Source organism: Thermus albus, assembly GCF_022760855.1.
GTDB lineage: Bacteria > Deinococcota > Deinococci > Deinococcales > Thermaceae > Thermus > Thermus albus.
The window spans coordinates 1-54,332 of sequence record NZ_JAKTNR010000009.1 but is presented as its reverse complement, the minus strand read 5'-3'; the positions used below and the strand labels follow the sequence as shown (position 1 = coordinate 54,332).

General features: G+C 65.3%; 56 protein-coding genes (1 of these 56 running past the window's edge). 34 read left to right on the top strand and 22 right to left on the bottom strand.

The genetic code is table 11. From position 1 onward, the window contains the following. The 3 genes from rpoC to L0D18_RS09605 form a co-directional block, all read right to left on the bottom strand. Window positions 1-557, bottom strand: partial view of a DNA-directed RNA polymerase subunit beta' gene (gene rpoC / locus L0D18_RS09615; RefSeq protein ID WP_243028674.1) — the start only. Its footprint begins 4,015 nt before the window's first position; only the first 557 of its 4,572 coding nucleotides appear in the window; the start codon lies at window positions 555-557; its stop codon lies beyond the left edge, outside the window. A 40-nt stretch (window positions 558-597) separates the two neighbouring features. Further along, window positions 598-3,957, bottom strand: a complete 3,360-nt coding sequence (gene rpoB, locus L0D18_RS09610; RefSeq protein ID WP_243028672.1) for a DNA-directed RNA polymerase subunit beta — start codon at window positions 3,955-3,957, stop codon at window positions 598-600. Window positions 3,958-4,138: 181 nt separating this feature from the next. Further along, window positions 4,139-4,777: a S4 domain-containing protein gene (locus L0D18_RS09605; protein ID WP_243028670.1), complete on the bottom strand. Its 639-nt coding sequence runs from the start codon at window positions 4,775-4,777 to the stop codon at window positions 4,139-4,141. Between the two features lie 95 nt (window positions 4,778-4,872). On the opposite strand from L0D18_RS09605, the gene L0D18_RS09600 reads away from it, so the two are divergent. Then, a complete protein-coding gene (locus tag L0D18_RS09600) occupies window positions 4,873-5,025 on the top strand; it encodes a hypothetical protein (RefSeq protein WP_243028669.1) in 153 nt (50 codons plus the stop codon). Here the strand turns inward: L0D18_RS09600 and fabZ are convergent. From fabZ to L0D18_RS09565, 7 genes are read right to left on the bottom strand one after another with little or no spacing between them, the layout of a single operon-like run. Next, window positions 4,993-5,424 carry a 3-hydroxyacyl-ACP dehydratase FabZ gene (gene fabZ, locus L0D18_RS09595; RefSeq protein ID WP_243028668.1) on the bottom strand — a complete coding sequence of 144 codons (432 nt, stop codon included), beginning with the start codon at window positions 5,422-5,424 and terminating at the stop codon, window positions 4,993-4,995. The two genes, L0D18_RS09600 and fabZ, sit on opposite strands and share 33 nt — an antisense overlap. A gap of 3 nt (window positions 5,425-5,427) precedes the next feature. Continuing rightward, window positions 5,428-6,459 carry a rod shape-determining protein gene (gene mreB, locus L0D18_RS09590; RefSeq protein WP_243028667.1) on the bottom strand — a complete coding sequence of 344 codons (1,032 nt, stop codon included), beginning with the start codon at window positions 6,457-6,459 and terminating at the stop codon, window positions 5,428-5,430. Between the two features lie 17 nt (window positions 6,460-6,476). Next, window positions 6,477-8,207, bottom strand: a complete 1,731-nt coding sequence (gene rny / locus L0D18_RS09585; protein ID WP_243028666.1) for a ribonuclease Y — start codon at window positions 8,205-8,207, stop codon at window positions 6,477-6,479. Further along, window positions 8,208-9,230 (bottom strand): recombinase RecA, encoded by a 1,023-nt coding sequence (gene recA / locus L0D18_RS09580; RefSeq protein WP_243028665.1) that lies wholly within the window; start codon window positions 9,228-9,230, stop codon window positions 8,208-8,210. It lies immediately after the preceding gene. Beyond that, complete coding sequence (gene thpR / locus L0D18_RS09575; RefSeq protein ID WP_243028664.1) at window positions 9,181-9,774, bottom strand: RNA 2',3'-cyclic phosphodiesterase; 594 nt, start codon at window positions 9,772-9,774, stop codon at window positions 9,181-9,183. The genes recA and thpR overlap by 50 nt, the downstream gene beginning before the upstream one ends. Next, window positions 9,771-10,955: a CinA family nicotinamide mononucleotide deamidase-related protein gene (locus L0D18_RS09570; protein WP_243028663.1), complete on the bottom strand. Its 1,185-nt coding sequence runs from the start codon at window positions 10,953-10,955 to the stop codon at window positions 9,771-9,773. The genes thpR and L0D18_RS09570 overlap by 4 nt, the downstream gene beginning before the upstream one ends. Beyond that, window positions 10,928-11,713, bottom strand: a complete 786-nt coding sequence (locus L0D18_RS09565; RefSeq protein ID WP_243028662.1) for a YgfZ family protein — start codon at window positions 11,711-11,713, stop codon at window positions 10,928-10,930. Before L0D18_RS09565 ends, L0D18_RS09570 begins: the two co-directional genes overlap by 28 nt. 38 nt (window positions 11,714-11,751) lie before the next feature. Here L0D18_RS09565 and L0D18_RS09560 point away from each other — a divergent pair, with 38 nt between their 5' ends. Together L0D18_RS09560 and L0D18_RS09555 are read left to right on the top strand one after the other, a co-directional pair. Next, window positions 11,752-12,801: an MFS transporter gene (locus tag L0D18_RS09560; RefSeq protein ID WP_243028661.1), complete on the top strand. Its 1,050-nt coding sequence runs from the start codon at window positions 11,752-11,754 to the stop codon at window positions 12,799-12,801. Then, a complete protein-coding gene (locus tag L0D18_RS09555; RefSeq protein WP_243028660.1) occupies window positions 12,794-13,420 on the top strand; it encodes an HAD family hydrolase in 627 nt (208 codons plus the stop codon). The genes L0D18_RS09560 and L0D18_RS09555 overlap by 8 nt, the downstream gene beginning before the upstream one ends. On the opposite strand, the gene L0D18_RS09550 is transcribed toward L0D18_RS09555, so the two are convergent. Further along, on the bottom strand, window positions 13,412-14,491 hold the full coding sequence (locus L0D18_RS09550; RefSeq protein WP_243028659.1) for an enolase C-terminal domain-like protein: 1,080 nt from the start codon (window positions 14,489-14,491) through the stop codon (window positions 13,412-13,414). The genes L0D18_RS09555 and L0D18_RS09550 overlap by 9 nt on opposite strands. Window positions 14,492-14,500: 9 nt before the next feature. After that, window positions 14,501-15,214: an AAA family ATPase gene (locus L0D18_RS09545; RefSeq protein ID WP_243028713.1), complete on the bottom strand. Its 714-nt coding sequence runs from the start codon at window positions 15,212-15,214 to the stop codon at window positions 14,501-14,503. Window positions 15,215-15,275: 61 nt separating this feature from the next. Between L0D18_RS09545 and L0D18_RS09540 the strand changes: the two genes are divergently transcribed. The 3 genes from L0D18_RS09540 to L0D18_RS09530 are packed head-to-tail and all read left to right on the top strand — an operon-like array spanning window position 15,276 to window position 17,229. Further along, complete coding sequence (locus L0D18_RS09540; protein WP_243028658.1) at window positions 15,276-15,878, top strand: Uma2 family endonuclease; 603 nt, start codon at window positions 15,276-15,278, stop codon at window positions 15,876-15,878. Between the two features lie 27 nt (window positions 15,879-15,905). Beyond that, window positions 15,906-16,391: a bioflim formation protein gene (locus L0D18_RS09535; protein ID WP_243028657.1), complete on the top strand. Its 486-nt coding sequence runs from the start codon at window positions 15,906-15,908 to the stop codon at window positions 16,389-16,391. Window position 16,392: 1 nt separating this feature from the next. Further along, window positions 16,393-17,229, top strand: a complete 837-nt coding sequence (locus L0D18_RS09530) for a carbohydrate ABC transporter permease (protein ID WP_243028656.1) — start codon at window positions 16,393-16,395, stop codon at window positions 17,227-17,229. On the opposite strand, the gene mltG is transcribed toward L0D18_RS09530, so the two are convergent. From mltG to alaS, 4 genes are all read right to left on the bottom strand, one after another. After that, window positions 17,214-18,227, bottom strand: coding sequence for an endolytic transglycosylase MltG (mltG, locus tag L0D18_RS09525; RefSeq protein ID WP_243028655.1), 1,014 nt, complete (start codon window positions 18,225-18,227; stop codon window positions 17,214-17,216). The genes L0D18_RS09530 and mltG overlap by 16 nt on opposite strands. Next, window positions 18,211-18,618, bottom strand: a complete 408-nt coding sequence (ruvX, locus tag L0D18_RS09520) for a Holliday junction resolvase RuvX (RefSeq protein ID WP_243028654.1) — start codon at window positions 18,616-18,618, stop codon at window positions 18,211-18,213. The genes mltG and ruvX overlap by 17 nt, the downstream gene beginning before the upstream one ends. Beyond that, window positions 18,599-19,288 (bottom strand): hypothetical protein, encoded by a 690-nt coding sequence (locus L0D18_RS09515; RefSeq protein WP_243028653.1) that lies wholly within the window; start codon window positions 19,286-19,288, stop codon window positions 18,599-18,601. Before L0D18_RS09515 ends, ruvX begins: the two co-directional genes overlap by 20 nt. A gap of 127 nt (window positions 19,289-19,415) precedes the next feature. Continuing rightward, window positions 19,416-22,064: an alanine--tRNA ligase gene (gene alaS / locus L0D18_RS09510; RefSeq protein ID WP_243028652.1), complete on the bottom strand. Its 2,649-nt coding sequence runs from the start codon at window positions 22,062-22,064 to the stop codon at window positions 19,416-19,418. 30 nt (window positions 22,065-22,094) lie between these two features. On the opposite strand from alaS, the gene L0D18_RS09505 reads away from it, so the two are divergent. The 18 genes from L0D18_RS09505 to L0D18_RS09420 all read left to right on the top strand — a co-directional run bounded on the left by L0D18_RS09505 (window position 22,095) and on the right by L0D18_RS09420 (window position 40,358). Continuing rightward, entirely contained in the window at window positions 22,095-22,370 is a 276-nt protein-coding gene (locus L0D18_RS09505; protein WP_243028651.1) for an NIPSNAP family containing protein, read from the top strand. Between the two features lie 66 nt (window positions 22,371-22,436). After that, window positions 22,437-23,579: an ABC transporter permease gene (locus tag L0D18_RS09500; RefSeq protein WP_243028650.1), complete on the top strand. Its 1,143-nt coding sequence runs from the start codon at window positions 22,437-22,439 to the stop codon at window positions 23,577-23,579. A 145-nt stretch (window positions 23,580-23,724) separates the two neighbouring features. Then, a complete protein-coding gene (locus L0D18_RS09495) occupies window positions 23,725-24,408 on the top strand; it encodes an ABC transporter ATP-binding protein (protein WP_243028649.1) in 684 nt (227 codons plus the stop codon). A 45-nt stretch (window positions 24,409-24,453) separates the two neighbouring features. Next, entirely contained in the window at window positions 24,454-25,785 is a 1,332-nt protein-coding gene (locus tag L0D18_RS09490) for an FAD-dependent oxidoreductase (RefSeq protein WP_243028648.1), read from the top strand. A gap of 156 nt (window positions 25,786-25,941) precedes the next feature. Continuing rightward, on the top strand, window positions 25,942-27,258 hold the full coding sequence (aceA, locus tag L0D18_RS09485; protein ID WP_243028647.1) for an isocitrate lyase: 1,317 nt from the start codon (window positions 25,942-25,944) through the stop codon (window positions 27,256-27,258). A gap of 96 nt (window positions 27,259-27,354) precedes the next feature. Continuing rightward, the gene (locus tag L0D18_RS09480; protein ID WP_243028646.1) at window positions 27,355-30,117 is read left to right on the top strand and encodes a hypothetical protein; all 2,763 of its coding nucleotides are present in this window, start codon (window positions 27,355-27,357) and stop codon (window positions 30,115-30,117) included. An 88-nt stretch (window positions 30,118-30,205) separates the two neighbouring features. Then, window positions 30,206-30,955, top strand: a complete 750-nt coding sequence (gene sufC, locus L0D18_RS09475; RefSeq protein ID WP_243028645.1) for a Fe-S cluster assembly ATPase SufC — start codon at window positions 30,206-30,208, stop codon at window positions 30,953-30,955. Continuing rightward, window positions 30,952-32,358, top strand: a complete 1,407-nt coding sequence (gene sufB, locus L0D18_RS09470) for a Fe-S cluster assembly protein SufB (protein WP_243028644.1) — start codon at window positions 30,952-30,954, stop codon at window positions 32,356-32,358. The genes sufC and sufB overlap by 4 nt, the downstream gene beginning before the upstream one ends. A gap of 42 nt (window positions 32,359-32,400) precedes the next feature. After that, entirely contained in the window at window positions 32,401-33,693 is a 1,293-nt protein-coding gene (gene sufD, locus L0D18_RS09465; protein WP_243028643.1) for a Fe-S cluster assembly protein SufD, read from the top strand. Between the two features lie 4 nt (window positions 33,694-33,697). Continuing rightward, window positions 33,698-34,000 (top strand): Rieske (2Fe-2S) protein, encoded by a 303-nt coding sequence (locus tag L0D18_RS09460; protein ID WP_243028642.1) that lies wholly within the window; start codon window positions 33,698-33,700, stop codon window positions 33,998-34,000. A 114-nt stretch (window positions 34,001-34,114) separates the two neighbouring features. Further along, window positions 34,115-34,315 (top strand): CopZ family metallochaperone, encoded by a 201-nt coding sequence (locus L0D18_RS09455; protein ID WP_243028641.1) that lies wholly within the window; start codon window positions 34,115-34,117, stop codon window positions 34,313-34,315. A gap of 3 nt (window positions 34,316-34,318) precedes the next feature. Then, window positions 34,319-34,603 (top strand): metal-sensitive transcriptional regulator CsoR, encoded by a 285-nt coding sequence (csoR, locus tag L0D18_RS09450; RefSeq protein WP_243028640.1) that lies wholly within the window; start codon window positions 34,319-34,321, stop codon window positions 34,601-34,603. 65 nt (window positions 34,604-34,668) lie between these two features. Next, on the top strand, window positions 34,669-37,041 hold the full coding sequence (locus L0D18_RS09445; protein WP_243028639.1) for a heavy metal translocating P-type ATPase: 2,373 nt from the start codon (window positions 34,669-34,671) through the stop codon (window positions 37,039-37,041). A gap of 37 nt (window positions 37,042-37,078) precedes the next feature. Then, window positions 37,079-37,291, top strand: coding sequence for an SHOCT domain-containing protein (locus tag L0D18_RS09440; protein WP_243028638.1), 213 nt, complete (start codon window positions 37,079-37,081; stop codon window positions 37,289-37,291). Then, a complete protein-coding gene (locus L0D18_RS09435) occupies window positions 37,288-37,965 on the top strand; it encodes a response regulator transcription factor (protein ID WP_243028637.1) in 678 nt (225 codons plus the stop codon). The genes L0D18_RS09440 and L0D18_RS09435 overlap by 4 nt, the downstream gene beginning before the upstream one ends. Then, window positions 37,949-39,070, top strand: a complete 1,122-nt coding sequence (locus L0D18_RS09430) for a sensor histidine kinase (protein WP_243028636.1) — start codon at window positions 37,949-37,951, stop codon at window positions 39,068-39,070. Before L0D18_RS09435 ends, L0D18_RS09430 begins: the two co-directional genes overlap by 17 nt. Before the next feature lie 10 nt (window positions 39,071-39,080). Beyond that, complete coding sequence (locus L0D18_RS09425; protein WP_243028635.1) at window positions 39,081-39,596, top strand: CueP family metal-binding protein; 516 nt, start codon at window positions 39,081-39,083, stop codon at window positions 39,594-39,596. 6 nt (window positions 39,597-39,602) lie between these two features. Further along, window positions 39,603-40,358, top strand: coding sequence for a WD40/YVTN/BNR-like repeat-containing protein (locus L0D18_RS09420; RefSeq protein WP_243028634.1), 756 nt, complete (start codon window positions 39,603-39,605; stop codon window positions 40,356-40,358). On the opposite strand, the gene L0D18_RS09415 is transcribed toward L0D18_RS09420, so the two are convergent. Both L0D18_RS09415 and L0D18_RS09410 read right to left on the bottom strand, forming a co-directional pair. Then, window positions 40,311-40,997: a class I SAM-dependent methyltransferase gene (locus L0D18_RS09415; protein ID WP_243028633.1), complete on the bottom strand. Its 687-nt coding sequence runs from the start codon at window positions 40,995-40,997 to the stop codon at window positions 40,311-40,313. The genes L0D18_RS09420 and L0D18_RS09415 overlap by 48 nt on opposite strands. A 1-nt stretch (window position 40,998) precedes the next feature. Continuing rightward, window positions 40,999-41,817 carry an urease accessory protein UreH domain-containing protein gene (locus tag L0D18_RS09410; RefSeq protein WP_243028632.1) on the bottom strand — a complete coding sequence of 273 codons (819 nt, stop codon included), beginning with the start codon at window positions 41,815-41,817 and terminating at the stop codon, window positions 40,999-41,001. Between the two features lie 105 nt (window positions 41,818-41,922). Between L0D18_RS09410 and L0D18_RS09405 the strand changes: the two genes are divergently transcribed. From L0D18_RS09405 to L0D18_RS09365, 9 genes are all read left to right on the top strand, one after another. Further along, entirely contained in the window at window positions 41,923-42,159 is a 237-nt protein-coding gene (locus L0D18_RS09405) for an SHOCT domain-containing protein (protein ID WP_243028631.1), read from the top strand. Beyond that, the gene (locus L0D18_RS09400) at window positions 42,156-42,809 is read left to right on the top strand and encodes a peptidase M4 (RefSeq protein WP_243028630.1); all 654 of its coding nucleotides are present in this window, start codon (window positions 42,156-42,158) and stop codon (window positions 42,807-42,809) included. Before L0D18_RS09405 ends, L0D18_RS09400 begins: the two co-directional genes overlap by 4 nt. A 142-nt stretch (window positions 42,810-42,951) precedes the next feature. Next, window positions 42,952-43,341 carry a DUF302 domain-containing protein gene (locus tag L0D18_RS09395; protein WP_243028629.1) on the top strand — a complete coding sequence of 130 codons (390 nt, stop codon included), beginning with the start codon at window positions 42,952-42,954 and terminating at the stop codon, window positions 43,339-43,341. A 47-nt stretch (window positions 43,342-43,388) separates the two neighbouring features. Continuing rightward, entirely contained in the window at window positions 43,389-44,786 is a 1,398-nt protein-coding gene (locus L0D18_RS09390) for a multicopper oxidase family protein (RefSeq protein ID WP_243028628.1), read from the top strand. Continuing rightward, window positions 44,786-46,804, top strand: a complete 2,019-nt coding sequence (locus L0D18_RS09385; RefSeq protein ID WP_243028627.1) for a heavy metal translocating P-type ATPase — start codon at window positions 44,786-44,788, stop codon at window positions 46,802-46,804. Before L0D18_RS09390 ends, L0D18_RS09385 begins: the two co-directional genes overlap by 1 nt. A 15-nt stretch (window positions 46,805-46,819) precedes the next feature. Next, entirely contained in the window at window positions 46,820-48,034 is a 1,215-nt protein-coding gene (locus L0D18_RS09380; protein ID WP_243028626.1) for a cysteine desulfurase, read from the top strand. Window positions 48,035-48,045: 11 nt separating this feature from the next. Continuing rightward, entirely contained in the window at window positions 48,046-48,462 is a 417-nt protein-coding gene (gene sufU, locus L0D18_RS09375) for a Fe-S cluster assembly sulfur transfer protein SufU (RefSeq protein ID WP_243028625.1), read from the top strand. Then, on the top strand, window positions 48,459-48,662 hold the full coding sequence (locus L0D18_RS09370) for a hypothetical protein (RefSeq protein WP_243028624.1): 204 nt from the start codon (window positions 48,459-48,461) through the stop codon (window positions 48,660-48,662). Before sufU ends, L0D18_RS09370 begins: the two co-directional genes overlap by 4 nt. Continuing rightward, the gene (locus tag L0D18_RS09365) at window positions 48,663-49,373 is read left to right on the top strand and encodes an alpha/beta fold hydrolase (RefSeq protein ID WP_243028623.1); all 711 of its coding nucleotides are present in this window, start codon (window positions 48,663-48,665) and stop codon (window positions 49,371-49,373) included. It abuts the gene before it with no gap. A 110-nt stretch (window positions 49,374-49,483) separates the two neighbouring features. Here the strand turns inward: L0D18_RS09365 and L0D18_RS09360 are convergent, their stop codons facing one another. Genes L0D18_RS09360 through pyrF form a run of 4 tightly spaced genes read right to left on the bottom strand, consistent with a single transcriptional unit; the run spans window position 49,484 to window position 52,803 of the window. Next, a complete protein-coding gene (locus L0D18_RS09360; RefSeq protein ID WP_243028622.1) occupies window positions 49,484-50,467 on the bottom strand; it encodes an NAD(P)H-dependent glycerol-3-phosphate dehydrogenase in 984 nt (327 codons plus the stop codon). Continuing rightward, window positions 50,464-51,468, bottom strand: coding sequence for a hypothetical protein (locus tag L0D18_RS09355; RefSeq protein WP_243028621.1), 1,005 nt, complete (start codon window positions 51,466-51,468; stop codon window positions 50,464-50,466). The genes L0D18_RS09360 and L0D18_RS09355 overlap by 4 nt, the downstream gene beginning before the upstream one ends. Window positions 51,469-51,472: 4 nt before the next feature. Beyond that, window positions 51,473-52,024, bottom strand: coding sequence for an orotate phosphoribosyltransferase (pyrE, locus tag L0D18_RS09350; RefSeq protein WP_243028620.1), 552 nt, complete (start codon window positions 52,022-52,024; stop codon window positions 51,473-51,475). 5 nt (window positions 52,025-52,029) lie between these two features. Beyond that, complete coding sequence (pyrF, locus tag L0D18_RS09345; RefSeq protein ID WP_243028619.1) at window positions 52,030-52,803, bottom strand: orotidine-5'-phosphate decarboxylase; 774 nt, start codon at window positions 52,801-52,803, stop codon at window positions 52,030-52,032. A gap of 144 nt (window positions 52,804-52,947) precedes the next feature. On the opposite strand from pyrF, the gene L0D18_RS09340 reads away from it, so the two are divergent. Next, on the top strand, window positions 52,948-54,162 hold the full coding sequence (locus tag L0D18_RS09340; protein ID WP_243028618.1) for a S8 family peptidase: 1,215 nt from the start codon (window positions 52,948-52,950) through the stop codon (window positions 54,160-54,162). Window positions 54,163-54,332: the final 170 nt, after the last annotated feature.

Here is a 54,332-nt window from a genome sequence, read left to right as displayed (position 1 = left end):
ACCACCTCCTCCCCGTCCTTGACCAGGGCGTCCACCCCTTGGGGCAAGGGGTAGGTTTCCTGCTTACCGTAGCGGAGTTCCCGGTACTCCTCGTCCGTGAGAAGCTGCCGCTTCTGCACCGGCACCCCATCCAGCACCGCCCCCTTGGGGTCCAAGACGATGTACTTGCTGAAGTAGAGGACCTGCTCCAGCTCGGTGGCGGAGAGGTCCAGAAGGGTCCCGATCTTGGAGGGCACGTCCTTCACGAACCAGATGTGGGCCGCCGGGGTGGCCAGCTCGATGTGCCCCATGCGGTAGCGGCGCACGATGCTCTTGGTGACCTCCACCCCACAGCGCTCGCACACCTTGCCCTCAAAGCGCTGGCGCTTGTACTTGCCGCAGGCGCACTCGTAGTCCTTGGTGGGGCCGAAGATGCGCTCGTCAAAGAGCCCATCCTTTTCAGGCTTCAGGGTGCGGTAGTTGATGGTTTCGGGCTTCTCCACCTCCCCGTAGCTCCAGGAGCGGATCTTTTCCGGAGAGGCCAGGGCGATGCGGACCTTGCGAACTTCCTTTTTCATTCTTCCTCCGCTGCGAGCAATCCCGCTTCTTCCGTGCGGTTTACCGCTTGGACGCCAAGCCCTCAAAGATGTCCACGGGGTTATCCCGCTCATCCAGGGTCTGCACGTCCAGGGCCAAGGCCTGAAGTTCCTTCACCAGCACCCGGAAGGACTCGGGCACGCTGGGCTCGGGCACGTCCTCCCCCTTGATGATGGCCTCGTAGGCGGCGTTGCGACCCTCGATGTCGTCGGACTTTAGGGTGAGCATCTCCTGCAGGGTGTGGGCGGCCCCGTAGGCCTCCAGGGCCCACACCTCCATCTCCCCGAAGCGCTGGCCACCGAACTGGGCCTTGCCGCCCAAGGGCTGCTGGGTGATGAGGGAGTAGGGGCCGGTGGAGCGGGCGTGCATCTTGTCCTCCACCATGTGGTAGAGCTTCATGATGAACATCTGCCCCACCACGATGGGGCCCTCAATGGGCTCGCCGGAGCGGCCATCGTAGAGGACCACCTTGCCCTGGGTAAAGAGCTCCCTTAGCTGCTCCTCCGGGCTTGTGCCCGGGCTCACCAGACCCAGCTTCTCCGCCCGGGCCAGCACCTCCAGCTCCCTTTTGTCCACCCCGAAGCCCTCCTCCTTGCGCTTGCCGAAGTAAAGGTCAAAGGCCTCGGCCAGAAGGGCCTTGATCTCGGGCTCCGTGGCCCCGTCAAAGACCGGGGAGATGTAGCGCTGGCCCAGGAAATAACCCGCCAGGCCCAGGTGGGTTTCCAGGATCTGGCCCAGGTTCATCCGGCTGGGCACGCCCAAGGGGTTCAGGATGATGTCCACCGGGGTGCCATCGGGCAGGTGGGGCATGTCCTCCACGGGGAGGATCTTGGCTACCACCCCCTTGTTCCCGTGGCGGTTGGCCAGCTTATCCCCCACCTGGAGCTTGCGCTTTTGCGCCACGTAGACCCGCACCACCTCCCGCACGCCCGGTTTAAGCTCCACCCCCGGGTCCCCCCGCCTTAGGCGCAGGGTACCCACCACGATGCCCCCCTCGCCTGGAGGCACCCTTAAGGAGGTGTCCTTCACATCCCGGGCCTTGTCGCCAAAGATGGAGCGCAAAAGCCTTTCCTCCGGGGAGGGCTCCTGCTCCCCCTTGAAGCTGGTGCGGCCCACCAGGATGTCCCCGGGCTTGACCTCAGCCCCGATGCGCACCACCCCTTCCTCGTCCAGGTCCCTAAGGGCGGCCTCGGAAAGGTGGGGGATATCCCGGGTGATGCGCTCCGGGCCCAGCTTGGTATCCCGGGCCTCGATCTCGTAGCGCTCAATGTGGATGGAGGTGTAGAAGTCCCGCTTTAGGAGCTCCTCGCTGATGATGATGGCGTCCTCAAAGTTGTAGCCGTCAAAGGGCATGATGGCCACCAAGACGTTCTGCCCCAGGGCCAAAAAGCCCTCCTCGGAAGCGGGGCCATCCGCCAGAAGATCCCCCTTCTTGACCCTCTGGCCCACGGTCACCCGGGGGCGCTGGTCCAAGGCGGTGCCCTGGTTGGAACGCACAAAGCGGCGCAAGGTGTACTCCACCAAGCGGCCATCCTCATAGCGCACGGCGATGCGGCGGCCATCCACCGCCACCACCTCTCCCTCCTCCTCCGCGTAGAGGGCGGCCAGGGAGTCCCGCACCACCCTGTCCTCGAGGCCCGTCATCACCACCGGGGCCTGGGCCCGGATCAGGGGCACCGCCTGGGTCTGCATGTTGGAACCCATCAGGGCCCGGTTGGCGTCGTCATGCTCCAGGAAGGGAATGAGGTTGGTGTTCACGGAGAAGACCTGCTTGGGGCTCACGTCCATGAACTCCACCTCTTCCGGGGCCACGATCACCGGCTCCCCCCGGCGCCTGGCCACCACCCGGTCGGTGGCGATGCGGTTCCCCTCCAGGGGGGTGTTGGCCTGGGCGATGGTGTACCGGTCCTCCTCGGTGGCGGTCATGTAGAGCACCTCGTCGGTGACCACCCCGTCCCTCACCCGGCGGTAGGGGGTGCGGATGAAGCCCAAGTGATCCACCCGGGCGTAGGCGGCCAAGGAGGTGATGAGGCCGATGTTGGCCCCTTCCGGGGTTTCCACCGGGCAGATGCGGCCATAGTGGGTGCGGTGCACGTCCCGCACGTCAAAGCCTGCCCGCTCCCGGGTAAGGCCCCCAGGCCCCAAGGCAGAGATGCGCCGCTTGTGGCGCAGGGAGGAGAGGGGGTTGGTCTCGTCCTTGAACTGGGAAAGCTGGCTGCGGCTGAAGAACTCGCGGATGGCCGCCTCGAGGGGCCGGTTGTTCACCAGCTTGGCCGGGGTAAGGGTATCGGCGGAGCCCATCACCATCCTCTCCCGCACCCCGCGGGCCAGGCGGCTTAGGCCCACCCGGAACTGGTCGGCCATGAGCTCCCCCACGGTGCGGATGCGGCGGTTGCCCAGGTGGTCAATGTCGTCCACCTCGTGCCCCAGCACCCCAGCGGTGAGGGCGAAGAGGTAGCGCAAGGTGGGCAGGAAGATCTCGTCCTTGAACTCCCCGTCCTCAAAGCGCACCAGGGTGCGGCCGGAAAGGCCTACGCCCAGCTTCTCCTCCGCCTTGTACCGCCCCGCCTCCCCCAGGTCGTAGCGCCGGGGATCGGCCAAGAGGCCATGGAGGTAAGCCAGGGCCTTGTCCTTCTTGGGGGGATCGCCGGGGCGGAGCAGGGTAAAGAGGCGCACCAAGGCCTCCTCCGGGCGCATGGCCAGCACCGCCTCGTCCAGAAGGCCCCCCACCAGTTCCCCGTAGGCCCCAAGCTCCCGGTTCAGGGCTTCCGCGTCGTAGCCCAGAACCCTGAGGAGAAGGATCAGGGGGAACTTGCGCTTGTTGACCTTCATGGAAATGGTGCCGTTCGGCTCCACCTCCAGGTCAATCCACGGCCCCCGCTTGGGCAAGGGGATGATGCTGGCCACGTAACGCCCGGGCCGGGCGGGGTCCGGGGTGAAGTAGACCCCGGGGGAGCGGTGGATCTGGGAAACGATCACCCGGTCGGCCCCGTTGATGATGAAGGAACCGTCCTGGGTCATGAGGGGGAGGTGGCCCAGGAAGACCTCGTCCTCCTTGATGAGCCCCGTGTCCTTGTGGATGAGCTGGAGGCGGGCATAGAGGGGAGCCTGGTAGGTCAGGTCCTTCTCCCGGCACTCGTCCTGGGAAAAGGGGGGCTCGCCGATGCGGTACTCCAGGAAATCCAGGACCATACCCCCCTTGCCCTTGTCCCCCTCCTCCACGGGAAAGATTTCCTTGAAGGCCGCCTGGATGCCCACATCCTCCCGCTTATCCGGGGGAACATCGGCCTGGAGGGCCTTTCTATAGGACTCCACCTGGATTTCCGTCAAAGGGGGAAGGGGTATAACCTCTCGGATGCGACCGAACCGCTTAATCTCCATGCGTCACCTCTGGGAAAGCGGGCCGCCCGAGGTAAGCTAACAGGGTTCTTCCGCAAGGGGGCCTCCCCTTGCGGCGGCTGGCTCTTACCGTGCTCCCTTGGCCCGACCAAAGAGCACAAACCTTAGCTTATAGGGCAGTCCCTTAAGCCGTCAAGCCTACCCGACCCTGGCCTTTTTGCTCCTACCGTTCCACCTCCACCTTGATTTTATAGTTCCCCCGCCGGGTTTCGCCAAGCACCTCCAAAAGCCTAAGGCTTCCTAGGCCCTCGGCCAACAGGGTGTCCCCGGGAGCCATCTCGTCCTTGGGGGAGGCCACCTTGCCCTTTAGCCGCACCTTCCCCGCCCTCACCCCTTGGGCGAAATAGCTACGGGAAACCCCAAAGCCCTTGGCCCCCACGGCGTCCACCCTTAAAGAGGGCACCACCAGGGTGCGCACCCGCTCGTTTGCCGCCCGCAAGGCCCCTTCCGGGGGTGGGAGGAGGGTGTAACCCGCCTCCTCCAAGGCCTGCTTCCCCTTGGCGGACACCGCCACCAGGTGGCCTTCGCCAAAGGCCTCCTGGTCCCCCATGGCCTCCCCCAGATCCGGGGGTTCCTTCTCCAGAAAGACCACCGCCACCGGATCGTGCACGGAAGGGACCTCCGGGGGATACAGCACCGCCACCTTCCTCTCGGCCAGGGGGAACCCCCCGAAAAAGGCCACCTTAAGCCCTTCCATTCGGGCCTTTTCCTCCAGAAGGGCCTGTTCCTCCGGGTCCAGGAAGCCGGTTTCCACCACCCGTCCGCCCCGGGCCCGCTTCAGGTAGGCCATGAGGTCCGCCACCAGGAAAGATGATACCCCAAGGGAAGCGGTAAGGCTTAGGGAAGCCCTCCACCTGGGCAAAGGCCGGGCTGATCCCCCCGAGCCTCTCCTAGGGAATGCCGGCCGTGGTGGGCTTTCGCCACCGGGCGGTACCTGACCACCAAGCCCTCTCCCTCCCCCTCCTGCGGCAGATCCTCGAGGTCTGGCTTCCCGACTTTCTAGCCTTTAGCACCCCCCTACTCCGCGGCCTCCCGGACCACGAAGCTTAGGCGGGCGCTGGCCCTTTCCTCCCCTTCCACCAAGGCCCTAACCGCCACCTTGCCCAGGCCCCGGCGGAAGAGGAGAAGCTCCCCCTCCAGGATCAAGGTATCCCCCGGCACCACGGGCTTTTTAAAGCGGGCTTCCTCTATCCCCGCCAAGAAAACCAGTCCCCCAGGCTGGAAACCCGGCTGTCTGGCGATGGCACCCACCGCCGCCTGGGCCATGGCCTCGAGGATCAGCACCCCGGGCATGACGGGGTAGCCGGGAAAATGCCCCTGGAAGTGGGGCTCGTTGAAGGTGACATTCTTCAGGGCCCGGAAGGTTTTCTCATCGGCATGAAGAACCCGGTCAATGAGGAGAAAAGGGTACCGGTGGGGCAGAAGGCGGAGAATCTCGGTGATTTCCACCGCTCACCTCTTAAGCACGTCGTCCGAGGAGAGGATGGTGTCCTCCAGCACGTGGAGCATCTCCAAGGCCTTGCCCGTGCCCAGGGCCACCGCCTCAATGGGGTTTTCCGCCACCACCACCGGCACCCCCGTGGCCTCCTGCAAGGCCACGTCCAGGTTTTTAAGAAGCGCCCCGCCCCCGGTGAGGAGGATACCCCTCTCGTAGATATCCGAGGCCAGCTCGGGAGGCGTGGTCTCCAAGACGGTTTTAACCCCCTGGAAGATCTTGTCCAAGGGCTCCTTCAGGGCTTCCACCACATCCTCTGCGGGGATCTCCGCCGTCCGGGGGAGGCCCGTGATCAGGTCCCGGCCCCGCACCTCGGCCACCTCCTTCTCCTCGCCAGGAAGGAGCTTGGCCCGCCCCAACTGGATCTTGAGCTCCTCGGCGGTGCGCTCCCCGATGAGGAGGTTGTGCTTCTGCCGGATATAGCGGATGATGGCCTGGTCCATCTCGTTGCCAGCGATCCTGAGGCTTTCCGAACGCACGATACCCCCCAAGGAAATGACGGCGATATCCGTGGAACCCCCGCCGATGTCCACCACCATGTTGCCCGTGGGCTCGGCCACCTGGATCCCCGCCCCAATGGCCGCCGCCAGGGGCTCGGAGATGAGGTAGACCTTGTGGGCCATGGAGGACACCGCCTGCACCACCGCCCGCCTCTCCACGTCGGTAACCCCCGAGGGCACCCCCACCATGACCCGGGGGCGGAAAAAGCGGCTCAAGGGGGAAAGAACCTTCTGGAGGAAAAGGAGGAGCATGCGCTCCGTGAGGGCGTAGTCGGCGATAACCCCATCCTTAAGGGGCCGCACCGCCACGATGTTCTCCGGGGTGCGCCCCAGCATGCGGTAGGCCTCGGCCCCCACCGCCTTTACCTCCCGCTTCCCTTGGACCACCGCAATCACGGAGGGCTCCCGCAAGACGATCCCCTTCCCCCGCACGTAAATGAGAACGCTGGCCGTCCCCAAGTCAATCCCGATGTCCTCACCCCTCAACATAATCGCCCCATTCTAGCCTACTTAGCGTACTCCACCGCCCGGGTCTCCCGCACCACCGTCACCTGCACCTGGCCGGGGTAGTTCATCTCCCGCTCAATGCGGCCTGCGATCTCCCGCGCCAGGAGGGTGGCCTTGGCGTCGGTGATCTTATCGGGTTTGACGATGACCCTCACCTCCCTCCCCGCCTGCACGGCAAAGGCCGTCTCCACTCCGGGGAAGGAAAGGGCGATGCGCTCCAGGGCCTCGAGGCGCTGCAGGTACTCCTCCAGGCTCTCCCGCCGGGCCCCGGGCCGGGCAGCGGAGAGCGCATCCGCGGTAGCCACCAAAACCGCATACACGGTTTCCGCGTTCTCCGGGTCGTGGTGGTGGGCGATGCCGTCTATGACCTCTAAAGGCTCCCCGAAGCGGCGGGCCAGGGCAATCCCGATCTCCACGTGGCTTCCCTCCACCTCCCGGTCCACGCTCTTGCCGATGTCGTGAAGGAGCCCCGCCCGCCGGGCCAAGGCGGCATCCAGACCCAGCTCCGCGGCCATGATGCCCGCGAGGTGGGCCACCTGTACGGAGTGCTTGAGGACGTTTTGCCCGTAGCTGGAGCGGAAGTGAAGCCGGCCAAGAAGCTGGATGAGCCCGGGCTTTAACCCCACCACCCCCGCCTCCAGGGCCGCCTCCTCACCCCGCTCGTAGATGAAGGTCTTCATCTCCTGCTTGGCCTTTTCCACCACCTCCTCAATGCGGCTTGGGTGGATGCGCCCATCCTTGAGGAGCTCCTCCAGGGCCATGCGGGCGATCTCCCGGCGGATGGGGTTGAAGGAGGAGAGCAAGACCGCCTCCGGGGTGTCGTCAATGATGAGGTCCACACCGGTGAGGGCCTCAAAGGTGCGGATGTTCCGCCCCTCCCGCCCGATGATCCGCCCCTTCATGGCATCGGAGGGGATGGGCACCACGGAGACCGCCAACTGGGCTGCGGTTTCCGAGGCCTGACGCTGCATGGCCTGGGCCAGGATCTTCTGGGCCTCCTTGCGGGCCTCGAGGCGCACCCTTTCCAAAGCCGCCCGCACCCTTTGGGCCTTTTCCTCCTCCAGCTCCCGGTCCAGCCTCTCCAGGATGAGGCGCTGGGCCTCCTCCGGGGAAAGGCCCGCCACCTGGTAAAGGCGCCTTTCTATCTCCCCTTCCCGCTCCTGAAGCTGGGCTTCCCGGGCCCTTAAGGCCTCCTCCCTTTGGGAGAGGGATTCCTCCAGGGCATCCAGCTTCATGGCCCGGGCGTCCAAGGCCTCACCCCGCTTGGAAAGCCTTTCCGCCTCCCGCCTAAGCTCCTCCCGCTCCCCTTTGAGGCGCTCCCTTTCCGCCTTTAGCTCCTCCTGCAGGGCTTTAAGCCTTTCCCGCTCGGCCTTAAGCTCCTCCCGCTCCGCCCTTAGGCGCTCCTCCGCCTCCTGCAAACGTTTCTTGGCCTCGGCCTCCAAGGCCTCCGAGCGGCGTTTGAGCTCCGATTCCAGCTCCTGGCGAAAGGACTTGGCCCGCTCCTCCGCCTCCTGGCGCAGGGCCTTGGCCTCGGCCCGGGCCGCTTCCAGGATCTCCTTGGCCTCTTTGCGGGCCGCCTCGAGGACCTCCCTGGCCTCCCCCTTGGCGGCCTCCAGGAGCCTTCTAGTATCCTCGGCCGTGCGGTCTTCTCCCTTGCGTCTAAGAAGCAAGGCCCCCGCCAGGAGCAAGACCAGGAGAATAAGCCCCAGGTCCAAAAGGGTTAGGGTCATCTACTCCTCCCCTTCCTCGCTCCCCGAAAGCACCACCTCGTGGGCCCTCTCCAGGACCTTGGCCCGGATCTCCTCCAAAAGCTCGGGCCGCTCCCGAAGGTAGTCCGCGGCCTTCTCCTTACCCTGGCCCAGGCGGGCCTCCCCATAGGAGAACCAGCTTCCCGCCTTCTCAATGACCCCTGCGGCCACGGCCACGTTCACCAGGTCCATCACCGGGTCCAGGCCCTTGCCGAAGTAGATCTCCAGCTCCGCCTCGCGGAAGGGCGGGGCCAGCTTATTCTTCACCACCTTCACCTTGACCCGTATGCCCACCGCCTCGTTGCCCACCTTGATGGGCTGACCGCTTTTGCGCACGTCCAGGCGCACGCTGGAGTAGAACTTCAGGGCCCTGCCCCCGGGGGTGGTCTCGGGGTTGCCGTACATCACCCCCACCTTCTCCCGCACCTGGTTAATGAAGATGGCGGCGGTGTTGCTCTTGGAAAGCACCGCGGTGAGCTTGCGCAGGGCCTGGCTCATGAGCCTGGCCTGCAGGCCCACGTGCTGGTCCCCCATCTCCCCCTCGATCTCCGCCTTGGGCACCAAGGCGGCCACCGAATCCACCACGATCACGTCCACCGCCCCCGAGCGGGCCAGGAGCTCCACGATCTCCAGGGCCTGCTCCCCGGTGTCGGGCTGGGAGACCAGGAGGTCTTCCACCTTTACCCCCAGCTTCTGGGCGTAAAGAGGGTCCAAGGCATGCTCCGCATCCACAAAGGCAGCCACACCCCCTTGCTTTTGCGCCTGGGCGATGATGGTGAGGGCCAAGGTGGTCTTCCCCCCGGACTCAGGGCCATAGATCTCAATGACCCTACCCCGGGGAATGCCCCCGATCCCCAAGGCCAGGTCCAGGCCCAAGGAGCCGGTGGGGATCACGTCCACCTGCAACTTGGGCATCTCCCCCAGGCGCATGACCGCGCCCTTGCCGAACTCCTTCTCAATGGTCTTGAGAGCGTTCTCCAGCGCTTTCCTCTTGTTCTCGTCCATGCTCACCTCGCAAAGGGAATCTTTCCAAAATGGTATATACGGGCCCCTTGGGCTTAAGCTCCGAGCGCACCAGGGCGAACTCCGTCACCGGCCACTCCAGGCCGAAGACCACCGGGGGCACCCGGGGAGCCGGGGCCTTGCGCCGGGCCAGGGTGATGTGGGGCTTGAAGGGCTTGTCCCCCCCGGCCAGGAGGGCCTCCTCCCCCAAGGCCTCCCGTATCCCCTCCTTAAGCCCTTCCGCCAAAGCGGCAAAACCTTCCCCTTCCGCCTTGGCAAACCAGACCCTTGGGGTGCCCTCGTTGGGAAAGTAGCCCGTGCCCCGGATGCGGGCGGTAAAAGGGGGATGAAGCCGCCCAAGGCGGTGGCCCAAGGCCAGGAGATCCGCCAGGTCCCCTTCCGGCCTTTCCCCCAGGAAAAGGAGGGTAACGTGGAGGTGGTGGGGCGCCACCTCCCTCCACCCCTTGTAGCGGGCCACCCGCCCCTGAGCCTCCACCAAGGCCCGCTTCACCTCTTCAGGAAGAAAGATCGCGTAGAAGAGCCTCATGTTAGGAGTAAGGCCAAGGCGGCATACACGCTTCGGAGCCGCACCACCTCCCGGTCCCCGGGGAAGCGGTAGCGGCGCACCTCCGTCCCCTTAGGCCCCGCCAGGGCCACGAAAACCGTGCCCACGGGTTGATCCTCCAAGGGGTCCGGCCCCGCCACCCCCGTGGTGGAAAGGGCATAGGTGGAACCGAAAAGCACCCGGGCGGCCTCCGCCATGGCCTTGGCCGTATCGGCGGAAACCGTCTTGGCGAGGAGTTCCTCCGGCACACCGAAGCGGGCCTTGGCCCCTACGGAATAGGATACCACGCCCCCCAGGTAGAAGCGGCTGGCCCCCGGTACCCGGGTAATCTCCGCCCCCAAAAGCCCGCCGGTGAGGCTTTCCATGGTGGAGAGGGTGGCCCCTTCCAGCTCCAGGCGGCGCTTCACCGCCTCGGCCAAGGTCAGGTCCCCCTCCCCCCAGACCTCCTTAAGAAGCCTTTTCTTTATCCTGTCCGCCAGGTCCGCCACCAGCTCCTCCCGGCCCCTCACCACCACCTCCACCCCCTGGAGCTTGGGGTAGGTGCCCACCTCCACCTCCTCGTTCCGTTTAAAAAGCTCCCCAAGCCGTTCCACGATCTCCGACTCCCCGATGCCCCAGGTCTTTAAAACCCGCTTGGCGTAGGGGCGGCGGGGAAGGTTCAGCTTGGGCAAGACCTCCGCCCACATGGGCCGCCACTCCGGGGGAGGCCCGGGCAGGAGGATCAGGTCCTTTCCCCCCTTATGCACCCACCAACCCGGGGCCGTGCCCCGGGGGTTCTTAAGCCAGGTGGCCGAGGGGATCCTCAAGGCCTGTTTGCGGTTGGCCTCGGGCATGGGCCGCCCCCGGGCCCGGAAAAGGGCCTCTATTTCCGCCAGCATGGCCTCGTCCAGCTCCAAGGGCTCCCCCAAGGCCTCGGCCACCGCCTCCCGGGTCACGTCGTCGGGGGTGGGGCCTAGGCCCCCCGAAAGCACCAAAAGCCTGGCCCGCTCCCAAGCCTGGGCCACCTCCCGGGCCAGGGGCAGGGGTTCGTCCACCACCCTGAGGGTCCTTTCCACCTTAAGGGCGTAGGCCTCGAGGCTCCTGGCGATCTCCGCGGTGTTGGTGTCCAGGGTTTCTCCAAAGATGAGCTCCGTGCCTACGCCGATGATTTCCGCCCGCTCCATATCGCCTCCTCAAAGGGCCAGGCCTCCACCTGAAAGCGCCCCCCATCCCCTTCCAACACCGCGCCCAAGGGCACCTCCCGGCGCACCACCCCAAAGCCCAAGGCCCCGTAGGGGGTGGCCCTGACCCGCTTGGCCTCCCCCACCTCCCGCCCCTCCCAAAAGAGGGGCAAGGGACCTTCCCCCTCCCGGTAAGGAGGGAGGCACACCAGACCCGCGGGGCGGTGGTACACCTCCTTGCCCTCGAGGCGGGCCATGATTTCCTGGCCCACGTAACACCCCTTGCCGTAGTCCACCAGGTGAAGAAGCCCCACGCTTTGGGGGAGCTCCCCCTGGATGTCGGAAAGAAGGTAAAACCCCTTAAGAAGGGAGAAAAGGGGATAAAGGTCCTGCGGGTAAGCCTCCCCTATCTCCTCGGCCACCTCCTCCCGGCCATCGGCATAAAGCCGGCGGTAGAGGGGGAGGTCCAGAAGCTCCACCTGATCAAAGACGATGTAGCGCCTAAGCCGGGCCCTTAAGCCCTCCAAGGTACCCCAGGGGGCTAGGAGGTAGCCTTCCGGGTGCGGGAATACCGTGGCCGCCTCCTCAATCTGGCCCCGATGGTTGAGGAAGAGGGCCCCCATGGGCCCGGATAGCCGCCTCAGGTCCCGGGTGCACTGGCTCTGGAGGAAGGAAAGGGCATCCGGTCCCCGGAGCAGCAAAACCCCGGGAAAGGCGAAGTACCCCTCGCCCGCCAAGGCTTTTTCCAAGGCCTCCTCCATGCTTCCCATTATTGACCAAAGGGTCAGATAGGGGGAGAATGGCGAACGTGCGCCTCTTCTGGGGCTCCTTTGTAGCGCTTTTCCTGGTGGGCGTGATCGTGGCCCTCCCGGGGGCGGCCCTCCCCGAGTGGCGGGGGCGTTACGGCGTGGGCGGGGAGGTCTCCTGGTTTTTCACCGCCCTTCTCCTAGGCTTGCTCCTGGGAGTCCGCCTGGCCCAAGGAGGAAGGCGCCACCCCCTTTTTCCCGCCGCCCTTGGGCTTGTGGGCCTGGCCCTGTGGGGAGTGGCGCTGGCCCCCACCTTCCCCTTGGTGGTGGCCCTAGCCTTCCTCCTGGGGCTGGGGGAAGGGGTGATGAACGTCCACGGCAACAGCCTGGTAGGTGAGCTTGACCCCGGAAGGCGGGTGGAACTCCTCAACCGGGTGAACGTGGCCTTCGGCCTAGGGGCGGTCTTCACCCCCTTCGCCCTCACCCTTTTGCCCTACACGGGCGTGCTTTTCCTGGCGGGCCTCCTGGCCTGGGCAGGTGCCCTTCTTCTCTGGAAGGCGCCGGCGGTATCCCAGGCGCCCAGGGAACGCGGGCCTGGGCTTTGGCCCTTCCTGTTGGTGGTGGCCGTCTATACGGGCCTCGAGGGCTCCTTAGCCGCCTGGAACCGGGTCTGGCTGGAGCACCTGGGCCATTCCACGGCCCTGGGCGGCTTCCTCCTTTCCCTGTATTGGCTTTTCCTAGCCCTGGGCCGCCTCTTTTTGGCCAGGCGGGTGGCGCAGAACCCCTTGGGCGCCCTAAAAGGGCTTCTCCTTGGGGTCCTAGCCCTCCTCACCTTCAACCTCCTCCCCCCCACGGCCCTCCTTTTTCCCCTGACCGGCTTCCTCCTAGGCCCCCTTTTCTCCACCCTCTTCGCCTTGGTGCAGGCCCGATACGGCCACCGGGCCCTGGGTGGATTGCTCTATGCGGGGGCCACGGGAAGCACCGTGATCCCTGCCCTTTTTGCCCTGTTGCCCACGGTGGGGATTCCCTATGGGCTTTTTCTCCTGGCCCTAGGGCTTTTTTTCCTAATCTCCGGATTGGAGCGGAGGGTAGCCCATGCTTAAGGCCCTGCTCTTTGACCTGGACGGCACCCTGGCCGACACCGACCCCCTGCACCTTTTGGCCTGGCGGGAGGCCCTGGCGCCCTGGGGTATAGGGGTGGACGAAGCCTTTTACCGGAAGCGGATCTCGGGCCGGCTCAATCCTGACATCCTCCAGGACCTCTTGGGGCTGGATGGGGAGGCGGCCGCCCAGATCATAGAGGCCAAGGAGGCCCGGTTTCGGGAACTGGCCCAGGACCTAAAGCCCATGCCGGGCCTCCTCGAGCTTTTGGAGGAGGCCCAGGCCAAGGGCCTCACCTGGGGCGTGGTGACCAACGCCCCCAAGGCCAACGCCCACCACGTGCTTAAGGCTTTAGGTCTAAAGCCTCCTCTTTTGGTCTTGGCGGAGGAGGTGGGCCGGGGGAAGCCCCATCCCCTCCCCTACCAGGTGGCCCTGAAAAGGCTAGGCCTCCTTCCCACGGAAGCCTTGGCCTTTGAGGACTCCCCCTCGGGGGTAAGGAGCGCCGTGGGGACGGGGATTACCACCTATGGGCTTCTAACGGGCCACGGGAAGGAAGCGCTCCTCGAGGCGGGCGCCATGAGGGTCCTGCGAGACTTCCGGGAAGCCCTAGCCTTACTCTAGGGCATACCTCCGGAAGGCCTCCTCGTCAAACGAGGCCCCCACCAGGTCCTCCCAGTAGAGCCAGCCCTGGCGGAAGGCGGGGAAGTTCAGGAACCCCCCTTCCGCCTTGAGGTGGAAGGCCAGCTCGTTGGGCTCGGTGACCCCCTGCTGGAAGGCCAAAAGGGCGGACTGGTAGGCGCCAAAGGCGCTTTGCGCCTGGCTTCCCACCATGGCCCTTTTGCCCCTTTCCCGGGCCAAGGCCAGCATCTCTAAGGTCCAGGTAACCCCGGTGCGGGCCGGCTTCAGGTTCAGGATGTCAAAGGTGTCCAGAAGAAGCTCCCGGCGGAGGTCCTTGGGGGTCATGGCCGAGTCGTCGGCGATGAGGGGAAGAATGGCTTTTTCCCTTAGTCTCCTCCGGGCCTCCACCTCCTCTATGGGCAGGGGCTCCTCCACGTAAAGGAGGCCCATCTCCTTCCAGGCGAGAAGGTAGCCTTCGGCTTCTTTGGGGGAAAGGGTTTCGTTGGCATCGGCGTAGAGATCCACGTCGGGGAAGGCCTCCTTGAGGCGGGCAATCTTCCGGCCATCCTCCTCCAGGTTCCGGCCCACCTTCACCTTGAAAACCCGCACCCCCGCCTCGTAGGCCATGCGGGCATCGGCAAGCACCTCCTCCTCCTGGGCTATGCCTAGAATGTAGGCCACCCGCACCCGGTGCTTAGCGGGCTTCAGAACCTGGTGCAGCTCCTCCCCTTCGCTCCGGGCCCAGGCCTCCCAAAGGGCCAGGTCCAAGGCCCCCTTTAGGCCCAGGTTGCAGGGGAAGGCCTCCAGGACCTTACGGATGGCCTCCTGGTCGTCGGCCTCCAGGCCAAGGAGCCTGGGCTTCAGATACTCAAGGCCTGCCCGGACGCTTCCCCAGGTCTCCCCGTAGATGGTGGGGCGGATGGCCACCTCCGCCCGGCCCAAGGAGCCATCGCTCAGCTCCACCCAGAGAAGGGCGTGCTCAATGGCCTCCATCTCCGAGGCCTTGCCCCAGCGCAAGGGCGCCTTTAGGGGGATGCGGAAAGGGATCAGCTCGAGGTGGCGGATACTGGCCATGAGGCCATTTTAGAGGCCAAACCGGCCCAGAAAAGCCCTCACCGCCCCCACCTCCTCCCTTAGGGAAAGCTTCTCCGTGTCCAAGACCAGGGCCCGGGGGTGGTGGGAAAGGAGGCGCAAGGGGCCCAGGGGATCGTAGTTCCGCTTCTCCTCGGCCACGATCTTAAGCTTGGCCAAGACCTCCTCCCAAGGGGCCAGGGCCAAGGCCTCCTCCAACTCTTCCGGGGACAGCACCCCTTCTGCCAGGGCCTTTAGCTCCGCCAACTCCTCCGGGCGAAGCTCCACCCGGTCAAAGGCATCCCCACGGGAAAGAAGCCGCTTCAGCCGCGTGGCCTCCCGGGCATGGAGGACCACGAAAAGGGCCTTGGGTAGGTGGGCCAGGGCATAGGCCACCTCCGCCTCCCCCCGAAGCCCGTCAAAGAGAAGGGGAAAGCGGGGTTCCCCATACCCCCGGGCCAGGACCTCGGCCACCCCTCCCGGGAACTCTTCCCGGAAGCGGCGGGTCAGGCGGAAGCGCTCCTCCCGGGGAATGGGCGGGGTTACCCCGTAGCGGGGAAGGACGTAAAGGTCCACCAGCTCCCGGCGGTCGGGAAGCCGGGGAAAGCCCAGGGCCTCCACCAGGGTGCTTTTCCCCACCCCGGTTAGGCCCACCAGGATAAGGAGAGGATGGTCCTTTAGGGGAACGAGGGCCGGGCGGGCCTCGAGGGAGAAGGCGGCCGACATCATAGGTGGGATTGTACGACCATCGCAAAAGAGATGGGCCGACTTGGATAAAATGTTCCCCATGGGGCATGCCGTCAAAGCCCTTAGGACCCTCTCTGCAGGGGAATACCTGGCTTGGGAGGAAACCCAGAGGGAGCGGCATGAGCTGGTGGAAGGCGTGCCCCACGCCATGGCCGGCGCCAGCCGAGTGCACAACCTCCTGGTGGGAAACCTCTATGCCCTCCTAAGACCCCTCGCCCGTGCCCGCGGCTGCCGCCTCTACTCGGAAACGGTAAAGCTCAGGATAGGGGAAAGCACCTTTTACTACCCGGACCTCATGCTGGTCTGCGCTGGCGATCCCCCCCACGCCTACTACGAAGACCAACCCTGCCTGTTGATAGAAGTAGTCTCTCAGGCCACCGAGGTTATAGACCGTAGGGAGAAGCTAAGCCGTTACCTGGGTATTCAGAGCCTCCAGGGCTACCTCCTGGTGGACAGCCGTACCCGAAAAGTAGAGGGGTTCCTTCGGCGGGGCGAGGGATGGGTTTACGCGCTTTGGGAAGGCGTCCAGGGGAAAACCATAGAGGTGCCATGCTTGGGGATCCACATCTCTATGGGGCAAATCTATGAGGACACGGGGATTCCCGAGGACACAGGTGGCCAACTAAAGACGGACCAAATTTAAGAAGTGACTGATAAGATGGGGGTTGATATGAAGCGCTTAGCCGCTCTCCTTACCCTGAGCCTAGCCCTGGCCCAGGCCCCCGCCTACCCGGAAAACACCCTGGGCCTAGGTTATGCCCCGGACAAGGGCCCCTACCTCCAAGGAAGCGCCCTCTTGCCCTTTAGCCCCTTGGGCATTGACACGGGGCTTGACCTGCAGGCCCTCATGGCCCAAAACCCTGAGGTCTTCGCCCTTTTGAAGGCCAACCTCTTCCCGGGCCTGGTCCTGGCAGATCTCTACACCTCGGTGGGGGTGGGCCTGGACCTGAGGTACCCCTTTGGCGTGCACCTGGGGCCGGTGGTGAGCCTCGAGGTGCCCGGAGGAGCCCTTTCCGCCTATGGGGGACTGGGCTACCAAGGGGGCTTCCACCTGGCCTGGGGGGCGGGCTTCAGGTTCTACCTGGAGCCCTTGGCCTTGGAGGTTTCCGCCTCCGACCGGTATCCCTTCCTCCTAAGCCTCCTCTACCTCTGGTAACGTGCGGCGCCTACCCCTTTGGCTCTTTTCCTTGCCGGCCCTTCTCACCCTGGGGGTCTTCGTCCTCTATCCCTTTTTGGATGTGATTCGCTTTTCCACCTGGGAGTGGTCGGGGCTTTCCGAGCCGAAACCGGTGGGGCTAAAAAACTACCAGGACCTCCTAAGGGACCCTGCCTTCTTTGGAAGCCTCTGGGTGACCCTAAAGTTCATGCTCCTGGCCCTGCCCCTTTTCGTGGGGCTTTCCCTGGCCTTGGCGGTGGCCCTGGAGGGGGCACCTTACGAACGCTTGGCCAAAAGCCTCCTCTTCCTCCCGGGCCTCGTCACCCTGGGCGGGGCCACCCTAAGCTGGTACACCCTCTTCACCCCCGAGTACGGGGCCCTAGCCCAGTTCCTCCCCATCCCCCCTTGGGACCGGGAAGGATTTTGGGCCCTTTTCATGGTGGTCCTCTTCACCCTCTGGCGCCACCTGGGGTATGGGGTCCTGGTGGCCTCGGCCCGGCTTAAGGCCATTCCCAAAACCCTTTTGGAAGCCGCCTATGTGGACGGGGCCGGGCCCTTGGAGGCCTTCCGCCACGTGATCCTCCCCCTCATGCGCCCGGCGGTGGCCTTTTTGGTGGTGGTGGGCACCATCCTCTCCTTACAGTCCTACTCCGCGGTCTTCCTCCTCACCCGGGGCGGGCCCTATGGGGCCACCCGGGTCCTAGGCTACTACCTCTATGAGTCGGGGTTTGAAAACTTCCGGTTGGGCTACGCCGCCGCCGTCACCGTGGTCATCCTCCTCCTCACCCTCTTCTTCGCCTATGCCCAGCTTAGGCTTTTGCGTCACGGGGAGGAGTAGCGGTGCTGGCGAAGGGCCTCCTGATGGGCCTCAAAGCTGGTGCTGAGAAAAAGCCGGCCCTTGGCGTGGAAAAAGTAAAGGTAGGGGCGGCCTTGGGAATCGGTGCGCACCGGGTTCAGCACAGAGAGAAGCGCCGCCCGCCCCGGGTTCCCAATGGGCCCCGGGGGAAGCCCGGCATAGCGGTAGGTGTTGTAGGGGGAGTCATGGGCGAAATCCCCGGCCTTCCGGGAGAGCTCAGGTAGGCGCTTGCCCAGGGCATAGGCCACCGTGGGATCCGCCTGGAGGGGCATACCCCGTTCCAACCGGTTTAGGAAAACCCCTGCGATCATGGGCATCTCCTCGAGGCTCCCCGCCTCCGCCTGGACGATGGAGGCCAAGGTCACCCAGGCGTGAACGGAAAGCCCCCTCTCCTGCAAAAGGCGCTTTACCGGAGGGGTAAGCTCGGACTCAAAGCGGCGCAGGAGGGCCCGGAGCACCTCCTCGGGGGTGGCGAGCAGGTCAAAGGTGTAGGTGGCCGGGAAGAGGTAGCCCTCCAGGGTCCTGCCCTCCACGTAGGGGGGGCGCAAGGCGCCGGGCTCCTGGACGATCCTTAGGAAACCCTCCCCATCCAGCCCGGCCTGGGAAAGCCTTCTGGCGTAGTCCACAGCCCTTTCCCCTTCGGGGAAGGTGAGGGTCACCGTAAGGGGCTTCTCCCCTCCCGTGAGGGCCCGGGCCAGGCGGAAGGCCCCCTCCCCCGTGAGGCGGTAAACGCCCGGGACCAGTCCCTTGGCCCGGCCGGAGAAGCGGAGATAGGCGGCAAAAAGGTAACCTGAGCGCAAAAGCCCCGCCTCTTCTAAAATCCTCGCCACCTCTTGCCCCGTGGCCCCTCGGGGAATGCGCACGGTAGCCTCCTTCCCCGTGGGGCCCAGAAGCCAAAGGGCATAGGAGAGGAGGAGGGCAAAGGTCACAAAGAAGGCCACCACCCCGCGCCAAAGCCAACGCCTAGAGCCTTCCCGCAAGATACCCCTCCAAAAGGATCACCGCACTCATCTCATCCAGCCGGCCCTTCTCCTGGCGAACCCGCTTGGGAGCATGTTTTAGGCGCCTGGCTGCCGCCTGGGTGGTGTAGCGCTCGTCCAAAAGCTCCACCTCGAGGCCCTTGGCCCTCAAGGCCTCCACCAGGGGAAGGACCCGCTGGGCCTGGGCGCTTTCCTTGAGGTCGGTGCGGAGGGGAAGGCCCACCAGAAGCTTACCCAGCCCTTCCCGGCGCACGAAGTCCAGGATGGCCGCCACATCCGCTTCCAGGCCCTTGCGCACCAAATAACCCCGGCCGAAGGCGAAGGGGCTTCCCTCCTCCCCCACCGCCAGGCCGATCCTGGCCTCTCCCACATCAAGCGCGCCCACCCGCATACGGCACGCTACGGTCCGCCAGCACCACCCCCAGGTAGAGAAGGGTAATCCCCATGGCCCTACCCACCTCCTCGAGGCCCACCACCCCAAAGCGGTTTAGGGTGCTGGTGGAAGCCAAGACCAAGGCCGCCAGGAAGATGAGGGCCGTGCCCTGGGCCCGCAAGGGGTTTTTGCGCCAAAAAAACAGGGTGGTGTAAAGGGCCACCCCTGCCATCAGGACCGTGCCCAAAAGGTTAAAAGGGATGGTCCAAAGCCTAGGCGAGGTAAGGCTGGGCTCGGGGAAGGCCTGACCCAAAGGGGCGTAGGGAAAAGGCAACCGGGAGAAGTCCAAGGGAGCCGAGAGCACCAAGTAAAGGCCATAGAGGATGAAAGGGGCCAGACCCCAAAGGAGGCCCCGGGCCGCCTTGGGGTTGAGGAGGGCCAGGCTCCCTAGGCCCAAAAAGGTCACCCCGTGCATGGCCCCGGTGAGGTACCAAAGCCGGTAAAGAAGGGGGTTCCAGGCCCCTAAGAGCTTGGCCAAAAGCTCGGCGGAAACCGCCAAGGCAAAGAGAAGAAGGCCCAGGGAGTAGAGGGCGTTATGCAGGGAAGGGCGCCTGCGGTAGCGCCCAAAGGTGAGGCCGAAAAGGGCCCAGGAGAGGGCCACAGCCAGGAGGCTAAGGGCTAGTGCCATGGCGCCATTTTACCCCAGGATACGGGGAAGGGGTTTAACCCTATCCCACCTCCGCGGTTAGCCCAGGGCCCCGTGGGTTCCGGTACACCCTTTCCCCAAACCAAGGGGGCGAGAAAGGATTTCGGCCCTAGGGCAAGAGGCTGGGAAGGGCCTCCCGCGCCTTCTCGGGGGATAGCCCACCCCCTTGGGCCAAGGCCCCCTTCCCGCCCCCCCGGCCACCCGCCCGCTCCGTGAGGGCGTGGAAGAGGGCACCCGCCTCGAGGCCCCTTTCCTGGGCCCGTGGCGAAAGCTTCAGCACCGCTTGTCCCCCGCTCAGGACCAAAGCCACATCGGCCCCCTTCTGCACCAGGTCGTCCGCCGCCTGGCGCAAGGCGGCCATGTCCACCGCAGGGATCTCCAGCACCCCGTAGCGCAAGCCCCCCTTCTCCAAAAGGGAAAACTCCTTTCCGAGCTCCGCCTGCACCAGGCGGGCCTTTAGGCTTTCCACCTCCCTCTCCTTGGCCTTGAGTTCCTGTAGGAGCTTTTCCACGCGCTCTTCCAGCTGGGCCTCCCCCACGGAAAGCCTTTCGGCAAGGAACTTAAGCCGCTTTAGACTCCCCCGGGCCAAGCGCACCGCCCATTCCCCGGCCACCGCCTCCAGGCGCCGCACCCCGGCGGAAACCGCCTCTTCCCTCTGGATGAGGAAGGCCCCGATCTCCCCCGTGCGCCGCACGTGGGTGCCCCCGCAGAGCTCCTTGGACTCCACCCCGGGCAGAGGGCTTCCCTCCACCCGCACCACCCGCACCACTTCCCCGTACTTCTCCCCGAAAAGGGCCATGGCCCCTTCCCGCTTAGCCTCCTCCAGGGGCATGTAGCGCCAGGTAACGGGGAAATCCGCCAGGACCCAGCGGTTCACCAAAAGCTCAATCCGCTCCAGCTCCTCCTCCCTAAGGGGCTCGGGGTGGGTGAAGTCAAAGCGCAGGCGGTCTGGGGCCACCAGGCTCCCCGCCTGGCGCACATGGGGGCCCAAGACCGCCCTAAGGGCGGCGTGGAGGAGGTGGGTGGCGGTGTGGTGGCGCTCCGTGTCCCGGCGGGCAGGGTCCACCACCGCCCGCACCGTCGCCCCCACCCGCAACACCCCCTCTTCCACCCTGGCCCGGTGCAGGAAGATGCCCCTTTCCGTCTTGAGGGTGGTCTCCACCCTGGCCCGGCCTGAGGGCCATTCCAACCGGCCGAAGTCCCCGATCTGCCCACCCCCTTCCGCATAGAAGGGGGTCTTGTCCAGGACCACCTGGACCTCGGTGCCGGGACCTGCTTCCTCCAGGCTCTGGTCCCCGGCCAAGAGGGCCAAGACCGTGGCCTCCGCCTCGAGGGTGCCGTAGCCTAAAAACTCCGTGGCCCCCCTCTCCACGTAAAGCTCCTCCAGCACCTGGGCGCTCTTCTTGAAGATCTCCCGCTCAAAGGCCATGGCGGCTCGGGAACGCTCCTGCTGCTCCTCCATGGCCCTCTTGAAGCCCTCGGTGTCCACCCCATAGCCCCTTTCCGCGGCGATCTCCACCGTGAGGTCCAGGGGGAAGCCGTAGGTATCGTAGAGGCGGAAGGCCTCCACCCCCGGCACCACCTCACCCGGCCTGAGGCCAGAGAGCAAGGCGTCCAAACGCTTAAGACCCCCCTCCAGGGTTTCCAGGAAGCGCTCCTCCTCGAGGCGGATCTGCTTCTCCACCGCGGGCAGGTTCTCCCGCATCTCGGGGTAGAAGTCCCCCAAGACCTCGGCCACCACCGGGGCCAGGCGGTGGAGGAAGGGATCCTGCAAACCCAAAAGGTAGCCGTGCCTTAAGGCCCGGCGGAGCAGGCGGCGGATCACGTACCCCCGGCCGGTGTTGGAGAAGGTCACCCCGTCGGAAAGGGCCGCCACCACCGCCCGGACGTGGTCCGCGATCACCCGGTGGCTCACGGAGGCCTTTCCCTCGTAGGGCCTGCCGCTCCAGAGGGCCACCCGCTGGATGATGGGATAGAAGGTGTCCGTGCGGTAGAAGTCCTCCACGTCCTGGAGGATGGCCGCCACCCGGTAAAGGCCCATCCCCGTGTCAATGTTCTTCTGGGGCAGGGGTTTTAAGATGCCGGGGCCTGGGATGGGGCCCTGGCGGTCGTACTGGGTGAAGACCAGGTTCCAGATCTCCACGAAGCGGTCCCCGCTCCCCGTGTTGGGGCCGGTCTCGTCCGGGGTGCCAAAGGCCGGGCCCCGGTCGTAGAAGATCTCCGAGCAGGGTCCACTGGGACCGTTGGGACCGTGGGTGATGGCCCCACCCGGCCAGTAGTTCTCGTCCTCGCCAAAACGGCCAATCCTTTCCGCGGGCACCCCCACCAGGTCCCGCCAGATGGCGTAGGCCTCGTCGTCGTCCTCATAGACCGTGACCCAAAGCCGATCGGGGTCCAAGCCCAGCCACTTGGGGTCGGTGAGGAACTCCCAGGCCCAGAGGATGGCCTCCTTCTTGAAGTAATCGCCAAAGGAGAAGTTGCCCAGCATCTCAAAGAAGGTATTGTGCCGGGCGGTTCTCCCCACGTTCTCTATGTCCCCCACCCGGAGGCACTTCTGGCAGGTGGTGATCCTTCGCCACTCCTTACCCCCAAAGATGGGCTTGGCCCCCAGGAAGTAGGGCTTTAAGGGGGCCATGCCCGCAGAGGTGAAGAGCAAGGAGGGGTCGTTTTCGGGGATGAGGCTGAAGGAGGGGAGGCGCAAATGCCCCTTGCCCTCAAAGAAGGACAGGTACTTTTCCCGGATCTCCGCCGTGCGCATGCCCTTGATTATAGGCAGTAGACTTGGGCCATGACCGTACAGATGCGCCGCTACCGGTTGAAGGAAGGCACCCGCGAGGCTTTCCAAAAGGTGTTCTTGGAGGTCATCGTCCCCTTGCGCCAGGCCACCGGGTTTAAGGTGCTGGGAGCCTACTGGATCGGGGAGCGGGAGTTCTTGTGGTTCGTGGGCCACGAGGACTTCCTCGAGGCGGAAAAGGCCTACTACAGCCACCCCGAAAGGCAGAAGGTGGACCCCAGCCAGTACCTGGAGGAGATAGAAACCCGCTTCGTGGAAAGGCTCATCTAGCCTCTAGGGAAGGGGTCTGTAGGCTCCGCCACGCCGCGGCCACCCCTAGGGGATAAGCTTTAGGGGATGGAAGTCCTTGCGCTGGTCCTCCGCAACCTCTTGGCCCGTCCCGTGCGTAGCCTCCTGACCCTTCTGGGGGTCCTGATCGCCACCACCAGCATGGTCCTTTTCCTATCCTTCGGGGAGGGCTTGCGGCGCTCCCTGGCCCAGGAGCTATCCCGGGTGGGCCCCGCCATTCAGATCGTCCCCGAGGGGATGGAGGGGCTGGGGTTCTCCGGGTATCCTGAAATCACCCCCAAGGAGTACGGGCTGGCCCAGGAAGCGGGCAGGGAGCTGGGTGTCAGGGCCATCATCCCCACCCTCTTCCTGGCTCGAGGCGGGTTCGACCCCCAGACCAGCTTCTTCTTCCAGGGCCTGCCGCAAGGCGTAGCCCCGGACCTCCTTTACCCGGGGGTAAGGGTACAGGCCGGCCGGCTTCTCCCTTCGGAAAGGGGGGCCATCGTGGGGGCCAAGGTGGCCAAACGCAGCCAGCTTTCCCTAGGAGGCCCCCTCAGGCTTTCCCCCCGGGTGGAACTGAGGGTGGAGGGCATCCTGGAGGAAAGCGGGGGGCTTGCCGATAACCTCATCTTCGTGCCCCTAAAGCCCTTGCAGGAGGTTCTGGGCACGGAAAACTACACCGCCTTGCTGGTGGCCTTAAACCCCGGGCAGAAGGCGGAGGAGGTGGCCCGGGCCCTGGAGGCCAGCCTCCCCGGCCTCAAGGCCCAGACCACCGGGGACGTGATGCGCTTTGCCGAAAGGGCCTTGCGCATCAGCGACCTCGTGCGCTTTGGCATCAGCCTGGTGGCCTTGGTGGTGGGGGGGCTTTTGGTGGCCAACACGGTGATGATGTCCGTCTATGAAAGGACGCGGGAGTTTGGGGTCATGCGGGCTTTGGGCGCCAAGCGGGGTTTCATCTTCCGGCTGGTGGTGCTGGAGGCGCTTTTCCTTGCCCTGTTGGGCGGTGTGTTGGGGCTGGCCTTGGGAAGCGCGGTTTCCTATGCCATCAACCTCTACACCCTGGACCAGGTGGGCCTAGCCCTCTCCGCGGTCACCCCCAGGCTTTCCCTCTTTGCCCTCTTGGTAGCCCTGGGGCTAGGGCTTTCCGCCGGGCTTCTTCCCGCCTACCACGCCAGCCGCATCCCGGTGGTGGAGGCCTTGGGGAGGGTGTGATACCACCCTGGCCCACGCCAGGGTGGGGCCCCGGAAAAGGCCTTGGCTAGGCGAGAGGGCCGTGGAGGAACGGGACATGAAAAACAGGGACCAGGCTACCCCACCCCAGCTTCCAGCGAGGATTGGGGCCAATAGGGAGTCAACGATGGCCAACCTACGAGCCGAAAACCTCAGCAAGCGCTATCGGCAGGGGGAGAGGGAGGTGGTGGCCCTCGAGGGTTTCACCTTCTCCTTTCCCCAGGGGAGTACCGCGGTGGTGGGGCCTTCGGGGAGCGGCAAGACCACCCTCCTAAACCTCCTCGCCGGTTTTGACCTGCCCACGGAAGGGGGAGTGTACCTGGGGGAGCTGGCCTTGCACCAGCTTTCCGAGGACCAAAGGGCCGAGGTGCGCCTCCGGAATATGGGCTTTGTCTTCCAGCAGTGGAACCTGATCCCCACCCTCACCGCCTGGGAAAACGTGGCCTTTCCCCTCCTCCTGGCGGGCCTTCCCCCCAAGGAAAGGAGGGAGCGGGCCCTAGCCCTTTTGGAACAGGTCGGGCTTCTGGAAAGGGCCCAGCATCTGCCAAGCCGCCTGTCGGGGGGAGAACAGCAACGGGTGGCCCTGGCCCGGGCCCTGGCCCTGGATCCCCCCATCCTCTTCGCCGACGAGCCCACGGGGAACCTGGACGCCGCCTCCCGGGAACAGGTGGCGGCCCTGCTCTTTGAGGCTGGGCAGGCGCGTACCCTCATCCTGGTGACCCACGACCTGGAGCTGGCCAGCCAGGCGGACCGGATCCTGCACCTAAGGGGAGGCCGGCTGGTACGGGTAGCCACCCCGGCACCAGGCTAAATCCTGGGGACATCTGGCCCCCTAGGCCGTGGCACAATACCCTTTATGGGCAAGCGGCTGGTGGTGATCGGTGGGGTGGCGGGTGGGGCTTCCGCCGCCGCCAAGGCCAAGCGGGAGAACCCGGACCTCGAGGTGGTGGTCTACGAAAAGTCGGGCTGGGTTTCCTACGGGGCCTGCGGCCTGCCCTACGTGCTTTCCGGGGAGATTCCCCGTCTGGAAAAGCTGGTGGCCCGGACCCCGGAGGAGTTCCGGAAGCAGGGGGTAGAGATCCACACCCATCACGAGGTGGTGGACGTGGATCCGGAGCTCAAAACCCTCACCGTCTTTGACCACCAGGAAGGGCGCACCTTCCAGGACCGGTACGACCACCTGGTCCTGGCCACCGGGGCTAGGCCCATCCTTCCCCCCATCCCGGGCACGGAGCAGCAAGGGGTCTACACCCTAAGGAGCATGGAGGATGGCCAAAAGCTCCTCAAGGCCCTGGAAGGGGCCAAAAGGGCCGCCATCCTGGGGGCGGGGTACATCGGCCTCGAGGTGGCCGAGGCCTTCCGCAAGCGGGGCCTCGAGGTCACCCTCCTGGAGCTCAAGGACCGCCCCTTACCCCACTGGGATGGGGAAGTGGGCCATCTCCTCAAGGAAGAGCTGGAGCGCCATGGGGTGGAGGTCTGGACGGGGGTGAGGGTGGTGGCCTTCAGGGGCCAGGGCCGGGTGGAGGCGGTGGAAACCTCGGAAGGGGTGGTGCCCGCCGATTTGGTCCTGGTGGCCACGGGGGTCCGGCCCAATACCCTCCTGGCCCAGGCCATGGGGGTGGCCTTGGGCCCCACGGGGGCCATCGCCACCGACGAAAGAATGCGCACCAACCTGGAAGGCGTGTATGCCGCCGGGGACGTGGCGGAAAGCTTCCACCAGGTGCTGAAGCGCCCCTACTGGCTTCCCTTGGGGGACGTGGCCAACAAGCACGGCCGCACCGCCGGGGCGGTCATCGCCGGCAAGGAGGCCCGCTTTGCCGGGGTGGTGGGCACCGCCATCTTCAAGGCCTTTGGCCTGGCGGTGGCCACCACGGGTCTTTCCCAGGAGGCGGCCCTAAGGGAAGGGTTCCGCGCCAAGAAGGTCTTCATCCAAAGCCGGGACGGGGCCCATTACTACCCGGGAAGCCAGCCCCTTTGGGTGGAGCTGGTCTACGAAGAGAGGACGGGAAAGCTTTTAGGCGGGGCCGTGGTGGCCCATGGGCACGGGGCCTTGCGCATAGATGCCCTAGCCGCCCTGCTGCACCAAGGGGGCACGGTGGAGGACCTCTTGAGCCTGGACCTGGCCTACGCCCCGCCCTATAGCCCCGTCTGGGACCCCCTTCTCATCGCCGCCCAGCAAGCCAGGTAACCCCAAAGCCCAGCTGGGGTCCCCCATAAGTCCCCGACAAGGCGGTAAACCGGTGTAGTTAGGAGGGGAAAACACCATCAAGGAGTGTTAAGCCTCTTGCCTTACACCCTACACCGTAACTTCTCCCAGCTCCAGACTGGCCTTGGGAGGTGAGGGATGGATCCCTTAAGCATGCTGACCCCCGAGATGCGGCAAGAGGCGGAGGAGCTCAGGCGGGAGTGGGCCACCAACCCCCGGTGGAAGGGGGTGAGGCGGGACTACCGCCCCGAGGATGTGGTGCGGCTTCGGCCCAGCGTGAAGGTGGAGTACACCTTAGCCAAGCGAGGGGCAGAGAAACTTTGGCAACTCCTGCACGAGCGCCCTTACGTGCACACCTTCGGGGCCTACACCGGGGCCATGGCGGTGGAGATGGTGCGGGCCGGGCTGGAAGCCATTTACCTCTCCGGCTGGCAGGTGGCCGCCGACGCCAACCTGGCCTGGCAGACCTACCCCGACCAGTCCCTTTACCCCTATAACTCCGTGCCCCAGATCGTGAAGCGCCTCAACAACGCCCTGATGCGGGCCGATATGATCGAGCGCTCCGAGGGCAAGGTGACCCGGGACTGGTACGTGCCCATCGTGGCCGATGCGGAGGCGGGCTTCGGTGGGGCCTTGAACGTCTTTGAGCTCACCAAGGCCATGATAGAGGCCGGGGCCGCGGGCATCCACTACGAGGACCAGCTGGCCTCGGAGAAGAAGTGCGGTCACCTGGGGGGCAAGGTGCTGGTGCCCACCTCCCAGCACATCCGCACCCTCCAAGCGGCCCGCCTGGCGGCGGACACCATGGGGGTACCCACGGTGATCATCGCCCGCACCGACGCCGAGGCGGCCACCCTCATCACCAGCGACATAGATGAGCGGGACAGGCCCTTTATCCTTTCCCAAGAGCGCACCCCCGAGGGCTTCTACCGGGTGAGGAATGGCCTCGAGGCGGGGATTGCCCGGGCCTTGGCCTATGCCCCTTACGCCGACGTCATCTGGATGGAAACCTCCAAGCCCGACCTGGAGGAGGCCCGCAAGTTCGCCGAGGCGGTGAAGAAGGCGTTCCCCGACAAGCTCCTCGCCTACAACCTCTCCCCCTCCTTCAACTGGAAGAAATTCCTGGACGACGAGACCATCGCCAAGTTCAACCGGGAGCTGGGGGAGATGGGGTACAAGTTCCAGTTCATCACCCTGGCGGGCTGGCACACGGTGAACTACTACATCTGGGAGCTGGCCAAGGGCTACAAGGCCCGGGGCATGCCCGCCTTCGTGGAGCTCCAGCAGAAGGAGTTCCTGGCCCAGGCCCAGGGTTTCACCGCCGTGAAACACCAGCGGGAGGTGGGGGCGGGCTACTTTGACGAGGTGGTCCTGGCCCTGACCCAAGGGGAGGCCTCCACCCTGGCCCTCAAGGGCTCCACCGAGGAGGCCCAGTTCAACGAGCCCGTGCACTGAGGGCAGGCCTTGCGCCCCTCCTTACCGCCCCCAAACCGGGGGCGGTTTAATCTGGGTAGGCTGTGGCCACACCGGGGCTGGTATAGTGTAATCACCATGTCAGATGCACATACACCCTGGTTGCGCTATCTGGAGGAGCTCCGCCCGCACCTCAGGGGCCGGGACCACCGGGGCAAGCGGGGCTCCTTGCGCTGGCTGGAAGCCCTTATGACCGAACGGGGGGGCAAGGCGGGGACGGTGCGCAACATCCTCTACAAGGACCTGGGAAGCCCCGAGGAGAAGGAAAGGCTTTACGGGGTCATCGCCGACCTGTACCAGGAGGCGGGCCTCCCTCCTCCTCCTCCCCCGGCGGAGCTTTTCCTGGAAAGCGCCCGCAAAACCCTGGGCCGGGACAAACGCCGGATCTTCCGCCGTTTCCTGAAGGAACTGGAGGCCGGAGGTAAGCCTCAGATGGTGGTGGTGGGGGGGCCGGCCACGGGCAAGGGGGTTCTCTTGGCCGCCTTGAGCCGTGCCCTCTCCGCTTTGCCGGGAAAGGAACCCTTTCTCCTCAACCTGGGGGGGGAACTGGCCCAGGCCCTGGTCCCCTTGGCCGAGGGCTTGGGGACAGGGGAGGAGGTGCGGTCCCTTCTGGCCCAGCTTTCCCCCACCCAGCCCTACATCCTGCAAGGAGCCCTGGAGCAGGAGGTCCTGACCCTCCTGGCCCGGGGCCTGAACCGGGAGGGGCGCCCTCTCCTCCTCCGGGCCGAGGCTGAGGGCACCTTGGAAGGCCTCCCCCTGCGGGGCCCGGACGGCACCCAAAGGGGGCTCGCGGCCTGGCTGGAGCCTTTCCTAAAGGCCTTGACCATTCCCTACGTGGCGGCCCTAAGCGAGCCACCCCCCGCCCTGCCCTTCCAACCCCTCTCCCCTCCGAGCCGGGAGGAGGCCCGGCGCTTCGTACGGGAACGGCTTCCCCACCTGCCCCCGGAGAGGCTGGAAGCCTTGGTGAACCAGGCGGGGCGCAACTTTGGGGAGCTTTCCCGCTTGGTGCTTCTGGAAGCCGCCAAGCACGATCCCCAAACCCCTTTGCAAGACGATCCGGCCCTCAAACCCCTGCTCCTGGCCCTTTCCGCCTTCAGCCCCGAGGCCGATCCCGCCTTCCCCGCAGAGCTCTTGGAAAAGGCCTTGGGCAAACCTCTGGAACGCCTTTCGCAAGCGGAAAGGGCCCTTTTGGACTGGGTAGGGGAAGGCCTGGTGCGGCCCGCCCTAAGAAGTCTCCTCCCCCAGGACGCCCCCAAGGAGCTCCACCGCCTGGCCCTCGCCTTCTTCCCTAAGGAAAACCTCTTCCGCAAGCTGCATCACGCCTACAAGGCGGGGGAAATCCGGGTACTTTTGGATCTTCTGCAGGAGGACCCTGCCCGGCTGGCCCTCCTTCCCGGGCTCTGGCAGGAGGCCCAGGCCTGGCCCCGGGAGGACCTCGAGGCCCTGGCCGCGGTGGTGGTGCGCTACCGGGCGGTCTTGGGCCAGTACGCCCACCCCGAGGCGGAAGAGGCCCTCCGGGTGCTTTCTCAAGCCCAGGACCCCGCCCTGCGCACCTGGGCCCGCATCAAAGGGGCGGAGGCCAAGGCGGACGCCGCCCTTTACAAGGAGGCGGAGGAACTTCTTCCCCCCAAGAAGGACCTCGCGCTCCTGAACGAAACCGCCCAGGCCGAGGGGCTTTTGGTCATGGCGGCGGTGGAGCGCTGGAAAGGGGACTACGAGAAGGCGGCCCGTTTCGTAGAGGAAGCGCAAGGGCTTCCCGTGGCCCCCTTCCTACAGGACCGGGTACACCTGTGGCGGGGACTGGTAGCCAAGGACCTGGGCCGCTACGGGGAGGCCCTGGAGGCCCTTTCCCAGGTGGGCCACGACCCCCTCCTCGCGGGGAGGGCCCGCTACCAGATGGGAGACCTCCTCATGCGCTTAGGAAGCCTAGAGGCCAAGCCCCGCATGGAGGAAGGCCTAAAGGCCCTGGAGGAAGGGGGTGCCCCTAAGGACGAGGTGGCCCGGGTAAGGGCCCGCTACGCCACCCTCCTCCGGCGCCTGGGCCTTTACCAGGAGGCAGGCGAGGCCATAGCCAAGGCCCTGGCCGAGGCGGAGGACCCCTTCACCCGGGCCCGGGTGGAGAGCGAGGCCGGGATCCTCGAGGCCGCCCGGGGCCGCCCTTTTGCCGCCCTACGGCTTCTGGTTCCGGCCGAAGCCTACTTCCGCACCACGAGGGAAAGGCCCAAGGAGGCCCGCTACCGCCACCTGCGCACCCTCTTCCGCCTAGGAGCCACCTATCTTCTCCTGGAGGCCGGCCAACCCTACCGCCCCCCCTTCCTTGGGGGTCTTACCGCCCCCACCGCCTCCCGCCTTCTTCAGGACCTCCTGGCAGAGATTCCCGAGGAGCCCACCGAGCGCTATACCGCTCTCCGCCTGGACACCCTTAGCCTCCTTTCCCTCCTTCTGCCCCCGGAAGAGGGCAAGGCCCTCTTAAAACCCCTCCTTCCCCTGGAAAACCCCTATTTGGAAGCCCAGGCCCGCCTGGGCTATGCAGAGGCCCTGGCCCGGGGAGGCCGGTTTGGGGAGGCTCTGGCCCAGGTGGTGGCCCTGCCTCCTTTGGAAGACCCTGGCCTCCTGGCCCAAGCCCGGGCGGTGGAGATCCTGGCCCTTTTGGGCCTGGGGGAGAAGGAGGCCGCCTGGCAAAAGGTTCTGGAGGTGAAGAAAAGCCCCCTTCCCGAACCTTTTCGCTTCCAGCTGGGCCGGGCCCTGGGCCGCTTCTGCCCCGAACTCCAAAGGCGGCTTCCCCCTACCCCCCTGGCCTTTGCCGAAGCCCTGGGCTTCCACCTGGCAAATCCCGACTAAATCACTATACTTTAGGAGGGTGGGGCGGTATACTCTTACTGCGAATGGGTCGCAGTAAGAGGCTGACCCAGCATCAGGAGGCAGAACGATGAACCAGCTAGAAATCCGTGACCTCTGGGCTTCTATAGATGGCGAAACCATCCTTAAGGGCGTGAACCTGGTGGTCCCCAAAGGCCAGGTCCATGCCCTCATGGGCCCCAACGGGGCCGGCAAGAGCACCCTGGGCAAGATCCTGGCCGGGGACCCTGAGTACACGGTGGAAAAAGGGGACATCCTGCTGGATGGGGAGAGCATCCTGGACCTCTCCCCGGACGAGAGGGCCAAAAAGGGCCTCTTTCTGGCCTTCCAGTACCCGGTGGAGGTGCCGGGGGTGAGCATGGCCAACTTCCTGCGCCTGGCCCTCCAGGCCAAGCTGGGCCGGGAGGTGGGGGTGGCGGAGTTTTGGACCAAGGTGAAGAAGGCCTTGGAACTTCTGGACTGGGACGAATCCTACCTCTCCCGCTACCTCAACGAGGGCTTCTCCGGCGGGGAGAAGAAGCGCAACGAGATCCTCCAGCTCCTGGTCCTCGAGCCCACCTATGCCGTACTGGACGAGACCGACTCCGGGCTGGACATTGACGCCCTCAAGGTGGTGGCCCGGGGGGTGAACGCCATGCGGGGCCCGAACTTCGGCGCCCTGGTGATCACCCACTACCAGCGCCTTCTGAACTACATCGTCCCCGACCGGGTGCACGTGATGATGGACGGGCGCATCGTGGCGGAAGGAGGCCCGGAGCTGGCCTTGGAGCTGGAGGCCAAGGGTTACGAGTGGCTTAGGGAAGTAAAGGAGGGGGCATGAACGAGGTGGACCTGAAGGCCCTGGGAGAGGAATACAAGTACCACTTCGTGGACGAGGTCAAGCCGGTCTTCGTGGCCGAGCGGGGCCTGACCCGAAGGGTGATTGAGGCCATCAGCTACCACAAGGGGGAGCCCGAGTGGATGCTGAAGTTCCGCCTGCGGGCATTGGAGATTTTCCAGAAGAAGCCCATGCCCACCTGGGGCCCTGACCTCTCGGGCCTGGACCTGGACAACCTGGTCTACTACGTGAAGCCCGCGGAAACCCGGGATGCCAAAAGCTGGGAGGAAATCCCTGAGGAGATCCGCAAAACCTACGAGCGCCTGGGCATCCCCGAGGCGGAGAGGAAGGTGCTGGCCGGGGTGGGGGCCCAGTACGACTCGGAAATGGTCTACCACCGGGTGAAGGAGGAGCTGGAGCGGCAGGGGGTCATCTTCGTGGCCATTGAAGAGGGTATGAAGAAGTACGAGGACCTCTTCAAGGAGTACTTCGCCAAGGTGGTGCCCCCGGAGGACAACAAGTTCGCCGCCCTGAACTCCGCCGCCTGGTCCGGGGGCTCCTTCGTCTACATCCCCCCGGGGGTGAAGGTGGAACTGCCCTTGCAGGCCTACTTCCGGGTGAACACCCCCGAGTTCGGCCAGTTTGAGCGCACCCTGATCGTCGTGGACGAGGGGGCCGAGGTGCACTACATAGAAGGGTGCACCGCCCCCATGTACTCCAGTGAGTCCTTGCACACCGGGGTCATTGAAATCGTGGTGAAACGGGGAGCCAGGAGCCGCTACACCACCATTCAGAACTGGTCCACCAACATGTACAACCTGGTGACGCAAAGGGCCTTGGTCTACGGGGATGCCTTCCATGAGTGGCTGGATGGCAACCTGGGCTCCAAGGTCACCATGAAGTACCCCTCCAGCTACCTCCTGGAACCGGGGGCCCGGACCGAGATCCTCTCCATCGCCTTTGCCAAGACCGGCCAGCACCAGGACACCGGGGCCAAGATCATCCTGGGAGCTCCCCATACCTCGGGTACCATCGTTTCCAAGAGCATCTCCAAGGGGGAGGGCCGGGCCAGCTACCGGGGCCTGGTGAAGGTGCTGGACGGGGCCAAGTACGCCAGGGCCAACGTGGAGTGCGATGCCCTCCTCATCGACCCGGAAAGCCGCACCGACACCTACCCCTACATCGAGATCCAGGAGGACACCGCCCACGTGGGCCACGAGGCCACGGTGTCCAAGATGGACGACGAGCAGATCTTCTACCTAGAGACCCGGGGCCTTAAGGAGGACGAGGCCGCAGCCCTCATCGTGCGGGGCTTCATTGAACCCATCGCCAAGGAGCTGCCTTTGGAGTACGCGGTGGAGCTCAACCGGCTCATCGAGCTGGAGATGGAGGGCTCCGTAGGCTAAGGGTCCCCGTCAAGAGCCTTAACCTTTGCGCTAGGAGGATGCATGCAGGTACTGGACAAAACGCAGGTGGAAACCATCTCCCGGGCCCTAGGGGAGCCAGGCTGGGTGCTGGAGGGGAGGCTAAAGGCCCTCGAGGCCTTCGCCCACCTCCCCTACCCCAGCAAAAAGGACGAGGCCTGGCGCTACACCGACCTCTCCGAGGCCCCTTTGGAAGGCGAGGTGGAGACCCCCAAGGGGCTTCGGCTTTCCCGGGACGAGCTTCCTGAGCTGGTAAAGCGCCGTTTGGAGAAAACCGATGTTTCCGGTTTTCTGGTCTTCGTGGGGCCGGATTTGGTCTACGCCGAGGTCCCCGAGGAGCTTCTGGCTAAGGGGTTGGTCCTCACCAGCCTGGCGGAGGCCCTTAGGTCCCATCCCGCCAAGGTGGAGGCCACCCTGTTCCAGGGGGTTTACACCGAGGACAAGTTCGCTGCCCAAAACGCCGCCTTCTTCACCCACGGGGCCTTCCTCTACGTGCCCGCAGGGCTGGAAGTGAAAAAACCCCTAGGGGTCTTCAAGGTGCTGGAAGGGGGCAAGGCCTCCGCGGGCCGAAGCCTCCTCCTCCTGGAGGACAACGCCAAGGCTGCCTACATTGAGGAGTACCTTTCCCCAGACCTTCCCCCCACCCTGCACCTCTCCGCCACGGAGATGGTCCTGAGGCCTGGGGCCCGGCTGCGCCACGCCCACGTCCAGACTTTTGGCGACGGAGTTTGGCACTTCCACCAGCAAAGGGCCCTTCTGGAGCGGGACGCCGTCTTAAACGACCTGGTGGTGAACCTGGGCGGGCGCTACGCCCGGAGCGAGGTGGCCTCGGAGCTATTGGGCCCGGGGGCGGAAAGCGAGATGCTGGGGCTTTACTTCGGGCACGGCCAGCAGCACTTTGACCACTACACCCTGCAGCACCACGTGGAGCACCATACCCGAAGCGACCTCCTCTACAAGGGAGCGGTGAAGGACGAGGCCCGGGCGGTCTTCTCCGGCCTCATCAAGCTGGAACGGGGGGCCCAGAAGACCGACGCCTACCAGGCCAACCGCAACCTCATCCTCTCCCCCACCGCCCGGGTGGACTCCATCCCCCAGCTGGAGATCGGGGCCAACGACGTGCGCTGCACCCACGGGAGCACCACCGCCCCCGTGGACGAGACGCAGCTTTTCTACCTCCAGTCCCGGGGGCTTTCCCGTAGCCTGGCCCAAGAACTCCTGGTCAAGGCCCACCTGGCGGATGTCCTCACCCGCATTCCCCTAAAGGCCCTAAGGGCTCACCTGGAAGCGGTGATAGAGGAAAAGGTTAGAATCTAAGGCCATGTGGACCCCGGTAGCCAAGCTGGGCGATCTGGAAAACGGTAGGCTGGTGGTCAAAAGGCCCGAGCACAAGAAGCCCATCCTCCTCCTCTACACCGGGGAGGAGGTCTTCGCCCTGGAGGACGTCTGCACCCACGATGACGGCCCCCTGCACGAGGGGGACCTGGAGGATGGGCAGATCGTCTGCCCCCGGCACGGGGCCCGCTTTGACCTCAAGACAGGCCGGCAGACCCTGCCCGCCCCTAAACCCATCAAGGTCTTCCCCGCCAGGCTCGAGGGGGACACCATCCTCCTGGACCTTTAAACAGGGCCCCTTTCCAGGCCCCAAGGTTTCCCTTGGGGCCTTTCCCCTTGACGCCAGGGGAAGGAGGGGGTAGGGTAGGAATACCCACCCCACCTGGGGTGGGGGAGGTGGAGGATGCTGAAGCTCAAGGTGGAAGGCATGACCTGCAACCACTGCGTGATGGCGGTAAAGAGGGCCCTCATGAAGGTGCCCGGGGTGGAAAAGGCCGAGGTGAGCCTGGAGCGGGCCGAGGCCTGGGTGGAGGGAAAGGCGGATCCTGAAGCCCTTATCCAGGCGGTGGAAGAAGAGGGGTACCGGGCCGCCCTGGCCGGCTAGACCATGCCCCGCGACCACCTCCACCTGGACCCCAAGGTGCGGGAAGAGGCCAAAAGGCGCCTCCTCTCCGCCAAGGGCCACCTCGAGGGCATCCTGCGCATGCTGGAAGATCCCCATGTGTACTGCGTGGACGTGTTGAAGCAGCTTAAAGCGGTGGAAGGGGCCTTGGACCGGGTGGGGGAAATGGTCCTAAGGGCCCACCTTAAGGACCACGTGGCCACCGCCCATGAGCGGGGAGACGTGGAAGAGATCGTGGAGGAGCTGATGGAGGCCCTCAAGTACCGCTAAGGGCAACCCATCCGTCCCCTCCATACCGGGAGCATGGGGGTTTCCGCAAGAAGGGATCTAGAGCTATGGCACTGGAAGTAAGGGTGGGAGTAAAGGGCATGACCTGCGCCTCGTGCGTGGGGCGGGTGGAAAGGGCCTTGAAAAGGGCCCCAGGGGTGGAGGAAGCCCGGGTCAACCTCACCACCGAGGAGGCCTTTTTGCGGCTACAGGAAGGCGTAAACCTCGCCGAGGTGCTCAAGCAGGTGGAGGAGGCAGGGTATGAGCCCGTGGTGGCCCGGGTGGAGATCCCCGTGAAGGGGATGACCTGCGCCGCCTGCGTGGCCCGGGTGGAGCGGGCCTTGAAGAGGCTCCCTGGGGTGCTTTCCACCCAGGTGAACCTGGCCACGGAAAAGGCCTTTGTGGAGTACCTGCCCGACACCGTAACCCTTCCCCGCCTGCGCCAGGCCATCCGGGAAGCGGGCTACGAGCCCCTGGAGGTAGCCCAGGAGGAAAGGAAGGCCCCCGCTTACCCCACGGATCTCCTTATCGCCTTACCCTTTGCCTTCCTCACCCTCCTTTTGGCCATGGGGCCCATGCTCCTTCCCCTCCCCCACGTTCCCCCTTTCTTCCAGGTCCTCACCGCCTTACCCGTGCTCTACGCGGGCCGGCGTTTCTTCCGCCAGGCCCTTTCCGAGGTGCGCCACCGCGCCCTTGGCATGAGCACCCTGGTGGCCCTGGGGGCGGGAAGCGCCTACCTTTACTCCTTTTTGGTCCTCCTCTTCCCCACCCTGTTCCCCGAGGAGGCCCGCCATCTCTATCTGGAAGCAGGAGCGGTGATCCTGGCCCTGATCCTCCTGGGCAAGCACCTGGAGGAAAGGGCCAAGGGCAAAGCCTCGGAGGCCATCCGCAAGCTCCTTGCCCTAAGGCCCAAGACCGCTAGGGTGGTGCAGGGAGGGGAGGAGAAGGAGGTCCCCGCTGAGGCCCTTATCCCTAACGACCTGGTGCGGGTCCTACCCGGGGAGCGCATCCCCGCCGATGGGGTGGTGGTGGAGGGCTTCAGCCACGTGGACGAGGCCATGCTCACCGGGGAGCCCATCCCCAAGGTCAAGGGGCCGGGGGACGAAGTGGTGGGGGGCACGGTGAACGGGGAAGGGGCCCTCCTCATCCGGATAAGCCGGGTGGGGGAGGCCACGGTCCTCGCCCAGATGGCCCGTCTGGTGGAGGAGGCCCAGGCCTACAAGCCCCGGGTGCAAGAGGTGGCGGACCGCATCGCCAGCGTCTTCGTACCCATCGTGCTCCTCATCGCCCTCACCACCTTCGCCCTTTGGGTTCTCTATGGCCCCGGCCTCTCCTACGCCTTCGTGGCCCTCCTTTCCGTCCTCCTCATCGCCTGCCCTTGCGCCATGGGCCTCGCTACCCCGGCGGCCATCGCCGTGGCCACGGGAAAGGCCGCAGGGATGGGCCTCCTTTTCCGCAAGGGCCAGGCCATAGAAGGCCTCGCCCGGGCGGATACCGTGGTCCTGGACAAAACCGGTACCCTGACCCAGGGAAAGCCCGCCCTCACGGAACGCTTAGGGTTTGCCCTGGATGCAGAAGAAGCCCTGCGGCTGGCCGCGGCTTTGGAACGGGGGAGCGAACACCCCATCGCCAAGGCGGTGTTGGAGGCGGCCAAGGGCCTTTCCATACCCGAGGCCCAGGCGGTGCGGGCTCTTCCCGGGGAGGGGATCGAGGGGGTGGTGGAGGGGAAGAAGCTTTACCTGGGGGGCCCGGCCCTGATGGAACGGCTTGGGGTAGGGCTTCCTAAAGAGGCCTGGGAGCTATCCGAAAAGGGCTACACTCCCCTTTACCTGGCGGATGGAAAGGAGCTTCTGGCCGCCTTCGGCGTCTTTGACCCCCCAAAGCCCGAGGCCAAGAAGGTGGTGGCAGCCCTCAAGGCCCTGGGCCTAAAGCCCGTCCTCCTCACCGGGGACCACCCCGTCCCGGCCCGGCGGGTGGCCGAAGCCTTGGGAATCGAGGAGGTTCTGGCGGGGGTGCGCCCCGAGGGCAAGGTGGAGGCCATAAGGCGCCTGCAAGCCCAAAGGAAGGTGATCTTCGTGGGGGACGGGATCAACGACGCCGCCGCCTTAGCCCAGGCCGATGCGGGCATCGCCCTGGCCACGGGCACGGACATCGCCGTGGAGGCAGGGGATGTGATCCTGCTTTCGCCAAGCCTGGAAGGCTTGCTGGACGCGATCCTTCTCGCACGGCGCACCCTTTGGACCATCCACCTCAACTTCTTCTGGGCCTACGCCTACAACATCCTCCTCATCCCCGTGGCGGCCGGGGCCCTCTACCCCCTTACCGGGCTTCTTCTAAACCCCATGCTGGCGGCCGGGGCCATGAGCCTGTCCAGCCTCTTCGTGCTCAGCAACTCCTTGAGGCTGAAGAAGTTCCAGCCACGAGGCTTTACCGCAGCTTAACCCGCTAGGGCTAAGGTGAAACCAGGAGGTGAAGGGTATGTGGTGGTGCGGAAACTGGTGGTACATGGGTTGGTGGGGGCCCCTTTTGGGGCTTCTCTGGTTCGTGCTCCTGGGCCTCTTCGTCTACTGGCTAGTACGCAGCCTAGTTCCAGAGAAGCGGGATCGGGCCCTGGAGATCCTAAAAGAACGGTACGCCAAAGGAGAGATCGACAAGGAGACCTTTGAGCGCATGAAGCGCGAGCTGGGATGAGGGTCCTCCTGGTGGACGACGATAAAGCCCTCCTCGAGGTCCTGGGGGCCTACCTGAGAGGGGCTGGGTTTGAGGCCTTGGAGGCGGAAAACGGGGAAAAGGCCCTCGCGCTTTTCCCCCGGGCCGATCTCATCATCCTGGACCTCATGCTACCCAAGCTGGATGGTTTCCAGGTCTTAGCGGAGGTGCGCCGGGAAAGGCCCGAGCTACCCATCCTTATGCTAACCGCCAGGGGGGAGGAGGAGGAAAGGGTTAAGGGGCTGGAGCTTGGGGCCGACGACTACGTGGTCAAGCCCTTCAGCCCCAAGGAGGTGGTGGCCCGGGTCAAGGCCCTCCTCAGGCGGGCTGGCCTCAAGGAGGAGCTCAACTACGGCCCCTTGCGCCTTCTTCCCAAGGAGCGGCAGGCCTACCTGGAGGGCAAGCCCCTTCCCCTCTCCCAGCTGGAGTTTGACCTCCTCCTCACCCTGGCCCAGCACCCGGGGATGGTCTTCACCCGGGAAAGGCTCTTGGAAAAGGTATGGGGGCCGGACTTCCCGGGCATAGACCGGGTGGTGGACGTGCACATCGCCGGGCTTAGGAAGAAGCTCCTGGACGACCCCGAAAACCCCAGGTTCATAGAGACGGTGCGGGGCGTAGGCTACCGCTTCCGGGAGGGGGATGCGCCTCTTCGCTAAGCTTTTCCTGAGCCATCTCCTGGTAGCCCTCCTGGCCCTTTTCCTCTTCTTCCTCCTGGCCGAGGCCCTGGCCCCTTCCTTCTACCGGGGGCATGTGGAACGCATGTACCACGCCCTCTCCATGATGGGAGGGCTCATGATGGGGGAGGCCTTGAGGCGGGACCTCGAGGAGGGCCTGCGTTCCACCCTCACCGCCGCCCTCCTCGCTGCCCTTCCCCTTTCCGTAGCCGGGGCCGCCCTCTCCGCCTCCTTCGCCAGCCTGCGCTTCTCCCGCGCCGCAAGGCTTCTTTCCGAGGGCAGCCGGCGCATGGCCCAAGGGGAGTACAGGGTACGGCTTCCCCTTCTGGAACAGGATGAGCTGGGCGAGCTGGCCCTCCATTTCAACCGCCTGGCCGAGGCCCTGGAAAAGGTGGAACAAAGCCGGGTAGAACTGATCGGCACCGTAGCCCACGAGCTCAGGACCCCCCTATCCGCCCTGCAGGCCTACGCCGAGGCCCTGGCGGACGGAGTCGTGGAGCCCGAGAAGGCGGCGGAGAGGATCCGGCAGGAGGTAAAGGCCATGAGCCGCCTGGTCCGGGACCTCTCCTTGGTATCCCAGGTGGAGTCCAAAGCGGTGGAGCTTCATCCGAAGCCCCTGGACCCCCTAGGGCTTTTGGAGCAAGTAACGGAACGCTTCCGCCCCGCCTTCCAGGCCAAGGGGGTGGCCCTGGAGGTGGTGGCCCTAGGCCCGCTTCCTCGGGTATGGGCCGACGGGGAGCGGGCCCTTCAGGTGCTCTCCAATCTGCTTGCCAACGCCCTCCGCCACACCCCGGTGGGAGGAAGGGTAAGGCTTAGGGCGGAACCGGCGGGCCATGCGGTGGTCTTCAGCGTGGAGGATACAGGGCCTGGCATCCCTGAAGAACATCTTCCCCGTATATTTGAGCGCTTTTACCGCATAGACCCTTCCCGCAGCCGTCAGGACGGAGGTACCGGGGTGGGTCTAACCATCGCCAAGGGTCTGGTGGAAGCCATGGGGGGGAGGATCTGGGTGGAAAGCCGCTCGGGCCAGGGAAGCGTTTTCCGCTTCACCCTGCCCCTTTACACGGGCTTAACGGGAGAGGCTTAGGGTGGATGCCATGAAGAAGCTTCTGGCCCTTGCCCTCGGCGTGGCTTTAGGTGTGGCCCAGGCCCCTAGCCCCGAGGCCCTCAAGGGCCTGGGGCCCGAAGAGGCCCTGGCCCTGGCCAAGCGGTGGCGGGAGGAAGGGCAAAAGGTGGTGAGCTACGCGACCCCCGAGGCCCTCTTCTTTGAGTTCGCCGACGGCCGCAAAGTCCAGATGGCCCTCAAGGACCGCTTCCTCCTGGCGGTGGCCCCTTATGTCAGCCGGACCCACCCCTGCCAGGTCCACTACTTTTCCAGCTGCACTGGGGAGCTACAGGAGGAGGTCTTTGAGGTCCGGGTGCTGGAGGGGGAAAAGGAAGTCCTCAAGACCCAGCTCAAAACGGGAAGGGACGGCTTCTTTGAGCTCTGGCTACCCCGGAACCGCCGCTATACCCTGGAGATCCGCCATGGGAACCTGGTGGCCACCGGGTCCGTGGCCACCTTCAGCCAAAGCCCCACCTGCCTTACCGGCTTCCGCCTTTCCTCAAGGTAGAACGCCATGCGCCCTTTAGCCTTTCTCCTCACCCTTGGCCTTGCCCTGGCCCAAACCCCCATGGGTCCCGTGCCCACCCGGGACGTCCACGCCCTCCTGTGGCACCCCTCCGGGGCCCTGCTCTTAGGCCACCACGACGGCATTGTTCTCTGGAATACCAGCACCGCCCAGGACCTGGTGCGGCGGCGGGACTGGGATGCCATGAACCTGGCCTGGGACGGCAACCGCCTCCTGGCAGCTGGGCACTGGGTCTATGCGGAAAGCCGGGACCTGAAGCGCTTCCGCGACCTAAAGCCCAAGGGCCTTCCCGCGTTGGACCTCCACGCCTACGCCGTAGATCCCAAACGGCCTGAGGTCCACTACGCCCTCGAGGCCACCTACGGCTTCTTTCGCAGCCAAGACGGGGGGAAGACCTGGAGCAAGCTCCCGGCAAAAAGCCTACCCAAAACGGGCATGGCCTTCCTCCTGGTGGACCAGCGGGGGCGGCTCTTTGCCTCTCTTATGGAGAAAGGCCTTTACCTGAGCGAGGATGGGGGCCAAAGCTTCCGGCCCCTCTCCTCCCCGGACCCCGCTCCCGGACCCTTAGCCCTCTCCCCTTCCGGCACCCTGTACCTAGGAGGCCAGCTCGGTCTCTGGCGACAGACGGAAACGGGGTGGCGCAGGCTTTGGCAGGGCACGGTCCTGGCCCTGGCCGCCCATCCTCAGGAGGAAGGTTTACTGGCCTGGGTTGATGGGAAAGGCACTCTCTGGCAGGGGCGCTAAAGGCCCTGCCTTCCAAGCTATCCCGGCCACATGGGGGGCCACCAGGGGAAGGGGCAGGGTAAAGGCCTCCGCCTCCACCCGGGCAAACCCTGCCTCCTGAATAAGGGCCAGGGTCTCCCGGTTGGGGTGGCAACCGTCCCCCAGAAACGCCCAAGGAGGAGAGAGAAAATCCTGGGCCCGGCGGAGGCAGGAACCCCGAGGGGCGGCCACGTGTTCCAAAAAGACAAAGCGCCCTCCAGGCTTCAGCACCCTAAGGATCTCCGCCAAGGCCCGCCTCGGATCCTCCACCGAACAGAGGACTAAGGTGGACACCACCGCATCCACGCTTTCCTCCGGCAGGGGAATGGCCTCCGCCTGGCCCAGTAGGATCTCGCCAGCAAGCCCCTTGAGCTTTAGCGCCTCCTTCAGATGGGGGTGGGAGTAAGGGTTGGGCTCGAGGCCCAGCCAGTGGACCCCATCCGGCAGGTAGGCCAGGTTAACCCCGGTTCCCGGGCCGATTTCCAACACCGTGCCCGTGAGGCCCCCAAGGAGCCTCCTCCGCCAGGGCTCGCTTACGCGGGCGTGCCCCCGGGAAAGAACAGGAAGAAGCGCCGCGAAAAACTGGGCCCTTACACCCCCTTTACCCCCCATGCCCCCCATGCTAAAGGCTCCAGTAGAGAACCGTATCCAAAAGCCCTAGCGCCACAAAGACCACCCCTGCACCTCTCAAAAGACCCCTTCCCAGGTGGCGCATCCCCTTAAGGGCCTGGCCCCGGCCCAGGCGGGCGAAGAGGAGTAGTAGCAAACCCAGGGGGAAGCCCGTCCCCAAGGCGAACAAACCGGGGAGGAGGAAACCCAGGGGCGAGGCCAGGGCCAAGGGAAGCAAAAGGCCGAAGAAGAGCCAGAAGAGGGTGGGGCAGAAGGCCAGGCCGTAGACCCCCCCAAGGGCCAGGGGTCCAAGAAGCCCGCCCCACTTTTCCACCCGGGCCCCCACCCCCTCCGGCACCCCCCAGGCCAGGGGCCAGCGCACCACCCCCAAAAGGCCCAAGCCCACCAGGACCATGAAGGGCCCAAGGGCCAGGCGCACCGGGCGGAAGACCGCCCCGGGGTTGTCCAAAACCCCTCCCAGGAAAAAGAGAACGACCCCGGTCAGCACCAGGTAGGTGAGGGCCTTTCCCAGGAGAAAGGCCAGGAACCGGGGCCAGGCCCGCCCCTCGAGGGCAGAAGGGACCAGGTAGACCAGGGCGCTGGCCCCCGTGGTGATCTGGCAGGGAGCGAAGGCCGCCAAGATCCCCAGGAGAAAAGCGGAAAGCCAAGGAACCCCCACCTCCCGCCTAAGCCCATCCACCCAAGGGGCCAAGAGGGCGTATAGGGTGTTGGCCGCCCGGTAAAGACCTCGGGATACCTCCTCTAGCCCACCCCCTAAGACCAACCCGACCAGGCCTAGGATAGCGAGGCCAACTAGGTATCCTCTCCCCATCTTGGGCGCAGGCTAAGGGCCGAATGTTAAGCCCAGGTAAAGCCAGCCCCTTTACGCCAGCTTAACAATACCGGCCTAGGGTACAGGTGGAGGTGGATCGTGGGCATGATGGGTTGGGGCGGCATGGGTTTCGGGTGGTTCTTCGGGCTTCTCAACATGCTCCTAGTGCTGGCCCTCTTGGGTGGGCTCCTTTACCTGGGGCTTCGGGCCTGGGGGGGAGGCGGCGGGCCCAAAAAGGATGAGGCCCTGGAGGCCCTGCGCCTCCACTACGCCAGAGGCGAGCTGGACGAGGAAACCTACAGAAGGCTTAGGAAGGAACTGGAAAGGGGAGGTGAAGCATGAAACGCTACGGTATGGTCTTAGGAGTTCTGGGCCTTTTGCTCTTGGGCCTTGCCCTCACCCAGGGCATGATGGGGGGCTTCGGCCCGGGGATGATGGGCTATGGCCCCCAGTACGGCATGGGGATGATGGGCTACGGGATGATGGGCGGCCACGGGATGATGGGCATGATGGCGGTTTACCCCCCGGAAGCCCGCCCCATTCCCCAAAAGGAAGCCAAGGCGCGGATGGAGGCGTACGCCAAGCGGCTTTACCCGGGTGCTCGCCTTAAGGACTTCATGGCCTTCAGCCAAAACTACTACGCCCAGGTGGTGGACGAAAAGGGGCAGGGGCTTTTTGAGCTCATCGCCGATCGGTACACCGGGGTGGTTTCCCCGGAGCCCGGCCCCAACATGATGTGGAATACCCGCTACGGCATGATGGAAGGCCCCGCCGGAGCACCCGCCCGCTTCTCCTTGGAGGAAGCCAAAAAGCTGGCGGAAACCTTCCTTGGGGGGTATCTCCCGGGTGCCCGGGTCCTGGAAGCTGGGGCCTTCCCCGGCTACTACACCTTTGACTTTGGGCGCAAGGAGGTGGAGGGCATGCTCTCCGTAAACGCCTACACGGGGGAGGTCTGGGTCCACACCTGGCACGGCTTCTTCCTGGGAGAGTAACCCCGGTTAGGCCCTTGCCCGGGGTGGCTTCCCTGGGCGGGGCCTAGGTCCTTTCCCATACCCCCTTATGGGGCTCGTTTCAACCTCCAGGTGAGGTCGTCCCCCGCAGGTTCCGCTACACTTTAGAGAAAAGGAGGGTATCATGACGGATCTGAAGAAAACCCTGAAGACCAGCTTGTCCGAGGCCCGGGCCCGACTGGAGGCCGCCTTGAAGGAAGAGGGCTTCGGGATCCTCACGGAGATTGACGTGGCCGCCACCCTTAAGGCCCGCCTGGGGGTGGAAAGGCCCCCTTACCTGATCCTGGGCGCCTGCAACCCCAGCCTGGCCGCCAAGGCCCTCGAGGCCGAACCCGATATCGGCCTCCTCCTGCCCTGCAACGCCGTGCTCCGGGAGAGTGAAGAAGGCGTGGAAATCCTCCTCCAGGATCCTATGGGCATGTTCCAGGTCCTTCCCCAGGAAAAGCAGGAGGCGCTCAGGCCCGTGGCGGAGGAAGCGAGGACCCGGCTGGAGAAAGCCCTGGCCAGCCTCTAAAGGGACCTTTATACTTCCTTTACAAACCCCCCCTACCCTCTAAGGGTATGAATACCGATCGCCGAACCCTCCTCAAGCTCACCGCAGGCCTTCTGCTCTCCCCCCTGGCCCGGGGCCAGGCCTCCTTCCCCGCCCCCCCGGTTCTCAAAAGCCGGGAAGGACTCTTGGAGGTGCGGCTGAAGGCCGCCCCTACTCCCGTTACCGTAGCCGGACGGGAGGCACGGCTTTGGACCTATGGGGGTAGCTTTCCTGGGCCCACCCTTAGGGTGCGCCCTGGGGATACGGTGCGCCTCGAGCTGGAAAACCTCCTCCCCGAGTCCACAAACCTGCACTGGCACGGGCTTCCCATCTCTCCCAAGGTGGATGATGCCTTCCTGGAAATCCCACCCAAGGAAACCTGGCGGTACGAGTTCACTGTCCCCCAGGACCTGGCGGGCACCTTCTGGTACCACCCCCACCTGCACGAGCGGGTGGCCCCCCAGCTCTTCGCCGGCCTAGCCGGAGGCCTGGTGGTGGAAGGCCCCCTGGACGGAATCCCCGAGCTTCGGGAAGCCGAGGAGCACCTTCTGGTGCTCAAGGACTTGGAGCTTACGGGAGGCCGCCCGGCCCCTCATTCCCCCATGGACTGGATCAACGGCAAAGAGGGCAGCCTGGTCCTGGTGAACGGGGCCTTACGCCCCACCTTGCGGGCCGGCAAGGCAACTTTACGCCTCCGCCTTCTGAACGCCAGCAACGCCCGCTACTTCCTGCTAAAGCTGGAGGGGCACCCCCTTTACCTCATCGCCAGCGACGGGGGGTCTCTGGAAGAACCCTACGAGCTTTCCGAGCTCCTCCTGGCCCCCGGGGAGCGGGCAGAGGTATTGGTGCGGTTCCAAAAGGAAGGGGCCTTTCGCTTGCTTTCCCTGCCCTACGACCGAGGGATCCACATGATGGGCGGGATGGGGCACATGGGCCATGGGGGGATGGCCTCGGGCGCAAGCCCCCAAACCCTCCTAACCCTGGTGGCCCCCCCAAGGCCCAAACCCCTTCCCTTGCCCAAGGCCTTGGCCAAGCTCCCCGCTCCCGACCCTAACCTGGCCAAGGTAACCCGGCGCCTCACCTTCACCGAGGACATGATGGCCGGGCGCTTCTTCATCAACGGCAAGACCTTTGACCACCTCCGGGTGGACCTGCGAGGGCGGGTGGGCGACCTCGAGGTCTGGGAGGTGGAAAACCAAGGGGACATGGACCACCCCTTCCACCTCCACACCCACCCCTTCCATGTCCTTTCCGTGAACGGTAAGGCCTTCCCTTACCGCGCCCTTAAGGATGTGGTGAACCTAAAGGCCCAGGAGGTGGTGCGCCTCCTGGTTCCCCTAAGGGACCTACCCGGCAAAACCGTCTTCCACTGCCACATCGTGGAGCACGAGGACCGGGGCATGATGGGGGTGCTGGAGGTGGGCTAATGCCTCCCCACCACCATCACCACCCTCCCCGCAGGGCCTCTCCTAAGGCTTCGGACCGGCATGCCGGCCATACCCCGGAGATGTTCCGGGATCGCTTCCTGGTCTCGCTTCTCCTCACCCTGCCGATCCTTTACGCCTCCCATGAGGTGAGGGGTTTCCTCCGCCTACCCCCCTGGGAGGGGGTCCCTTGGATGCCCCTCCTCTTCGGAACCCTCATCTACCTCTATGGCGGGGGCGTGTTTCTCCAGGGTGCCGGCAGGGAGCTAAGGGGAAGGCGGCCGGGGATGATGACCCTGGTGGCCCTGGGGATCACCGTGGCCTACGCCTACAGCCTGGGCGTGGAGCTGGGCCTAAAGGGGCAACCCTTCTGGTGGGAACTGGCCACCCTGGTGGACGTGATGCTCCTTGGCCACTTTCTGGAGATGAAGGCGATTCTGGGAGCCGGTGAGGCTTTAAGGGCCTTGGCCAAGCTGATACCCCAAACGGCCCACCGAATTAAAGATGGCCGGATTGAGGACGTGCCCTCCGAGGCCCTCAAGGAAGGCGACCTCATCCTCATCCGCCCGGGAGAGCAGGTGCCTGTGGACGGCCTGGTGGTGGAAGGGGCTACCAGCATGAATGAGGCCTTCCTCACCGGGGAGTCCCGGCCCGTGGCCAAAGGAGTGGGGGATGAGGTCCTGGCCGGAGCGTTAAACGGGGAAGGAGCCATCCAGGTCCGGGTAACCCGCACCGGAGCCTCTACCACCTTGGGGCAGATCATGCGCCTGGTGGAGGAAGCCCAGGTATCCCGAAGCCGTTTTCAGGACTTGGGCGACCGGGCGGCGGGATGGCTCTTTTATGTGGCGGTATTAGGAGGGAGCTTAACCTTTTTCTTCTGGATTGCCAACGGTGAGCCCCTGTCCTTCGCCCTGGAGCGGGCGGTGACCGTGGTGGTCATCGCCTGCCCTCACGCCTTGGGCCTGGCCATACCCTTGGTGGTGGTCAACGCCACGGCCTTGGCCGCCCAAAGGGGCATCCTCATCCGCAACCGGGAGGCCTTTGAGCGGGCCACGGGCCTCCGGTACGTGGCCTTGGACAAGACCGGTACCCTCACCGAAGGGCGGTTTGAGGTGAGGGCGGTGTATGCGGACGGCCTTGGGGAGCGGGAGGCCCTAACCTTAGCCGCGGCCCTCGAGGCCTTCTCCGAGCACCCCTTGGCCGAGGCCATCCGGGATTACGCCCAAGCCCGCCTTGGCCCCGGCACCCTTCCTTCCCCCACCGGGGTGCAGGCCGTGCCGGGCAAAGGGGTAGAGGGGTACCTGGATGGGCAGCTTTACCGGGTAGGCCGGCCGGAATGGGCCGAGGAGCTGGGTCTTTCCACCTCTCCCCACCTCGTCCAGGCCCTGGGAGAGATAGAAGCCCGGGGGGAAAGTGCGGTGGCCCTCATGAACGAAACCCGCCTCCTCGCCCTTTTCGCCCTCCGCGACCGCCCCCGCCCTTCGGCCCGGGAAGCCATAAAGCGCCTTAAGGCCTTGGGCTTCACCCCCGTCATGGTCACCGGGGACGCCGAGGCGGTGGCCAAAACGGTGGCTATGGAACTGGGCATCGCCCTCTATTACGCCCGGGTCCTGCCCCAGGACAAGGTCCGCATCGTGCGGGAGCTAAAATCCCGAGGCCCCACCGCCTTCGTAGGGGACGGCATCAACGATGCCCCTGCCCTCCTGGAGGCGGACCTTGGGATAGCTATTGGAGCGGGAACCCACGTGGCCATGGAATCCGCCGACGCGGTGCTGGTCAAAAGCGATCCGCTGGACGTGGTTCGCCTCCTCCACCTGGCCCAAGCCACCCGCAGGAAAATGCTCCAGAACCTCTTCTGGGCCACGGGATACAACATCCTCGCCCTGCCCCTGGCCGCTGGTGTAGCGTACCCCTTTGGCCTCCTTCTTCCCCCGGCCCTCGGAGCCCTCTTTATGAGCCTTTCCACTATCGTGGTAGCCCTCAACGCCCTCCTTTTAAGGCGGGCATACCTTAGCGGCTAGGGCTAGACTGGAGGCATGGACCTTACCCCTCTAAGGGAAGACTTCCCCTTGATTGCCGGGCGGCCGGACCTGGTCTACCTGGACTCCGCCGCCACCAGCCAGAAGCCCAAGCGGGTCCTAAAGGCCCTGGACCGCTACTATAAGGAGCTCAACGCCAACGTCCACCGGGGGGCTTACCGCCTCTCCGTGGCCGCCACCGAGGCCTACGAGGAGGCTAGGCGCCAGATGGCCCGCTTCCTTGGCGCCGAGGAAAGGGAGATTATCTTTGTGCGCAACACCACCGAGGCCCTGAACCTGGTGGCCTACGCCTGGGGCCTGAGGAACCTTAGGGAAGGCGACGAGATCCTGGTCACGGAGATGGAGCACCATGCGGGCCTGGTACCCTGGCACCTGGTGGCAGGGCTCAAGGGGGCCCGCATCAAGGCCATCCCCCTCACGGAGGAGGGCCGGCTGGACCTTTCCGCCTTGGATGCCCTGCTTACAGAAAGGGTCAAGGTGGTCTCGGTGGTCCACATGTCCAACGTCCTGGGCACCATCAACCCCGTGGCCGAGATCGCTAAGAAGGCCAAGGAGGTGGGGGCCTTGGTGGTGGTGGACGGCGCGCAAAGCGCCCCTCACCTGCCCGTGGATGTGAAGGCCCTGGGTGCCGATTTCTTCGCCCTTTCCGGGCACAAAATGCTGGGGCCCACGGGGGCCGGGGTCCTCTTTGGCCGGTATGAGGTCCTGGAAGGGATGGAACCCTTCCTGGGGGGCGGGGAGATGATCCGCGAGGTCCACGTGGACCGCTCCACCTACGCCCCCCCGCCCCAGCGCTTTGAGGCCGGCACCCCCCCCATCGCCGAGGCCATCGCCTTGGGGGAGGCCGCCAGCTACCTGATGGAGATCGGCATGGAACGGGTCTTCGCCCACGACCGGGCCCTTTTGGAATACGCCCTGAAGCGCCTCTCGGAGGTGCCGGACCTAAAGGTGTATGGCCCTAGGGGGGAGGACCGGGGCGGGGTGATCCCCTTCACCCTAGGCCGCCTCCACGCCCACGACCTGGCCACCTTCCTGGACCAGGAAGGTATTGCGGTAAGGGCCGGGCACCACTGCGCCCAGCCCTTGCACCGGAGGCTGGGCCTTGCGGCCACCGCCCGGGCCAGCTTCTACCTCTACAACACCTTGGAGGAGGTGGACCGGTTTGCGGAAGCCCTCCTCCGCATCCACGCCAAGTACCGGGCCTGGATATAATGGGGGCATCCATGAGCGTCCTTGACGAGCTTTACCGGGAGATCATCCTCAAGCACTACCAAAGCCCCAAAAACTTCGGGGTCCTGCCCCAGGCCACCAAGACCGCGGGGGGCCTGAACCCTTCTTGCGGGGACCAGGTGGAGGTGATGGTGCGCCTGGAAGGGGATACCATCGCCGACATCCGCTTCCAGGGCCAGGGGTGCGCCATCAGCACCGCCAGCGCCTCCCTGATGACCGAGCTGGTGAAGGGGAAGAGGGTGGCCGAGGCCCTGGAGCTTTCCAAGAAGTTCCAGGCCATGGTGGTGGATGGGGCCCCACCCGACCCCGCCTTGGGGGACCTTTTGGCCCTCCAAGGGGTGGCCAAGCTCCCCGCCCGGGTGAAGTGCGCCACCCTAGCCTGGCATGCCCTCGAGGAGGCCTTGCGGTGAGGCGTTACCCCGCCCACAAGGTGACGCCCCTCCTGGTGCAGTACCCCGATCTCATGGAGGCCTGGAAGGAGGCGGCCAAAACGGGGCTCTTGCGGGCGGAAACCCGGGATGGGAAAAACTACGTGGTGGTGGAGGACCTAAGCCTCATCGCCAGGCTCAAGGCCTTGGGCCTCGAGGGGGAACCGGTAGAGGAGGCCTAGATGCGGGGCGTGGTATTCCTGCATGCCTTTCCCTATAACCCCAGGATGTGGGAGGAGGAGGTGGGCTACTTCCGGGGAAGGCTGCCCGTGCTGGCCCCCCATTACCTGGGGCTATCCCTCTCAGAGGCGGCGGAGAAGGTGCTGGGAGAAATGGACGAAGCCGGCCTGGAGGAAGCGGTCTTCGTGGGGCTTTCCATGGGGGGCTACCTCATCTTTGAGCTTTGGCGGAAGGCCCCTGAGCGCGTCCTGGGCCTGGTCCTGGCCGACACCCGTGCCGGCGCCGATACGGAAGAGGGCAGGAAAAATCGCTACGCCCTAAGGGAAAGGGTCTTGGCGGAAGGGGTCACCTTCCTTCCCGAGGCCCTTCTCCCAAGCCACCTGGGCAAGGCCACCCAAAAGGCCAAACCCCAGGTATGGGAACGGGCCAAGGCCCTCATCCTGGAGGCCCGCCCCCAAGAGGTGGCCCAAAGCCTCCTGGCCCTGGCGGAGCGGCCCGATTCTACCCCCCTTCTCCCCGGGATGCGCCGCCCAGCCCTGGTCCTGGTGGGGGAGGAGGATACCCTCACCCCCCCCGAGGAGGCCAAGGCCCTGGCCAAAGCCCTGCCCGACGCCCGCATGCTCATCCTCCCCGAGGCCGGGCACCTCTCCAACCTGGAAAACCCCAAGGCCTTCCGCACCGCCCTCTTGGGTTTCCTGGCCGAGCTGTTTTAAAGGCGGAAGACCTCCTCCACCTTCAGGATAAGGTCCGGGCAAGCGAGGGGAGTCTCCTCCTCTTCCGTCAAAGAGGTATCCGGGACCCCGGGACGCCTCGGCGCCAACACCTAAGGCCTTCCCTCGTCTTCCGCCTTGGGTCCGCGGGCCATGAGGGAGGAAAGGGCCTTCAAAGGGTCCAGCCCCCCATAGACCACCTGGTAGACGGCCTCGGCGATGGGGAGTTCAAGACCTTCCCTTTCCCGCCAAGCCATGAGGGCCTTGACCGCATAAAGCCCCTCCACCACCCCCCGGTCCTCGAGGCGCTCCAAGGCCTCCCCCCGCACCAGCCTCTCCCCCGCCCCCCGGTTGCGGGAATGGAGGCTGTAGGCGGTGGCCAAGAGGTCCCCAAGGCCGGAAAGCCCATAAAAGGTGGCCTCCTCGCCCCCCAAGGCGGTGCCGAAGCGCACCATCTCCCTAAGGCCCCGGGTGAGGAGGGCCGCCTTGGCGTTATCCCCCAGGCGGAGCCCGTCCACCATCCCCGCCGCCAGGGCCAGGATGTTTTTCAAAGCCCCCCCCAGCTCCACTCCTCGCCGGTCCCGGCTGGTGTAGACGCGAAAGGTGGGCCCGGAGAAGAGCTCCTGCACCCTCTTGGCCAGTTCCAAAGGCCCTGCCGCCACGCTGGCCGTGGGCAGGAAACGGGCCACCTCCTCGGCATGGTTGGGGCCGGAAAGAACGGCCACCGGCCTACCGGTCAGGGCCTCCACCACCTCACTCGGGGTGTGAAGCTCCCCCTTCTGAAAAAAAAGCCCCTTGGTGGCGGAAAGGTACCGGGGAGCCGGAGGCAAAGCCCTAAGGGTTTCCTCCAAAGCCTTGGAGGGCAGGGCCACCACGGCCAGCTCCGCCCCCTCCAAGGCCTCCTCGGGATCGGCGGTGGGATAGAGGTAGGCGGGAAGGGCCACCCCGGGTAGGTAATCCCTGTTCTCCCGCCTGGCCCTGAGATCCTCCGCAAGTTCCTTCCTCCTGGCCCAAAGGGCCGTGGGAACCCCCTTGCTGGCCAGGAGAACCCCCAAGGCCGTACCCCAGGCCCCGGCTCCCAAAACGGCCACCTTCATAGGAGAACGCTCACCTCCCAGGCCTCGTACCAGGCGGCGAGGAGGAGGAAAAGGGCCCCCAAGTAGAAGGTGAGGAGAAGGGCCCTAAGCCCCTTCCGATACCCCTCCCCTCCCGCCGTCTTGGCCAGAAGCACGAGCCCCCCGAAGGTGACCAGGATGTAGGCCTGAAGCTCCAAGATTAGGGTGGGTAGGTGGACCAGGAAGGCGGGGCCCAAAAGGGCCGGGGAAAGGGCAAAGCCAAAGACCAAGTAGCGAAGGGCGTTGAAAAGGAAAACCGGGATGCCAAAGAGCAAGGCGGGAATCAGCCCGGTGAGGAAAAGCCCCTGGCTGAAGTTCCAGTGGAAAATGACCCCAGCCAGGACCAGAACCCCCTTCCCCGTGGCCTCTCTCAAGCCGATGGCCTCGAGGGCTCCTGCGAAAAGGGCCTGGACCGCCCTGGCCATCTCCGGCATCCCATAGGCCAAAAGGGCCCCCAGGGCAAAGAGGCCGTAGAGGAAAAGGTTGGTGAAAAGGTAAAGCCCCTTATAGGCGCGAAGAAGGGCCAGGGCCTCTAAAAGCCAGGCGCGGAAGGGGGAGGGCTGAAAAAGGAGAAAGGCCCAGAAAAGGGAAAGGAGCAAAAACCCCCACCCCGCCAAAGGGCTTAGGAGGTACCCAGGGAGGGAAAGCCCCTGGGGGCGGAAGTAGACCCGCTTCACCTCCCCCCCCTCCAGGACCACCACCACCTCCCCCACCTCCTCCCCCACGGCCGCGGGAAAGAGGACCCGGTTCCCCTCCACCTTGGGGCTATCCAGGTTGAGGGAAAGACCCTTAGGGGGTGGCGGGAAAAAGGCGTAGCGCTCCAAAAGCTTCGGGGCCTCCCCCGGGGAAGCCCTTAGGACCTCCTCGAGGCTTGGCGAAAGCTTTCCCGTAAGCCAAGCCTCCACCGCCTGGCGGCCCAACTCCACGGGGGAAGAGGCCAGGGCCCAAGGGAGGAAAACGAGAAGCCAGGCCAGGGAGCGCATGGCCTCAAACCTCCTCCAAGGGCACCCCGCCCCGGCAGAGGGGGCAGGCCTCGGGAGGGTAATGGGGCACCTCCAGCTTCAGGAGGGCCCGGAAGGGGACTCCGAAGTCCGCCTTCCCCCCGCTCCGGTCCACAATGGCCCCCACCCCCACCAACACCCCTCCCCGGGCCTCCGCCGCCCGGATGGCCTTGCGCACGCTCTCCCCCGTGGTTACCACATCCTCCACCGCCAAAAAGCGGTCGCCGGGATTCACGGTGAGGCCCTTGCGCAAGGTCATGCCCCCCTGGCCGTCCTTCTCAGCAAAAAGGGCCCTGGCGCCTAACGCCCGGGCCACCACGAAGGAGAGGACCACCCCGCCCATGGCCGGGCCGATGACGAAATCCACCTTCTCGTCTTCAAAGAGCTTGCCCAAAGCCTCCCCCACGGCCTCCGCATACAGGGGATGTTGCAGAAGGGCAGCGGACTGAAGGAAGAGGGGGGAATGCACACCCGAGCGCAGGAGGAAGTGCCCTTCCAAAAGGGCCCCCGTTCTGCGGTAGAGCTCTAGGACATCCATCCCCCCTACTCTACCAAAGCCCTCAGGAACTCCTCCGCCGCCCCCAACGCCCCCTCGAGATCCGGCCTGCCCCCCGGGTAGAAAAGGGCGCGGCTAGCGGTGTTTAAAAGCCCGGGGCCCTTCAAGGGCCTCCCCCCTTGCGCCCCCACCCCGGGAAGGAGCAAGGGGGCCCGGGGAGCCACCTCCCGCACCTGCCAAACCGCCTCCGGGTAGGTGGCCCCCACCACCAGGCCCACCCGGCTCCACTCCCCTTCGCGGTACCCCTCCCCCGCCTGGGCCAAGGCCTCCGCCAGATGGAGGTAAAGGGGTTTTCCCTCCACCCCTAGGTCTTGCAGGAAGCCCGAGCCCGGGTTGGAGGTCTTGACCAGGACGAAGACCGCCCCCTGGCTTTCCTCGGCCGCCTGGAAAAAGGGGCTGAGGGCCTCTAGGCCCAAGTAGGGGTTCAGGGTGAGGGCGCTTCCGGGAAAGCGCCTAAGGTAGGTCTCGGCATAGGCCTCGGCGGTGGTGCCGACATCCCCCCGCTTCCCGTCAAAGATCACCGGGAGGCCCATGACCCGGGCGGCGCTGGCCAGCTCCAGGAGAAGTTCCATGCCCTGAGGACCCAAGGCCTCAAAAAAGGCCAGCTGGAACTTAACCGCAGCCAGCTTGGGGGCTAAGGCCTCAAACACCTCCAGGGAGTACCGCCTTAGATGCCGAAGGGGTTCAGGCCCATGAAGCCCAGGCCTGGGATCCACCCCCAGGACCAAGGGCGGGCGGGTAAGGGCTAGGAGAAAGTCCATGCTCTCCACTATAGGCCTTGGTCACGGGCGTAACCCGTATCTTGGTCACGGGCGTAGCCCGTATCTTGGTCACGGGCGTAGCCCGTATCTTGACAACCCCGGCCCCTAGGGCCTAGAGTTACCGGCGTAACGCAAGGAGGGAGTATGAAAAAGCTCATCCTGGCTTTAAGCCTTGTGGCCCTAGCCGCATGCCAACAGCAGGGCACCCTAAGCCCCCAGGCCTTTAGGGCACCAGGCCAAACCTACATCGCCATCCTGGAGCCCACCGCCTCCCCAGGTATGGCCGGGCGCTTCACTGAGCGGCTTACCGCCTTAGAGAGGGCGCATGGCCTTGTCGTGCCGGCGGAGGACCGCCTCGAGGCCCTGGGGGCCGTCATCCTCCGCAACCTCACCCCCGCCCAGGCCCAGCGCCTAGCCCAAGACCCCCGGATCTACGCCCTGACCCCGGACCAGGAGGTGAGGGCCTACGCCCAGACCATCCCCTGGGGCGTGGAGCGCATCGGCGCCCCCTCCACCACCGCCAAGGGGGCCAGCGTCTCCGTGTACGTGGTGGACACCGGCATCAAGGTGGGGCATGAGGACCTCACCAACCTAATGGGGGGGTATGCGGTGGTGAAGTGCCGGGGCAAGTGCCGCGCCGCCTACGACGACGACAACGGCCACGGCACCCACGTGGCGGGCACGGTAGCCGCAGTGAATAACAGCGTGGGCGTCTTAGGGGTGGCCCCCGCCGCCGAGCTTTGGGCGGTGAAAGTCCTTTCCGGCTCGGGCTCTGGCTCCACCAGCGGCATCGTCCAGGGCATCAACTGGGTGATCGGCCACAACAACGGCGGCAAGCCCAAGGTCATCAACATGAGCCTGGGGGGTAGCGGCACCGATGACCAAGACGGTCAGTACTGCCCCAGCACCCGTTCCAGCAACGCCTTCCACAACGTCATCCAAAAAGCGGTGTGCGACTACCGGATCACCGTGGTGGTGGCCGCCGGCAACGAGGGGGACAACGCCGCCAACCATACCCCCGCCGCCTACGACGAGGTCATCACCGTAAGCGCCACCAACAGCCAAGACGACTGGCCCTCCTGGTCCAACTACGGACCCGACGTGGACATTGCCGCCCCTGGCGTCTCCATCCTCTCCACCTGGAACTCCTCCACCTCTAGCTACAACACCATCAGCGGCACCTCCATGGCCAGCCCCCACGTGGCCGGAGCCGCCGCCATGGTGCTCTCCCGCTACCCCAACTACACCCCAGCCCAGGTGAAAGAGGCCATCCTGCAAAACGCCGAGAGCACCGCAGGCTGGCAGAATACGTCGGGTAAACCCCACCCTGAGCCCTTCTTGAACGTGAGAGGATTCTAGCCCTTTGCAAGGAAAACCCCCCGCCTAAGGGCGGGGGGGCGGTCTTTCCCAGAAAAAAGGAAACCCCCTTGCGGGGGTTTACACCGTTGGACCACGGGGTCTTGAAAGCGCAGGAACGGGCCTTCATGCTCCTTAGAAAGGAGGTGATCCAGCCGCACCTTCCGGTACAG

Excerpts from the sequence above, each read along its gene's own strand:
- rpoB (WP_243028672.1), bottom strand. The coding sequence starts at position 3,957 with ATGGAGATTAAGCGGTTCGGTCGCATCCGAGAGGTTATACCCCTTCCC.
- L0D18_RS09600 (WP_243028669.1), top strand. The coding sequence starts at position 4,873 with ATGCCGGCCGTGGTGGGCTTTCGCCACCGGGCGGTACCTGACCACCAA.
- mreB (WP_243028667.1), bottom strand. The coding sequence starts at position 6,459 with ATGTTGAGGGGTGAGGACATCGGGATTGACTTGGGGACGGCCAGCGTT.
- rny (WP_243028666.1), bottom strand. The coding sequence starts at position 8,207 with ATGACCCTAACCCTTTTGGACCTGGGGCTTATTCTCCTGGTCTTGCTC.
- recA (WP_243028665.1), bottom strand. The coding sequence starts at position 9,230 with ATGGACGAGAACAAGAGGAAAGCGCTGGAGAACGCTCTCAAGACCATT.
- thpR (WP_243028664.1), bottom strand. The coding sequence starts at position 9,774 with ATGAGGCTCTTCTACGCGATCTTTCTTCCTGAAGAGGTGAAGCGGGCC.
- L0D18_RS09570 (WP_243028663.1), bottom strand. The coding sequence starts at position 10,955 with ATGGAGCGGGCGGAAATCATCGGCGTAGGCACGGAGCTCATCTTTGGA.
- L0D18_RS09565 (WP_243028662.1), bottom strand. The coding sequence starts at position 11,713 with ATGGAGGAGGCCTTGGAAAAAGCCTTGGCGGGCGAGGGGTACTTCGCC.
- L0D18_RS09560 (WP_243028661.1), top strand. The coding sequence starts at position 11,752 with ATGGCGAACGTGCGCCTCTTCTGGGGCTCCTTTGTAGCGCTTTTCCTG.
- L0D18_RS09555 (WP_243028660.1), top strand. The coding sequence starts at position 12,794 with ATGCTTAAGGCCCTGCTCTTTGACCTGGACGGCACCCTGGCCGACACC.
- L0D18_RS09550 (WP_243028659.1), bottom strand. The coding sequence starts at position 14,491 with ATGGCCAGTATCCGCCACCTCGAGCTGATCCCTTTCCGCATCCCCCTA.
- L0D18_RS09545 (WP_243028713.1), bottom strand. The coding sequence starts at position 15,214 with ATGTCGGCCGCCTTCTCCCTCGAGGCCCGCCCGGCCCTCGTTCCCCTA.
- L0D18_RS09540 (WP_243028658.1), top strand. The coding sequence starts at position 15,276 with ATGGGGCATGCCGTCAAAGCCCTTAGGACCCTCTCTGCAGGGGAATAC.
- L0D18_RS09535 (WP_243028657.1), top strand. The coding sequence starts at position 15,906 with ATGAAGCGCTTAGCCGCTCTCCTTACCCTGAGCCTAGCCCTGGCCCAG.
- ruvX (WP_243028654.1), bottom strand. The coding sequence starts at position 18,618 with ATGCGGGTGGGCGCGCTTGATGTGGGAGAGGCCAGGATCGGCCTGGCG.
- L0D18_RS09515 (WP_243028653.1), bottom strand. The coding sequence starts at position 19,288 with ATGGCACTAGCCCTTAGCCTCCTGGCTGTGGCCCTCTCCTGGGCCCTT.
- alaS (WP_243028652.1), bottom strand. The coding sequence starts at position 22,064 with ATGCGCACGGCGGAGATCCGGGAAAAGTACCTGTCCTTCTTTGAGGGC.
- L0D18_RS09505 (WP_243028651.1), top strand. The coding sequence starts at position 22,095 with ATGACCGTACAGATGCGCCGCTACCGGTTGAAGGAAGGCACCCGCGAG.
- L0D18_RS09500 (WP_243028650.1), top strand. The coding sequence starts at position 22,437 with ATGGAAGTCCTTGCGCTGGTCCTCCGCAACCTCTTGGCCCGTCCCGTG.
- L0D18_RS09495 (WP_243028649.1), top strand. The coding sequence starts at position 23,725 with ATGGCCAACCTACGAGCCGAAAACCTCAGCAAGCGCTATCGGCAGGGG.
- L0D18_RS09490 (WP_243028648.1), top strand. The coding sequence starts at position 24,454 with ATGGGCAAGCGGCTGGTGGTGATCGGTGGGGTGGCGGGTGGGGCTTCC.
- aceA (WP_243028647.1), top strand. The coding sequence starts at position 25,942 with ATGGATCCCTTAAGCATGCTGACCCCCGAGATGCGGCAAGAGGCGGAG.
- L0D18_RS09480 (WP_243028646.1), top strand. The coding sequence starts at position 27,355 with ATGTCAGATGCACATACACCCTGGTTGCGCTATCTGGAGGAGCTCCGC.
- sufC (WP_243028645.1), top strand. The coding sequence starts at position 30,206 with ATGAACCAGCTAGAAATCCGTGACCTCTGGGCTTCTATAGATGGCGAA.
- sufB (WP_243028644.1), top strand. The coding sequence starts at position 30,952 with ATGAACGAGGTGGACCTGAAGGCCCTGGGAGAGGAATACAAGTACCAC.
- sufD (WP_243028643.1), top strand. The coding sequence starts at position 32,401 with ATGCAGGTACTGGACAAAACGCAGGTGGAAACCATCTCCCGGGCCCTA.
- L0D18_RS09460 (WP_243028642.1), top strand. The coding sequence starts at position 33,698 with ATGTGGACCCCGGTAGCCAAGCTGGGCGATCTGGAAAACGGTAGGCTG.
- L0D18_RS09455 (WP_243028641.1), top strand. The coding sequence starts at position 34,115 with ATGCTGAAGCTCAAGGTGGAAGGCATGACCTGCAACCACTGCGTGATG.
- csoR (WP_243028640.1), top strand. The coding sequence starts at position 34,319 with ATGCCCCGCGACCACCTCCACCTGGACCCCAAGGTGCGGGAAGAGGCC.
- L0D18_RS09445 (WP_243028639.1), top strand. The coding sequence starts at position 34,669 with ATGGCACTGGAAGTAAGGGTGGGAGTAAAGGGCATGACCTGCGCCTCG.
- L0D18_RS09440 (WP_243028638.1), top strand. The coding sequence starts at position 37,079 with ATGTGGTGGTGCGGAAACTGGTGGTACATGGGTTGGTGGGGGCCCCTT.
- L0D18_RS09435 (WP_243028637.1), top strand. The coding sequence starts at position 37,288 with ATGAGGGTCCTCCTGGTGGACGACGATAAAGCCCTCCTCGAGGTCCTG.
- L0D18_RS09430 (WP_243028636.1), top strand. The coding sequence starts at position 37,949 with ATGCGCCTCTTCGCTAAGCTTTTCCTGAGCCATCTCCTGGTAGCCCTC.
- L0D18_RS09425 (WP_243028635.1), top strand. The coding sequence starts at position 39,081 with ATGAAGAAGCTTCTGGCCCTTGCCCTCGGCGTGGCTTTAGGTGTGGCC.
- L0D18_RS09420 (WP_243028634.1), top strand. The coding sequence starts at position 39,603 with ATGCGCCCTTTAGCCTTTCTCCTCACCCTTGGCCTTGCCCTGGCCCAA.
- L0D18_RS09415 (WP_243028633.1), bottom strand. The coding sequence starts at position 40,997 with ATGGGGGGCATGGGGGGTAAAGGGGGTGTAAGGGCCCAGTTTTTCGCG.
- L0D18_RS09410 (WP_243028632.1), bottom strand. The coding sequence starts at position 41,817 with ATGGGGAGAGGATACCTAGTTGGCCTCGCTATCCTAGGCCTGGTCGGG.
- L0D18_RS09405 (WP_243028631.1), top strand. The coding sequence starts at position 41,923 with ATGATGGGTTGGGGCGGCATGGGTTTCGGGTGGTTCTTCGGGCTTCTC.
- L0D18_RS09400 (WP_243028630.1), top strand. The coding sequence starts at position 42,156 with ATGAAACGCTACGGTATGGTCTTAGGAGTTCTGGGCCTTTTGCTCTTG.
- L0D18_RS09395 (WP_243028629.1), top strand. The coding sequence starts at position 42,952 with ATGACGGATCTGAAGAAAACCCTGAAGACCAGCTTGTCCGAGGCCCGG.
- L0D18_RS09390 (WP_243028628.1), top strand. The coding sequence starts at position 43,389 with ATGAATACCGATCGCCGAACCCTCCTCAAGCTCACCGCAGGCCTTCTG.
- L0D18_RS09385 (WP_243028627.1), top strand. The coding sequence starts at position 44,786 with ATGCCTCCCCACCACCATCACCACCCTCCCCGCAGGGCCTCTCCTAAG.
- L0D18_RS09380 (WP_243028626.1), top strand. The coding sequence starts at position 46,820 with ATGGACCTTACCCCTCTAAGGGAAGACTTCCCCTTGATTGCCGGGCGG.
- sufU (WP_243028625.1), top strand. The coding sequence starts at position 48,046 with ATGAGCGTCCTTGACGAGCTTTACCGGGAGATCATCCTCAAGCACTAC.
- L0D18_RS09365 (WP_243028623.1), top strand. The coding sequence starts at position 48,663 with ATGCGGGGCGTGGTATTCCTGCATGCCTTTCCCTATAACCCCAGGATG.
- L0D18_RS09360 (WP_243028622.1), bottom strand. The coding sequence starts at position 50,467 with ATGAAGGTGGCCGTTTTGGGAGCCGGGGCCTGGGGTACGGCCTTGGGG.
- L0D18_RS09355 (WP_243028621.1), bottom strand. The coding sequence starts at position 51,468 with ATGCGCTCCCTGGCCTGGCTTCTCGTTTTCCTCCCTTGGGCCCTGGCC.
- pyrE (WP_243028620.1), bottom strand. The coding sequence starts at position 52,024 with ATGGATGTCCTAGAGCTCTACCGCAGAACGGGGGCCCTTTTGGAAGGG.
- pyrF (WP_243028619.1), bottom strand. The coding sequence starts at position 52,803 with ATGGACTTTCTCCTAGCCCTTACCCGCCCGCCCTTGGTCCTGGGGGTG.
- L0D18_RS09340 (WP_243028618.1), top strand. The coding sequence starts at position 52,948 with ATGAAAAAGCTCATCCTGGCTTTAAGCCTTGTGGCCCTAGCCGCATGC.